The following is a 54,576-nucleotide window of genomic DNA, read 5'->3' as shown; positions in this document are numbered from 1 at the left end:
TCATTTCCATCTCCCGGATCGTTGGGAGACTCGACTTTGCGACGTTCGCGGCCTCTTGGGAATCATCCGAAATGCCGATGTTGCTAATTGCGCGGAGCGTGAACTTGTTCCTTGTTCACTCGAGCGGCGGCGTCGCGCTCAGCACTTCCTCGATGGTCGTGAGTCCCTCGGCCACGCGCAGGGCACCAGCCAGACGCAGCGGCCGCATGCCATCGCTTACCGCCTGGCGCCGGAGCGAAAGCATGTTCGGCTCCTTGGTGATCTCGTTCTTGAAGGCTTCGGTCACGCTCAGGAGTTCGTAGAGCCCCATGCGTCCCATGTAGCCGGTCATCCGGCAGTCCACGCAGCCGACGGGCTTGTAGGCACGCACCGAGCCGCTGATCTGCCATGGCGAAACGAACTCGGCCAGCTTTTCGCGCGTCACCGTCTCGTCGGGCGCCTTGCAATGCTTGCACAACGTGCGCACCAGCCGCTGGGCGAGCACGCCGAGCATCACGGCATTGATCAGATACGAAGGCACTCCCAACTCCATCAGGCGCGTGATGGCGCTCGGCGCATCGTTGGTATGCAGGGTGCTGAAGACCAGATGGCCCGTCAGCGCCGCCTGCACCGCCATCTCGGCCGTCGCGAGGTCGCGGATTTCGCCGACCATGATGATGTCCGGGTCCTGCCGCATCAGCGCGCGCAAACCTTCAGTGAAGCCGAAGTCGAGCTGCGGCTGCACCTGTGTCTGGTTGAAAGACGACTCGATCATTTCGATCGGGTCTTCGATCGTGCTCACGTTGACTTCTTCCGTTGCCACCCGCTTGAGCGTCGAGTAGAGCGTCGTCGTCTTGCCCGAGCCCGTCGGGCCGGTCACAAGGATGATCCCGTGCGGCCGTGTCACGAGATGCTCCCAGCGCCGCGCGTCGTGCTGCGCAAAGCCCAGCGCGTCCAGGTCCTTGACCGCGGTGTCGGGGTCGAAGATGCGCATCACCATCTTTTCGCCGAAGGCAGTCGGCAGCGTCGAAAGGCGCATTTCGACTTCTTCGCCGCGCATGTTGCGGGTCTTGATGCGGCCGTCCAGAGGCCGGCGCTTCTCGACCACGTCCATGCGGCCCAGGAGCTTGATGCGCGACACCATGGCATTCATCACGCCCATGGGCATCTGGTAGGCGGGATGCAGCACGCCGTCGATCCGAAAGCGGATCACCCCCTGCTCGCGCCGGGGCTCCAGATGGATGTCGCTCGCGCGCTGGTCGAAGGCGTACTGCCAGAGCCAATCGACCACCTGCACCACGCTCTGGTCGTTGGCGTCGAGTTGCTTGGTGCTCTTGCCGAGCTCGACCAGTTGCTCGAAGCTCGCGCCGCCCGTGTTGGAGCCCGCCTTCTGCGCCGCCCGAACCGATTTGGCCAGCGCAAAGAACTCCGCCGTATAGCGTTGGATATCGGCCGGATTGGCAACCACTCGCCGCACCGAGCGGCGCGCCTGCCGCTCGACTTCGGCGATCCAGTCCGTGAGAAAGGGCTCCGAGGTGGCCACCACGACTTCGCTCGGCGTGACCTGCACCGGCAGCACCTTGTGCCGCTCCGCATAGGCAGCGCTCATCGTGTCGGCGACCTTGCCCACGTCCACCTTCATCGGATCGATTCGAAGGTACGCGAGCCCGGCGCGGGCAGCGAGCCATTGCGTGAGCATTTCCAGATCGAGCGGCTTGCCGTCGCTCTCGCGCGTCATGGCGACATTCGCGAGCCGCACCAGCGGCGCCTGCCGGCTCTCTGCCTGGGCACATCGGGCGATCGTGCGCTTGGCCTCGGGCGGCGAGATCACTCCATCCTTTGCCAGCCATTCGATGAGGCTACGCAGGTCGAGTGGACCTTCGTGGCGCGAAGGGGCGGATGGACCGGACGGAGCGGCGGGGACAGCACTCATGGATGAATCAGGTTTTCGCTTCGAGCGGTTTGAACACCCGGAGCCACTTCGAGGCAGGCAGGCGCCAGCGAGTCTGGATGCTTTGCGCGCGCTCGGCAAGCGCGGGGCGCTTCGGCCGGGTCGCGGTGCGCTGCGCCAGCACGATGGTGTTGCCCTCGCGCGTCGGCTTGAACGCCCAGACCGCGTCTTGGCCGAACGCCGCCGAAATCTTCTCCAGACTGCCTTCGTAGCTCGAAGAACGGCCGAAGAGATTGACCGTCATGCAGCCGTCCTCGGTGAGCAGCGCGCGGCAGTCGGCGTAGAAGTCCTCGCTGTCAAGCACCGGCGCGGCGGCTTCATGGTCATAGAGATCGACCTGAAGCGCATCGACCGTGCCGAGCCACTTCGCTTCGCGGATTTCGCTCGCGGCATCGGCGATCACGATTTCCAGTTTGCCGTCGTCGGGCGGCAGCTTGAACCAGCCACGGCATGCGGCGACGACCTGCGGATTGAGTTCGATGGCCGTCGTCCGCATGCGCAGCGTCTTGCGGCAGAACTTGGTGAGGCTCGCAGCGCCGAGGCCGAGCTGCATCGCATGCCGCTTTGAGACGCTGGCATCGTCGACGAAGAGCAGCCAAGCCATCATGCGCTGCACGTATTCGAGCTCGATCTCGAAAGGTGCATCGAGCTTCATGGAGCCTTGCACCCACTCAGTGCCCAGATGCAGATAGCGCACGTCTCCCCAATCGGAGAAATTGACCTCGGGGAGAACGATCTTCATGGGATGACCAGATACCTTTCAAACACTTCGCGCCAAGCCTGGACCTTGCGCTCGAAACTCCATGATGCATTGGCCGGGCTCGACGAAGGCAATCGGTAAACGGGCACGCCGAGCGTCCGGGTGTGCCGCGCGTGTCGAAAACTCTCGCCGCCGTTATGGGCGATGGCCGCGAGCTTCGGCAGCCGGAGACTCGCGATGTCGTTGACCACCGCATCGCGGATTGCCGAATCGAGGCTCCCTTGGCGCTGGCAACTGGCGTACACGTCCCACACGCCCAACCCGCGGTCGAGGAGCCATTCGCTACGCTTTTGATAGCTGCCTTCGCCCACTGGCAGCGGGTTTCCGGGCCACAAGGCCTGCAAGATTTTCCAGAAGTGGTTCTGCGGGTGCGCATAATACTGCTGCTGCGCGATCGACCGGGCCCCAGGAAAGCTGCCGAGTATCAACAAGGCGGTGTTGGCGGAAACGATCGGAGCAAGCCCCGTGAGCACGACTTTCGCGTCGCCTGGGTGCGGAGTCGGCTTATCCATAACGATGGCTGGTTTGCAGAAGCACCAGCACCTGTGAGGAAGAAAGCATGAATACGGAAGCGATCTGGATTTTCCTGACGACGCAGGGGGTGGATTTTGGCCTGAAAGTGATCGGCGCCATCGCGGCCTGGATCATCGGACGATGGCTCATCGGGCTTGCGCAGCGGCTGACGGCCAAGGCCCTCGAACGCGGCAGAAAGCTGGATGCGACGCTGAGCCATTACCTCGTCTCGATCCTCGGGGTCTTGCTGACCATCGTGCTGGTCCTCGCGATCCTGGACATGTTCGGGATTCGCACCACGTCATTCGCCGTATTGCTCGCGGGCGCAGGCCTGGCAATTGGCACCGCCTGGGGGGGCCTGCTCACGCATTTCGCGGCAGGCGTCTTCTTGCAGGTGCTAAGGCCCTATGGCGTCGGCGATTTCGTGACCGTGGGCGGAGGCACCACCGGCACCGTGAAGGAGCTCGGCCTGTTCGGCACCACGCTCATCTCGCCCGACAACACCATCATCACCGTCGGCAACAACAAGGTGCTCTCGGAGACGATCCAGAACTTCAGCCAGTTGAAATGGCGCAGGGTCGACACCACGGCCAAGGTTGCCAACGGCGTCGATGTCAATCAGGCCATCGAGTTGCTCAAGACGGCGGTACGCAATATTCCGAATGTGTCGACCGAACAGCCGCCGGACATCGAGATCCTCCAGTTCACGCCTGAAGGGCCGCTGCTTGCCGTGCGGCCCTACACACATACCGATCACTATTGGCAGGTGTACTTCGACACGCACCGGGCCATCGTCCAGACCTTCGGCATGGCGGGCTATCCGACGCCGGAAACGCCGCTCGCGCATCGCAACGTGACGCCGGCGGCAGCGTGAAGAAAAGCCCGCGTGAGCGGGCTTTTCTTCATCATAAAAAAGCGGGGAAGCTCAGGGCTTCTTCTTGGCGGCTTCGTTTTGCTCGGTGCCCGGGATCTTCTCGCCGATCTTGTTCCCGACGTGGCGAGTGCCCGACGCGGCATCGCTGGCGACGTCGCTGACCGCGTCACCGGCCTTCTTGGCGCCCTTCTCGGTCGCGTGCGCAGCCTTCTTGGTCCCGCTCTTCGTGGCATCCCAGGCTTTCTCGGTGCCCTTCTTGGTCGAGTCCCAGGCCTTTTCGGTGTCCTTCTCCAGCTTCTGGGTTTCAGTCTGCGCTACAGCCGACATGCCGACGCAAGCGAAGGCCACAGCCAAAGCGGCAGGCAAGGTACGAACGATGATTTTGCTCATTGGAAAAACTCCTCTGTAAGTTGGAGTGACCGTGGGGCCACTATGACGCAACGATGTCGCGGTGGCAAAGGATGACACCGAATGACATTTGAACCCCGCGGACGGCGCAAGTCGAGCGCTTGGCCTACGCAGGGGGCGGCGTCGCCTCCGACGCCGCCAGCAGCGAAGACAGCCGGGGAAGCGCGGCCATCGCGTTGCGGGTAGTCGCCTCGGCCAGGGTTTCGACAGCGATGCCGCGCAGTTTCGCCACCACGGCAGCAATGCGGGGCAACTCGCCGGGCTCATTTCGCCCTTGCGGCTCGCCTGCGTCCCTCTGGGGCTGCGTGCGGTAGAGCCAGTGGGGTTGAATGTCCGGCGAATCGGTTTCCATCACGATCGCCTCCAGCGGCAGCGTCGTCGCGAGGCGGCGCAGTTGCAGCGCGCGTTCGAAGGTCACGGCGCCGCCGAATCCCAGCTTGAGCCCAAGTTCGATGCAGGCCTGCGCCTGCTGCTCGCTTCCGTTGAAGGCATGCGCGATCCCGTTCCATTTCTGTCCGGGGGCGACCTGCCGAAGGTGCTTGAGCACCTTGTCGACCGATCGGCGCACGTGAATGATCACAGGCAGATCGTGCTTGCGCGCGATTTGCAACTGAGTGTGAAAGAAGCGCGTCTGCTTGTCCTCATCCAAGCCTTCGACGAAGAAGTCGAGGCCGATTTCCCCAACGGCAACCAGCCGGGGATCGTCGCGATGTTGCGCAAGTTCGGCGTCGAGCAGCTGCAGGTGTTCGTCCAAAGCCTCGCCCGTGCACATCGGATGGATGCCAAGCGCATAGGCGTCATGCTGACGATGCGCCAGTTCGCGCACGACCGAGAAATTGAACTGAGCCACCGCAGGGATGACGCAAAGCGCCACGTTCAGGCTCTTCGCGCGCGCCCGGATCTGGGGCATGTCGTTGCCGAATTCGGGCGCGTCCAGATGGCAGTGGGTATCGACAAAGACGACCATCCCGCGATGATGCCCGAACGGATGCATAGCCGCGGAAAGCGTGCTACCGTGCCTCCTCAAGCGTTCTCTTTTGTCGGAGGTGCCCAATGCGCAGGCCAGCTTTCTACAGCCGCTCGCCCCGTGGGCCGCAGGATGCGGCCGCGCCCGGCGCTGCCGACGTTCCCGATGCGACCGACATGCCCGGCGCGTCAGGACGATCTTCCGGCAAGCGTTGGCGGCCCGGACGCCGCAGCCTCTCTGCGCTGCTGCTGGTGCTCTGCGTCGGACTGGGAGCCGGCGGCGCCAGCATGTGGCCGCATCAAGGCACGCGCGTCCTCACGCAAAAAGACATCGACGCGGCAGTGCTGCGCACGCTGCAGACCACCACGCTTCCTTCTCCCGCGGCCAAGGCGGCGGAAATCATCCGCCCGTCCGTCGTGCGCGTGGTGGGCTACGGCACCGAGAAGACCACGCCCGAAGCGAAGACCGAGAAGCGCGGCCGCAACCTCGCCAAGGGCAAACCGCCGGAAGCGCCGCCCGACGAAGGCCCAGGACAACTGGTAGAGCGCGGTGTGGGCACCGGCGTCGTGATCGTGGACAAGGGCATCATCCTGACCAACCTGCACGTGGTGGCGGGGGCTGAATCGATCCACGTCACTTTTGCCGACGGCCTCGAATCGCCCGCTACCGTCACCGGCGTGCAGCCCGAAAACGACCTCGCCGTGCTGCAGGCGCAGAAGCTGCCTGACGACCTCATCCCGGCCACGATGCGCTCGACCGCCGACCTCCAGCCTGGCGATCAAGTTGCCGCCGTGGGCTTTCCGTTCGGTATCGGTCCGTCGGTGTCCGCGGGCGTGGTGTCGGGCTTGAATCGCTCGTTCCGATCGCCGGAGGGCAAGCAGGAACTGGGCAATCTCATCCAGTTTGACGCTGCTGCGAACCCGGGCAATTCAGGCGGACCGCTCGTCAACATGAACGGAGAAGTGCTCGGCATCGTCACCGCCATCCTCAATCCGACTCAGCAGCGCACTTTCATTGGCATCGGTTTCGCGGTGCCGATCGAAAACGCCGCAACCGCGGCCGGCTCGCCGCCTTTCTGACCACCACCTGATTCCGAACACTCGAAGAAAGCACAAGGCATGACCACAGAGACAGAACCGACCTCCGCTGCCACCGCCGAGCTGATGGAGCAGATCCTCTATCAGGTGAAGCGCGTCGTCGTCGGCCAGGACCGATTCCTCGAACGCGTGATGGTCGCGATGCTGGCCGGCGGCCACTTGCTCGTCGAAGGGGTGCCCGGCCTTGCCAAGACGCTCACGGTCCGGACCTTGGCCGACACGGTGCGCGGGCAGTTCAAGCGCATCCAGTTCACACCCGATCTCGTTCCGGCCGACCTCGTGGGTACCCGCATCTACAACCAGAAGACCGGCGACTTCAGCACTTCGCTCGGCCCGGTCTTCGCCAACCTGCTGCTGGCCGACGAAATCAACCGGGCCCCAGCCAAGGTGCAGAGCGCGCTGCTCGAAGTGATGCAGGAGCGCCAGGTGACCATCGCCGGCGAAACGCACAAGGTGCCGCGTCCCTTCCTGGTGATGGCGACGCAGAACCCCATCGAGACCGAAGGCACCTATCCGCTTCCCGAAGCGCAGGTCGACCGTTTCATGATGAAAGTGCTGGTCGACTATCCGACCGATGAAGAAGAGTTCGTGATCGTCGAGCGCGTGATCGGCCCGCTCGTGGAAGCCGCCGCCGTTGCCACCACGGACCAGCTCGCGGCCCTGCAGGCCGAAGCCCGCCGCGTATATGTCGACCCTTCTCTCATTCAGTACGCAGTCAGGCTCGTATCGGCCACGCGCACGCCCGAGAAGCACGGCATGAAGGACATGCGCCGCTTCATTACCTTCGGGGCCAGCCCGCGCGCCAGCATCAACCTGACCGAAGGCGCTCGCGCCCTGGCGCTGTTGCGAGGCAGGAGCTATGCGCTGCCCGAAGACATGACGGCGCTGGTCCCGGACGTGCTCCGCCATCGCGTGACGATGTCCTACGAGGGCTTATCCGAAGGGCTGACCCCGGATGGGCTGATCGACAGGATCATGCGAGCTGTACCTGCACCCGCCAAACCACTCGAACATGAAAAGCTGGTGGCCTAGGCGCGCGAAAGCGGCCAACGACGAGGCGCTCGCGACGGCCGACGCCGTGGCGGGCGGAGTGGAGCGCGCGCTTCGCCGGCTCGAGTGGACGGTCATCCGGCGGCTCGACGGCCTTCTGCAGGGCGACTACCGAACCCTGATGCGTGGCGCAGGCCTGGACTTGGCCGACCTGCGCGAATACCAGCACCACGACGACGTCCGGCACATCGACTGGAACGTGACGGCGCGGCTGCAGACGCCGCACGTGCGCGTTTTCACCGAGGACCGCGAAATGGCGGCGTGGTTCGTACTAGACCTGAGCCGCTCGGTCGATTTCGGCTCCGGCGTCAGGGCCAAGCGCGAGATCTCGGCCGGCTTCGTCGCGGTCATCGCCCGGCTGCTCACACGCCACGGCAATCGCGTCGGCGCGATGGTCTATGGCAACGATGTCGAGGCGGTGATTCCGCCGCGATGCGGACGGCGGCATGTGCTGCATCTGCTGCACGCCATGGAACGACGCTCGGCCAAGATCGCGCCGGACCAGAAAGGCATGACACGCCTCGCCGACTTGCTGAAGTCCGCAGCCATGCTGATGCCGCGTCGATCGACAGTCTTCGTGGTGTCCGACTTCATGAGCGAACCCGGCTGGGAAAAGCCGCTCTCGCACCTGGTCCAGCGCCATGACGTCGTGGCGGTGCGGCTCTTCGATCCGCTCGAACTCGAACTGCCCGACCTCGGCCTGGTGCCCCTGCGCGATGCCGAAACCGGCGAGCAACTCTGGGTCGACACGCACGACGCCGGTTTCCGCAAGCGATTTGCCCGCATCGCCGCGGAGCGCGAAGCCACGTTGCGCGAGGCGTTGGCGAAGATCGGCGTCGACACACTCGAGCTCTCGACCGACGACGATCTGGTGGATGCCATCGTGCGTTTCGCCGACATGCGCAAGCGCCGCGTACGCGCCTCCAACTCCAAGGCGGTGGCAGCATGAATTTCCTGTGGCCTCAATTCCTTTGGCTCCTGCTGGCGCTGCCGCTGCTGGTGTTGCCGTACCTGTGGCTGATCCGGCGCAAGAAGAAGCTGGCGCTGCGCTATGCGAGCCTGTCCATCGTGCGCGAGGCCATGGGTGCGGGGCAGACGATTCGCCGCCACATCCCGCCCTTCCTCTTTCTGCTGGCGCTGGCTGCGATGCTGATTGCCGCTGCGAGGCCGATGGCCGTGGTGGTGCTGCCGTCGAACCAGCAGACCATCATCCTCGCCATGGACGTGTCCGGCAGCATGCGGGCGGCCGATGTTCAGCCCAACCGCCTCGTGGCCGCACAGGAAGCTGCCAAAAGCTTCCTCAAAGAGCTGCCGCGCACCGTGAAGGTCGGTGTCGTCGCCTTTGCCGGCAGCGCCCAGGTCGCGCAGTTGCCCACCACCAATCGCGAGGACCTCGTCACCGCCATCGACTCGTTCCAGTTGCAGCGCGCGACCGCGACGGGCAACGCGATCGTCGTCTCGCTCGCCACGCTGTTCCCTGACGCGGGCATCGACATCTCCGACTTCGGTCCGCAAAGCCGCGAGCGCGGTGTCTCGATCGACCACGCCGGCAAGCCACAGCAGAAAGACTTCACGCCGGTCGCGCCGGGCTCCTACACCTCGGCGGCGATCATCATGCTGACCGACGGCCAGCGCACCACCGGCGTCGACCCGCTCGATGCCGCCAAGGCTGCGGCCGATCGCGGTGTGCGCGTCTACACGGTGGGCATCGGCACGGTCGACGGCGAGACGATCGGCTTCGAAGGCTGGTCGATGCGCGTGCGGCTCGACGAGGAAACGCTCAAGGCGATTGCCAACAAGACCTCGGCGGAGTACTTCTACGCGGGCACGGCGACCGACCTCAAAAAGGTCTACAGCTCGCTGAGTTCGCGTCTCACGGTCGAGAAGAAGGAGACCGAAGTCTCCGCGCTTTTCGCGATGGGCGCCGCCGCCCTGGCGCTGCTTTCGGCGGGACTTTCGCTGCTCTGGTTCAATCGCATCCTCTGACGTTCCTTCGAACGCAAAGGAGTGATTGCGAATGTTTGATCTGAGTGGGAAAGTAGCGCTCGTCACCGGCGGCAACGGCGGCATCGGCCTCGGCATGGCGCAAGGACTGGCCAAAGCCGGCGCTCGAGTGGTGGTCGCGGGGCGCAATGCGCAGAAGTCGGCGGCGGCGCTGGACGCGCTGAAGGCGCTGGGCAGCGACAGCTTCGCACTTGCCGCCGACGTCACGGACGAGGCATCGGTGCAGGCGTTGTTCGATCAGCTCGCGGAGCGCTGCGGCCGGCTCGACATCCTTGTCAACAACGCCGGAACCACCGTGCGCAAGCCCGTGGACCAACTCGCACTGGCCGAGTGGAACCAGGTCATGGACACCAATCTGACGAGCGCCTTTCTCTGCTGCCGCGCCGCGCATCCGCATCTCAAGGCAGCCGGCGGCGGCAAGATCATCAACATCGGATCGATGATGTCGATCTTCGGCGCGCCCTATGCGCCCGCCTATGGCGCCAGCAAGGGCGGAATCGTGCAACTGACGCGCGCCATGGCCGCTTCATGGGCGGCCGACGGCATCCAGGTCAATGCGGTGCTGCCGGGATGGATCCAGACCGAGCTGACCGACGGCGCACGCGCCCAGGTGCCGGGGCTCAATGAACGGGTGATTGCACGCACCGCCGCCGGCCGCTGGGGACAGCCCCGGGACTTGGCCGGGATCGCGGTGTTTCTCGCCAGCGACGCGTCGGATTTCGTGACCGGAACGGCGATTCCGGTCGACGGCGGCTATTCGATCGCGGCCTGAAGGCTCAATCGGCGAGCCGGCCTGCCGTCAGGCGCAGCACGCGGTCGCAGCGCGTTGCCAGGCTCTCGTCGTGCGTGACCATCACGAAAGCGGTGTTGCGCTCGCGCGCAAGGCGCAGCATGAGCGCAAACACCGTGTCGGCCGTCGCACGGTCGAGGTTGCCGGTCGGCTCGTCGGCCAGCACGCAATCGGGTTGCGTCACCAGAGCCCTGGCGATGGCGACGCGCTGGCGTTCGCCGCCCGACAGTTCCGAGGGACGATGCTGGACGCGCTCGCCGAGACCCACGGCGCGCAGCATCGCGACCGCCGCATCGTGCGCTTCTGCCGGCGGCATGCGCCGGATCTTGAGCGGCATCGCCACGTTGTCGAGTGCACTGAACTCCGGCAGCAGATGGTGGAACTGGTAGACGAAGCCCAGATGCCGATTGCGCAGGCGCCCCTGCTCGGCGGCATCGACATGCGCGATGTTTTCACCGTGCAGTTCCACCGTGCCTGAGGTTGGCGCATCGAGCCCGCCCATCAGATGCAGCAACGTGCTCTTGCCCGAGCCCGACGCGCCAACGATCGCCAGCGTCTCGCCCGCATGCACGTCGAGGTCGACGCCGTGCAAAACCGTGAGGTCGATGCGGCCTTCTTGAAAGCGCTTGGTCAGTCCGCGGACTTTGAGGACAACGTTCCCGTTGTTCTTTACCTCACTCATAGCGCAGAGCCTCCGCGGGATTGACGCGGCTCGCGCGCCAGCTTGGATAGAGGGTCGCGACGAAGGCGAGGATGAGCGAGATCACCGTGATCGGCACGATGTCGCCTCGCTGCGGATCGCTCGGCATCTTGCTGATGAGGTAGATGTCCTTGGGCAGGAAGCTCGCGTGGAAGAGCCGCTCCAGCGCCGGGACGATGACGTCGATGTTGTAGGCGATGCCCAGCCCCAGCAGCAAGCCGGCCAGCGTGCCCACGACACCGACCATGGCCCCCTGCACCACGAAGATGCCCATGATGCTGCGCGGACTGGAGCCCAGCGTGCGCAGGATCGCGATGTCCGCGCGCTTGTCGGTGACCGTCATGACGAGCGTGGAGACGAGGTTGAAGGCCGCGACCGCCACGATCAGCGTCAGGATGATGAACATCATGCGTTTCTCGACCTGCACGGCCGCAAACCACGTCTTGTTCGCGCGCGTCCAGTCGCGAATGAGGAATTGCCCCGGCAGCGTGGCGCCGAGTTCGTCGGCCACCTCGCGCGCCTGATGCAGGTCCCTGAGCTTGAGGCGCACCCCGCTCGGCCCTTCCAGGCGGAACACACGGGCGGCGTCTTCCTCGTGGATCATGGCGAGCGACGAGTCATATTCGTAGTGCCCCGAATCGAAGGTGCCGACGACCGTGAACTGCTTGAGCCGCGGTACGACGCCAGCCGGCGTGACCTGGCCGCCGGGTGCGATCAGCGTGACCTGATCGCCTTCGCGCACGAACAGCGATCGCGCGAGTTCGACCCCCAGCACGATGCCGAACTGCCCCGGCACCAGCTTGGACAGCGAACCCTGCTGCATGTCGCTGGAAAGATCAGTCACCTGTGCTTCCAGTTCGGGCTGGATTCCGCGAACCAGGGCGCCCTTCATGTCTTCGCCGCGCGCGATCAGCGCCTGCGCTGATATGAACGGCGCGACGCCGATCACCTGGGGGTTCTTGCGCGCTTCGGCCATGATCGCGTCGATGTCGCCGAGCGCCTGGCCATCGCGCGACAGGATCTCGATGTGGGAGATCACGCCGAGCATCCGGTCGGTCACTTCCTTCTGGAAGCCGTTCATCACGCTCAGCACGATGATCAATGCAGCCACGCCGAGCGCGATGCCGAACATCGATACGCCAGAGATGAAGGAAATGAAGCCGTTGCGCCGCGTCGCCCGGCCTGCGCGCGTGTAGCGCCAGCCGAGTTGCAGTTCGTAGGGGAGTCGCATAGGGCGGTAATTGTGGCATCCCGGACAATAGGCCTATGCCCGTGTCCCCTGTGCCCTCCAGCTCCCGTCATTTGTTGATCCCCTTCGCCGGCAGAGGCTCGCCCGCCTGCCGAGAAGCGCTGACCGGACTTCGGCTGCCAAAGCTCGAAGCCCTCCTCGGCCGGATTTCGCTGATGCATGAGGACATGCAGGACGACAACACCCTTTCGCCGCCGCACGAACGCGCCCTGGCGGATGCCTTGGGCATCGCGGCGCCCGACGGCTGCATTCCGTGGGCGGCCCTCGAAGCGAAGCAATCCGGCCTCGGTCCCACCGACACCGGTGCGAGCTGGGGTCTGGCGACGCTTTGCCACTGGCATGTCGGCATCGACGACGTGGTGCTCGGCGACCCAGCCGCCATTCATATCGACGAATCCGAGTCGGCCGCGTTACTGAAGGCCGCACAGCCCTTCTTCGCGGAAGACGGCATCGCATTGCACGCATCGTCGACGCCGGGCCGCTGGCTCGCTCACGGCAAGGTTTTCGACGGGCTCGCAACGGCATCGATCGATCGTGCGGTCGGCTCGCCGATTTCCGAGTGGTCGCCGCTCACCGATGCCGCGCGGCCGCTCCGCAGGCTCCAGAACGAGATGCAGATGCTGCTCTATACCGAACGCGTGAACGACGACCGTGCTGCGCGCGGTGTCCCGCCGATCAATTCCTTCTGGCTGAGCGGCACGGGCAACTTGCCGGAATCACGGAGCCCGAACGGCCCACCGCCGAAGGTGGACGACTCCTTGCGCACGGCTGCCCTGCGCGACGATGGCGCCGCCTGGGCTTCAGCCTGGCAGGCGCTCGATGCTGGCCCGATGGCCGCACTGCTGGCCGATGCCTCCGGGGGCGCCGATGTCATGCTGACACTGTGCGGCGATCGCGGCGCCCGCTGCTTCGGCGTGCAGCCTCGCGGACTGGTCGGATGGGCCCGCAACCTCTTCAGCAGAGTCAGCACCGGCGACGTGCTCGGAGCGCTATAACCATGAAGATCATCGCCAGGGACATCCCCCCGCGCAGCGCCTGGGCACTCGAACAGGCCGGCGTGCATCCGTTGCTGGCGCGACTCTATGCAGCGCGCGGCGTGCTCGGCAAGGACGAGCTCGACGACGGACTCGCACTGCTGCTGCCGCCGGTCACGTTGCACGGTGCCCGTGAGGCAGCGGTGCTGCTGGCCGATGCCATCCGGGATGACAAGCGGCTTTGCGTGGTCGCCGATTACGACTGCGATGGCGCCACCGCCTGCGCCGTCGCCGTGCGCGGCCTGCGGCTCCTGGGCGCGAAGCACGCCGCTTACCTCGTGCCCGATCGCGTGACCGACGGCTACGGGCTCACGCCGCCCATTGCCGAACGCGTGGCGGACAGCGGCGCGGACTTGCTAATCACAGTCGACAACGGCATCGCAAGCGTCGAAGGGGTGGCCGCCGCCAAGGCGCGCGGACTGGCCGTGCTGGTCACCGATCACCACCTGCCGGGTCCCTCGCTGCCGGACGCCGATGTGCTCGTGAATCCCAACCAGCCGAGCTGCGCATTCGAGAGCAAGAGCATCGCCGGCGTCGGCGTGATGTTCTACGTGCTGCTCGCGTTGCGCTCCGAGTTGCGTGCGCGGGGCGTGTTCGACGTCACGAATCAGCCGAAGCTGGACGCCCTGCTCCCACTGGTCGCGCTGGGCACGGTCGCGGACGTAGTGCGGCTGGACGCTAACAACCGGCGGCTCGTGGCGCAGGGCCTGCGGCGCATCCGGGCGGGCGCGATGCCGGCAGGCGTAGCGGCGCTGTTCAAGGCCGCCGGCCGCAATGCCGCGGCGGCGACGACGTTCGACTTCGGCTTTGCGCTGGGCCCGCGCATCAACGCAGCCGGCCGCCTGGCCGACATGACGCTCGGCATCGAATGCCTGCTGACCGATGATGCCGGGCGCGCGGACCAACTTGCGCGCACCCTCGACGGCATCAATCGCGAACGGCGCGACATCGAAGGCGGCATGCGCGAGAAGGCTCTGGTGTTGGCCGAATCGTTGTTTGCCGACGTGCAGACAGCGCCTGCGGCCATCAGCGTGTTCGGCGCCGACTTCCATGAAGGCGTGGTCGGCATCGTGGCATCGCGCATCAAGGAACGATTCCATCGGCCGACCTTCGTCTTCGCGGCGAGCGGCGCCGACGGCAAGTCGCACGAGCTCAAGGGGTCCGGGCGATCCATCCCCGGCTTCCACCTGCGCGACGCGCTCGATCTTGTCGCCAAGCGGCATCCAGGCGTGCTGCTGCGATTCGGCGGACATGCGATGGCGGCGGGCTGCACGGTCGCGCGCGAGCACTTCGAGGCTTTCGAAAAGGCACTGGCCGAAGTGGCGCAGGAATGGCTCGACGCAGCCACCCTGACGCGCAGACTGGATACCGACGGCCCGCTCGCGCCTGAATATCTCCGCGTCGATCTGGTCGACACGCTGCACCGCGAGGTGTGGGGCCAGGGTTTCGCACCGCCGACCTTCAGCGAAGAGGTCGAGGTGATTTCGCAGCGGCTGGTCGGCGAAAAGCACCTGGCCCTCAAGCTCAAGCACAAGGGCAAGCCGGTCGACGGCATCTGGTTCGGCCATACCGAGCCGCTGCCGGCTCGCGTGGTGATCGCTTACCGGCTGGATGCCGACGAATGGCAGGGCGTGCGGCGGGTCAGGTTCCTGGTTGAAGGCGCTGAAATCTGAGGCGCCTCGGCTTCTCAGGAAGCAGGCGGGCGAATGCGTTCGATGCGGGCTTTCGGGGTCGCGCGCACCAGCTCTTCCTTGGCGGCTTGAGCCTCTGACGTCTCGGCGTTGCGCTGGCGCCTGGACGACGTGTCCACCGCGTCCGGCTCTGCCGGTGCAACGACCACGATCTCGTCCACGCAAATGGGGGGAGCGTCTTCGACCGCGCCGCGCACCGCCTCCATGACATGCGCGGTGCCGTGCGGCGACTGCAGGTCGATGAGGATGCGCCGGGCGCCGAAGCCACGCGCATTGGCGCGCAGAAAGTCCGCAAGGTGCGCCCGAAGCTCGGGCCAACGCAGCTTGTCCCAGATCACCGCCCTGGGCACCGCACTCAGCGGCAGAGGAAAGAAGCTTGCGGCTTCGCCGCGCTGGTTGATCCGGCTGACCAGCTCCTCCACCTGCTCACGCGGCACGCGACGCTTCGTGTAGTGGGGCAAGGGGCCGTATTCGGAGTCCGCGTAGGTGAGTACGTGATAGTCCGAGATCGGTCCTTCGAGCTTGTTCGAGGGGGTCCGCACGATACGCATGGCGAGCCTTTCGCGGGTGGCGTTCGAGAGCGAACCAGTGTGCAAGGAGGGGTCGGTTCGTGGCATGGCGCAGTGGGGCCTCACTCGTGCAAAACGTGAACTACATCACGGTCCGGTGAAGCGGGGATGACATCTGATCCGAGTCTGCATGGCCCTGGGCGCTTGCGCATCCGTCGTATGGATGATGCCCATTGGCGTAGGGCGCGCCTTGCGTGCCTGCCGAGCTCACGCGTTCAAAGTCCCCGGAACTCCTGGTTCACGCCGATCACGTAGCCCCAGACCTTGTTTGTCCCGCTCCGGGAGCCACTCAGATCGACACTGAGCATCGGTGTGACGCTGTATCGCAGTCCGGCCCTCGAGGTCCAGATGTCGAACGCACGAAAGCGCTCGAAGATCAGGCTTGCCTTTCCGTTCAGGGCCCATTCGGCCTGAACGCCGCCGCGGCCGGTGCGCTTGCCGTTCACCGTGTCCCAGTCGGCTCCGAGGTTCGCGTGCAGCGACAGGCTCTCCAGCGCGCGCCAACTCACGGGAAACACAAGTTGGCCGCCCGTGTGCCCACCATGCGTCACGTCATAACTCAGGCCCGCCGATATCGCTGCTTCGAGGGGTACATCGGTCGCGTTGCCGAAGTAGGTCCATTTGAGCTGCGGGCCGACGACGTAGCCGTGCGCATCCAGCGCCGAATAGCGATCGATGTTCAGGCCCAGTTCGACCGGTCCGACGCGGCAGGCGGGGCCGACGTGGTAGTCCGTCGCTTCGGCCGCGCCGAATCGTCCGGCCCATAGCTCGTACTGGCACCGGCCGGGGTCCAGGGTGCCGGCGTCATCGACATCGAAATGGCCGCCGGCGTGCGCTGTCGCAGCAAGCATGAATGCAAGCAAAGGGAGAACGGCCCGAGTCATGGCGGCGCATTCTAGGAGCGCGAGATGCAAGCGCCGTGGCGACCCCGAGAAGCCGTTGTGCCGAATGCTGCTTCAGATCTCGAACTGCGGCTGCAATTCGCGGATGCGCTTCATCGCAACGCCTGCGGCCGCGGTGCGGGTCTCGACGCCCAGCTTGACGTACACGCGTTCGAGGTGCTTCTTGGCGGTCGCCGGACTGCTGCCGAGGATTTCGCCGATGTCCTTGTTGGTCTTGCCCTTGACCACCCAGTACAGCACTTCCGCCTCGCGCGCGGTGAGTTTCAGGCTCAGGCTCATGGCCTCGATCACCGAAGTGTCGGACTCCTCGCGCATGATGATGAGCCAGTCATCGCCGTCATCGTCATGGCCGGTTTGCTGATGCAGCCGCAAGTTGAGCCGCGCGGCGCCCTGTTCGATCGACAGCACCGGCGGTTCGATCTGCCGCTGTGCCGCGTCCGGCAGATGGCGCTGCAGCCATTCGAGGACGACCGGTGGCGTCACGGGCGCGCTGGTGCCGCAATAGCGCAGGAGCAGGTCGCGCGCGAGCGCGGTCTGCCAGATCAGCTTGCCGTCCGGCATGCGCACCGTGAAGCTTGCATAGCCGAAGGCGTCGAGGGCGTTGCGCGCCTGCCCGGCCTGCTGCGCTTCCTGCCGTGCGCGGCGCGCGCCCTGCAGATGCACGTTCATGCGGGCGAGCACTTCCTTGGGCTTGATCGGCTTGGTCACGTAGTCGACGCCGCCCGCCTCCAGCGCAGCGACCAGATGCTCGGTCTCGGTCAATCCCGTCATGAAGACGATCGGAATGTGCGCGGTCGCGGCGTCGGCCTTGAGCCTGCGCGCCACCTCGAAGCCGTCGATGCCCGGCATCATCGCGTCGAGCAGCACGATGTCGGGGCGGGCCTGCGCGGCACGTTGCAGCGCCTGCTCGCCGCTGGTGGCAACGAGCACCGTGTAGCCGGATTCGTCCAGCGCATCGTGCAGCACGGCAAGGTTGTCCGGCACGTCGTCGACGATGAGAACGAGATCGCTGTTGCCGGCGAACTCGCGTGCGGACGTGCTCATGAAGTGCTCCCCGCCGGAAGAGCGCACATCTTGTCGAATTGGAACTGCCGCGCCAGCGCACGTTGCGTGGCGGTCCATGCAGCGCATTCGGGCTGGGCCGCATCGATCTCGTCGAGCTGATTCATGATTCCGCGAAAGTAACCCAGGCTCACGGCTTCTTCGAGCGCGCGCAGCCTGTCTGGGGAAGGCATCGTGCCTGCTGCCACGGCTTGTGCGGACGGCGGTGCCGCGACGGCATCGTCGGTCCAGCGCAGTTCGAGTCGCCGCTCCAGCCAGTCGAGCAGTTCGCTGTGGCGCACCGGCTTGACGAAGAAATCCTCCGGCGTGATGCCGACGTCGTTATCCAGGCGCTTGTCGAAGGCGTTGGCCGAGACGATGGCAACGGCCGCACCCGCAAGCCCCAGCGCACGCGAGCGGCGGATGGTTTCCCATCCATCGATGCCGGGCATGGCAAGGTCCACGAACATCGCGTCCGGGCGCCAGCCGGCCGCGATCAGGTCGAGCGCATCGTGCCCGCTCGCGGCGGTGCGCAGTTCAAAGCCCAGCGGCGCCCACACTTGCACAAGCAACTCGCGGTCGGCTTCCTCGTTGTCGACGAGCATCAACCGGCGTCGCCGGCCCTCGTAGCCACGCCTCGCGCGCGCTGCCGGCACACGGCGCAGGTGCTGCCCGGGGGGCAGAGCATGCACGTGCGGCAGAAAAAGGCGCAGCCGAAACACCGAGCCCACGCCTCGCGTGCTCTGCACCGTCATCTCTCCACCCATCAGGTCGACCAGCATCTTGGCGATCGTCAGGCCAAGACCCGCGCCGGGCGCCGCAGATCCCGCGGTGGTGCCGCGTGCAAACGGTTCGAAGATCCGGCCCAGCTCTTCGGTGGACATGCCCGCGCCTGTGTCTTCGATCTCGATGGCCGCGAACTCGCGTGCGTAGCGAAGCCGAAGCGTGACCTGCCCTGCTGTCGTGAACTTGATCGCATTGCCCAGCAGATTGATGAGGATCTGGCGCACGCGCTTTTCATCCGCGCGCACCAGTTCGGGCAAGGCGCCCGTGGGCTCGAAGCGAAACGCCAGGCCTTTCTCGAGCGCCTGCAGCTCGAACATGTCGGCCAATTCGCTCATCACGTCGGCGAACTGCATCGGCTTGGCATGCAACGTCAGCTTGCCGGCTTCGATGTGGGCAATGTCCAGCGTTCCCTCGATCAGCGACAGCAGATGCTCCCCGCCGCGCTTGATCACCGCCACCGCTTGCCTGCGATGCGGCGGCACCGCGGCGTCCTCCCCCATGAGCTGCGCGTAGCCCAGGATGCTGTTGAGCGGCGTGCGCAGTTCATGGCTGATGGCGCTGATGTAGCGGCTCTTGGCCTGGTTGGCCTGATCGGCAGACTGCTTGGCCGCTTGCAGGGCGCGATCGGTTTCGCGGTGAAGGTCGATCTCACGCACCAGCAGATGCGTCTGGCGGTTCGACTCCTCTTGCGCCACCTTGCGGCTCTGCTGCGCAAGCACGAGCCACCAGGCGACGATGCCTGCGATGAGCATCAGCGCCATGTACGCCTTGAAAAAACCCGAACGCAGCGACGCAAGCTCCAGGTCAAGCATTGCTCCGCTCACGGCACCTTCACTGAGAGCGCGGAGTTCCTGCTGATAGAGCACGCCAAACACCGCCGCGAGCAGAGGCACGACGATCAGCATCAACAGCAGGAAGTGCCCGAGCCCCGTGTCCAGATACGGCCAGACGCGGCGTGGCAGCAGCCATCGCAAGGCGCCCGACCATTGCGCCGAAAGGCTCGCCTGCGGCTTGCACAGGTCACCGCAGCGTGCATCGAGCGTGCAGCACAGGGAGCAAATAGGACCTTGATACGCCGGGCAATGCGCCATGTCCGGGCCTTCGTACTCGCGCTCGCAGATGACGCAGCGCTGCACGGAGAGGCGCCGATAGCTCCCCGCATCGGATTCGACCCGCGCCCATCGCACGACCGAGCGTCGCGCGGCCGGCTCGAACGGCGCTGCGCCGCCTTCGTCGGAAACGCGCGCGATGTAGTACTTGCCGCGCGTGGCCCAGGCGATGAGAGGCGACGTGACAAAAGCCGTGCCGAGCGCAATCAGCGCCGAGAACGCCTGCGCCAGCGGCCCGAACGCGCCCAGATGCGCAGTGATCGACACCACAGAAGCCAGCGCCATCGCGCCCACGCCGACCGGGTTGATATCCCACAGGTGCGCGCGCTTGAATTCGATGCCGGGCGGCGAGAGCCCGAGCGGCTTGTTGATGACCAGGTCGGCCACCACGGCCATCATCCACGCGATGGCGATATTGGCGTAAAGGCCGAGCACGTCGCCCAGCGCCTCGAACACGTTCATCTCCATGAGCATGAAGGCGATGAGCGCGTTGAACACCACCCAGACGACGCGGCCGGGGTGGCTGTGCGTGACGCGCGAGAAGAAGTTGCTCCATGCGAGCGAGCCGGCGTAGGCATTGGTGACGTTGATCTTGAGCTGCGAGATCACCACGAAGATGGCCGTCGCCAACACTGCCCAGCCGTAGTTCGGAAACACGTATTCGTACGCGGCAAGGTACATCTGGTTGGGATCGACGGCTCGCTCGGGCGGCACCATGTGGCTGATGGCGAGATATGCCAACAGCGCACCGCCGAGCATCTTCAGCACCCCGAGCACCACCCAGCCCGGCCCCCCGACCAGGACGCCGGCCCACCAACGCCGCCGGTTCGCCGCCGAGCGCGCCGGCATGAAGCGCAGATAGTCGGCCTGCTCCCCCATCTGCGTGATCAGTGCGATGCCGACAGTCAAGCCGGCACCGAACAGGTGCAAGTCGAAGCCGATCGACGATGACTTGACACCTACATAGTGCGCAATGCCTGAAAACGCACCAGGATTGCGCGCCAGCACATAACCGAACGGCACGACCAGCATCAGCAGCCAGATCGGCTGCGTCCAGACCTGCAAGCGGCTGATGGCGGAGATGCCATGCGTCACGAGCGGGATGACCACCAGCGCGCAAACGAGGTAGCCCCAGACGGGCGGCACGCCGAGCGCCAGTTCGAGCGCATAGGCCATGACCGCCGCTTCGAGCGCGAAGAATATGAAGGTGAACGATGCGTAGATCAGGGACGTGAGCGTCGAGCCGATGTAGCCGAAGCCGGCTCCGCGCGTGAGCAGGTCCATGTCGACGCCGTAGCGCGCCGCGTAGACGCTGATCGGCAGTCCGGCCAGAAAGATGATCAGACCGGTGCACAAGATGGCCCAGAAGGCGTTCACGAAGCCGTACTGCACCAGCAGGGTCGCGCCGACGGCCTCCAGGATCAGGAACGAGGCCGCACCGCCAAAAGCGGTGCTCGCCACGCGCCATTCGGCCATGCGCCGGAAGCGCTGCGGCGTGAAGCGCAGGGCGTAGTCTTCGAGCGTCTCGCTGGCAACCCAGCTGTTGTAGTCGCGCCTGACCTTGACGATGCGCTGCGGCGCTTCGGCGGCCGGAGCGGGGGGAACTGCGGAGGAGTGCACGCGAGGGCGGTGCAGCTTTCATGCCCGGCCGCAGTCGCGCCCATGGGGGCACGAAGGAGGCTCGAGGGAGGCACGACTGTTGCAAAGCATTCTGGATGCCCACAATGATTTGACCTGGCCGCCGAGCCCCGCACCCATGGAACTGACACCGCGCGAAAAAGACAAGCTGCTGATCTTCACCGCTGCGCTGCTGGCCGAACGTCGCCGCGCGCGAGGGCTGAAGCTCAACTACCCTGAAGCCGTCGCGCTGATTTCGGCGGCCGTCATGGAGGGCGCGCGCGATGGCAAGAGCGTGGCGTCGCTCATGAGCGAGGGGCGCTCGGTGCTCACTCGCTCGGATGTGATGGACGGGGTTGCGGAGATGATTCCGGACATTCAGGTGGAAGCCACATTCCCTGACGGCACCAAACTCGTCACGGTGCACCAACCGATCTTATGACTCGCCGATTTCATGTTGCTCGCCCCCAGGCTCGCGTACTTCGTGTCGCTCTCCACCCCCTGCCGGGGGCAACACCGGCGGCCCGGCTGAGCCGGTTCCGCGGTGTTTCTGGAATGAATAACAACTGAGGATTCTTTATGCGTCTTGCTCGTTTTGCACCTGTGCTTGCGTTGTTGACAACCCTGCCCCTCATCGCGCGTGCGCACACCGGCGTGGATGGGGGGCTTCACCATGGGTTGGTTAGCGGGTTTCTTCATCCGTTGACCGGCGCTGATCACTTGGCCGCAATGGTGGCGGTGGGGCTCTGGAGCGCGCTGACCGCGCGCCGTGCCTGGCCTGATCTGCTGTGGGCACCCTTGGGTTTCGCCGTGATGCTGCTGGCCGGCGCGCTGGCTGGTCTCGGCGGTCTGCAGCTGCCGGCGGTCGAGCCGATGATTGCTGCGTCGCTGCTGGTGATCGGCTTGGTGGTCGTCACGCAACAGCGTCTGCCCGCGTTGGCTGCAGCGATGCTCGTCGGGGTGTTCGCCATCTTTCACGGCGTCGCACACGGGCAGGAATTGGCGAGCGAATCCGGTGCCGCGCTGACGCTGGCTGGCATGCTCGCCGCGACCGTGCTGTTGCACATCGCCGGTATCGCCATTGGATGGTCGCTGCGCAACGGCCACCGGTGGCTGCCCCGTCTTGCGGGCGCCGCCGTGGCGGCATTCGGCGTCGCACTACTCGGCGGACTTGCTTGAGGCATTTCGATGATCCCCGGCGAACTCATCACTGACGAGGGCGAGCACGTCCTCAACCCCCGCCGCCGCACGCTGACGGTGGTGGTCCAGAACACGGCGGACCGGCCGATCCAGGTCGGATCGCACTATCACTTTGCTGAAACCAACGGCGCGCTGGGCTTCGACCGCGAAGCGGCACGCGGGATGCGGCTGAACATCGCGTCGGGCACCGCCGTGCGCTTCGAGCCGGGACAGCAACGCACCGTCGAACTGGTCGACTTCTCAGGGGACCGCGTGATATACGGCTTTCGCGGTCTCGTGCAAGGAAAGCTTTAAAAATGGCAACCATCGGGCGCCGCGCCTACGCAGAAATCTTCGGGCCCACGGTGGGCGACCGGATCCGTCTCGCCGACACGGACCTCGTGATCGAAGTCGAAGAGGACTACACGCTGCACGCCGGCGGCTACGGCGAGGAAGTCAAGTTCGGCGGCGGCAAGACCATTCGCGACGGCATGGCGCAAGGGCAGCGCACACGCGCCGAAGGCACCGTCGACACAGTCATGACGAATGCGCTCATCCTCGACCACTGGGGCATCGTCAAGGCAGACATCGGATTGAAGGACGGCCGCATCGTCGCCATCGGCAAGGCGGGCAATCCTGACGTGCAACCGGGCGTGGACATCGTCATCGGCGCGGGCACAGAGGTGATCAGCTGCGAAGGCAACATCGTCACCGCTGGCGGCATCGACAGCCACATCCACTTCATCTGTCCGCAGCAGATCGAGGAAGCGCTGAGCTCGGGCGTGACCACGATGCTCGGCGGCGGCACCGGTCCCGCGACGGGCACCTTCGCGACCACTGCGACGCCGGGTCCATGGCACATCGAGCGCATGCTCCAGGCTGCCGACGCCTTCCCGATGAACCTGGGTTTTCTCGGCAAGGGCAATGCAAGCCTGCCGGCGGCGCTGCACGAGCAGATCGATGCGGGCGTGATCGGGCTCAAGCTGCATGAGGACTGGGGCACGACGCCTGCCGCAATCAGCAACTGCCTTGATGTGGCGGACGCCACGGACACACAGGTCGCGATCCACAGCGACACGCTCAACGAATCGGGCTTTGTCGAAAACACCATCGCGGCGGTGAAGGGCCGCGCGATCTGCGCCTTTCACACCGAAGGCGCGGGCGGCGGCCACGCACCGGACATTCTTCGCGTGGTCGGAGAAGCCAACTTTCTCCCGTCGTCGACCAACCCGACGATGCCCTACACCGTGAACACGCTCGACGAGCACGTCGACATGCTCATGGTGTGCCATCACCTCGACCCCGGCATTGCCGAGGACCTCGCCTTTGCCGAAAGCCGCATCCGCAAGGAAACCATCGCGGCCGAGGACATCCTGCACGACATGGGTGCGATCAGCATGTTCAGCTCCGACAGCCAGGCGATGGGCCGCGTCGGCGAAGTCGTCATTCGCTGCTGGCAGACGGCGCACAAGATGAAGGCCCAACGAGGCAAGCTGCCCGAAGACCCTGCGCGCAGCGACAACTTCCGCGCCAAGCGATACATCGCCAAGTACACGATCAACCCCGCCATCGCGCATGGCATCGCGCATGAAGTCGGCAGCATCGAGATCGGCAAATGGGCCGATCTGGTGGTTTGGAAGCCGGCCTTCTTCGGCGTCAAACCTTTCACGATCCTCAAGGGCGGCACCATTGCCATGGCCGCGATGGGAGACCCGAATGCATCGATCCCCACGCCGCAGCCCGTGCACTATCGGCCGATGTTCGGCGCCTTCGGCGGATCGCTCGCCAAGGGTTCGCTGACCTTCGTCTCGCAAGCGGGACTCGCGGCGGACATCGGACGCCGCTACGGGCTTGCGAAAAACCTGAGCGCAGTGAAGAACATCCGCGGCATGCGCAAGCAGCACATGGTGCACAACGCGTTCACGCCAAAGATGGAGATCGACGCGCAGACCTATGCGGTTCGCGCGGATGGGCAGTTGCTGACTTGCGATCCCGCGGTCTCGCTGCCGATGACGCAGCGGTATTTTCTGTTCTGAATGTCAGGCCAAGCTCGTAAGGAGGCGCTCGCGAACCCATTGTGCAAGCGCCGTTTCATCCACTTGACCGGCAGCAAGGCCAAGCATCACGAGAACACAGTCCTCGTCGGACGCATTCAGTTCGCATCCGTTGAGGTCGAGAAAGAGCTCCAGAGCGATGAACGCCGTGCGTTTGTTGCCGTCGACGAATGGATGATTGCGGGCAATTGCAAACGCGTAGGCGGCTGCGAGCGTTGCGGCGTCGGGCGACTCATACAAAGCTCTGTGCTGAGGACGCCCCATGGCAGATGTGAGGAGCGCTTCATCGCGCAGTCCCCCCGGTCCACCATGTTCGACCAACTGCTCGTCATGCGCTGCAAGGATCATTCGCGTGCTCAGCCACGTCCACTGCTGATTGGCGGCCGTCACTTGGCCAACTCGCGCAGCACGTTGCGTCGCTTCTTCATGATTCGCCGCGCGGCTTCCATTTGGCGCTCGAACTCGTCGTCGTATGGCGAAAGATTGACTCCGCCATTCGTGGCCTGGGTGAGGTAAACCGTATCACCCTTGCCTAGGTTCATTTTTGCGAGAACATCCTTTGGCAGGATCACCCCGACGGAATTTCCGATCTGAGTCAACTTGAGAGCGGACATCGAATGCTCCGTAATTTCAACGTTATAACAAGCGTTATATTATCGCCAGCTCCATACGACCGCAAGCCACAATGCTCACCGCCAACAAACTCATGCCCCAGGGCGGCGGCCTCGCGCCTGTCCTGCTCAAGCGCGCCGCGACCGTCGAACTCGATTGGGACGTCCGCCAGAAAAGCCGCTTCGATACAAGCGATTCGCAAGGTCGGCAGATCGGCGTGTTCCTGCCGCGCGGCACGGCGGTGCGCGGGGGTGACGTTCTGGTTGCGGAAGACGGCTCGCTGATCAAGGTGATCGCCGCGCCGCAGCCGGTGCTGGTCATCACGCATTGCACCGAGCACGGCACGCCTTTCGACTTGCTGCGCGCCGCCTATCACCTCGGTAACCGCCATGTGCCGATCGAACTCAAGCCCGATCACCTGAAGATCGAGCCTGACCATGTGCTCGCCGGCATGCTGCGATCGATGCACTTGATCGTGCGAGAAGCCGAGGAAGCCTTCGAGCCCGAAGGCGGCGCCTATGGTTCGCACGGGCAAGGGCATTCAGGGCATTCGCATGGGCCGGCGCCGGTCGGGCCAGTGCTTCATCCGGCTGCCTACGCAGGTTCTCACGATCACGATCATTCGCATGGCCATTCCCATGACCATTCGCACTGATGGATGACACGCCGGCGGCCCTGCCCGCTGCAAGCCTCCTCCAGCTGATCTGGCTGGCCTCGCCGGCGCTTCCCGTCGGCGGCTTCTCGTATTCCGAGGGGCTCGAAGCAGCCATCGAATGGGCCGGCATCGGCACCGAGCAAGCGGCCGCCGAATGGCTGGCTGACCAGTTGCACCTCAGCCTGGAGCGTGCCGACCTCACCGTGGTCGCCCAGGCGATCGGCGCATGGCGAAGTGGCGACTCTTCGCGCATCCGTTCGCTCAACGATTGGGTCTTTCATACGCGCGAGTCCGCAGAGTTCCTGCTGCAGACCGAGCAGATGGGCCGCTCTTTCGTCGAATGGCTGAAGCTGCATCACGCCGATGCAACTCAAGTCTTCGGCACCTTGCCAGCCAGCTACCCCGTCGCATTCGCCTTTGCGGCAAGTCGCACCCAAGCCTCGGTGCGCGACGCCTGTCTCGCTTTCGCCTTCGGTTGGGCAGAGAACATGGTCGCCGCCGCCGTCAAGGCTGTCCCCCTCGGCCAGAGCGCGGGGCAGCGCATGCTCGCCCGGCTCAGCGGCGAAATGCCCATGGCCGTCGCAAACGCGATGGCGCTGGAAGATGATGACCGGCAGGCTTTTTCGCCCATGCTTGCGGTGCTATCGGCCCGCCACGAAACCCAGTACTCGCGCCTTTTCAGAAGCTGATTCCCCATGTCGTCCGCACTCCATCACATCGCCCATCGCACCAAGAAACTGCCGCCGCTTCGCGTGGGCATCGGCGGCCCCGTCGGCTCCGGCAAGACCACCCTGCTCGAGATGCTCTGCAAGGCAATGCGCGACAAGTACGACCTCATCGCCATCACCAACGACATCTACACCAAGGAAGACCAGCGCCTGCTGACGGTCGCGGGCGCGCTGCCGGCCGAACGCATCATGGGAGTCGAAACGGGCGGCTGCCCACACACCGCGATTCGCGAGGACGCATCGATCAATCTCGAAGCGATCGACCGGATGCTGGACCAGTTTCCGGATGCCGATGTGGTGTTCGTCGAATCCGGCGGAGACAACCTCGCCGCGACTTTCAGCCCCGAACTGTCGGACCTCACGATCTACGTGATCGACGTGGCGGCCGGCGAGAAGATCCCTCGCAAGGGCGGCCCGGGCATCACCAAGAGCGACCTCTTCGTGATCAACAAGACCGACCTGGCGCCCTACGTCGGCGCCGACCTGGGCGTGATGGAAGCGGACACGAGGCGCATGCGCAAGCAGCGGCCCTTCGTGATGACGAACCTCAAGACGCACGCAGGCCTGGCCGAAGTCGTGTCGTTCATCGAGGATCGCGGCATGCTGAAGGACGCCTGATTCAAAGCTCGCTCGCGTCCTTGACCTGGCGGGCCTTGTAGACGAGCCGCACGCTCGCGTGGTGCGAGTCGCTCGTGCGTTGCGCATACACGTCCATGTCGCCTTGCACCCAGGCTGCATATGCGCTGCCCGGATCGTTTGAGCTGAGCTCAGGGCCATAGTTGCTGCGGCCCCAGGCGACGATGTCAGCGAAGGCGGCTGCCCCGAGATCGGGCGATGTGCCAGTGGGCGCCACCCATTCGACTCTGCGCAACTCGCCGCCCGCGAAGAAGAAGACCGGCTCGAAAAGCAAGCCCGCAACCTTTGCCGGCGCGGCATGCCATGTGCCGGCGAGCCCACCCGCTAGACGCTGCGGGCGCTGCACGCGCTCCACGCCGGGCAGCGCCGCCCGAAGCTCCTCTGTCGACATCCCCAACCGAACGCCGGCCGGCAGCGCCTGTGCATGCAATGCGGTCACGGCAGTGAGAAGGCTGAAGGCGAGCAGTGCGCGGATTGGCTTCATCTTGGACGGGTGAGTCTTGTCGGTGGGAGGAGCCGGATTGTCGTCGGCATCGATTTGTCACGCGCGCCGTGAAATGGTCCGCAGATTGCTTGGGGTATACAACTTAGGACCTATATTTTGAGGTCTGCAATCGCAGGATACTGATTGAAACGAATCTGACGTTCGAGAACACCATGGCTTCCGAAGCAATCTTCATCCCAGCGGCTGGCACCGTTCAATTCGCCATCTATCCCGACGGCTACGACGGCGCGCGCATCATTGCGCGCATCGACGAAGAAGCGCTCCACACCCGCTTCCACGCGCCCGAAGGCGAGGATTCGGAACTGGTGCAGGCCTACACGCGAAACGCCGATTCGATCGATGCGCTGGCAACGGCACGCTATCGCGAGGATCCGACGACCGCCATCTGCCTGCACAGCAACGATTTTTGACTGGCGCTGGCCGCATGCCCACGTTCTGCTGGCGGTGTTGACCTTGCAGTGACTCGAGGGTTTCCAATGGCTGGATGGCAAGAACAATCTCGAAAGCGTCTACCGTCGGAGTGCCTCACTCGCACTCGCCCAACTCGCACCGTACCCACGGGGACTGCTGTGCGGCGGAGCATGACGTCCATGCGCCAGCGCCGACAGGGCGCATCGGCGCCAACACGTACCGCATTCCGACGATGGATTGCAGCGCCGAGGAATCGGACATTCGCCGCGTCGTCGAACCGATCGCCGGCATCCGCGGGCTGCATTTCCAACTGAGCCAGCGAACGCTCAGGATCGACGGCGCGCCGGGCGCGATTCCACACGCATTGGCGGCGATCCGCAAGGCGGGCTACTCGCCCGAACTGCTCGCGCCCAAAGCACCATCAGACGCGAACGACCCATCGCAGCACGACCCGCGCCATGGCAGCGGCTACATGCGGTTCGCGGCCGCGCTCGGCCTCGCGCTCGTCGCCGAAGGCGTTTCTTACTTCGCGCCGGACACCGCGGCCTGGAAAGCGGCCGGCATGGTCGTCGCAGCAGTGGCCATCGGGCTGGCCGGCCTCGAAACCTATGCAAAGGGCCTGCAGGCGCTGCGGCACGCGAGGCTCAACATCAACGCGCTCATGTCGGTGGCCGTCACCGGCGCCTTCGTCATTGGTCAATGGCCGGAAGCAGCGATGGTGATGGCGCTCTACGCCATCGCCGAACTGATAGAGGCTCGCGCGGTGGACCGCGCACGAAACGCCATCAAGGGTCTCGTCGACCTTGCGCCGGCCGATGCGGAGGTGCAGCAGGCGGATGGCAGCTGGAAGCGCATGCTCGCCGGCGAGATCGCGCTCGGCGCAGTCGCCAGGGTCAAGCCGGGCGAACGGGTGGCGCTGGACGGCATCGTGACGCGCGGCAGCAGTTCCATCAACCAGGCGCCCGTCACAGGCGAAAGCATTCCGGTCGACAAGGAGCCCGGCGATCCGGTGTTTGCGGGCACCGTCAACCAAAACGGCGAGATCGAATTCCGCGTGACTGCGGCCGCCAACGACACGACGCTGGCCCGCATCATCCACGCCGTCGAGGAAGCGCAGGGCTCGCGCGCGCCGACGCAGCGCTTCGTGGATCGCTTTGCGGCGATCTACACGCCGACGGTGTTCGTCCTTGCGCTGGCAGTCGCGGTGTTGCCGCCGGTCTTTCTGGGTTGGGAATGGCTGGCCGCGCTGTACAAGGCGCTGGTCCTGCTGGTCATCGCGTGCCCGTGCGCTCTGGTGATTTCGACGCCGGTCACGGTCGTGAGCGGCCTTGCCTCCGCAGCACGGCGCGGCATCCTGATCAAAGGCGGCACCTACCTCGAGAACGCACGCCGGCTCAAGGCCGTTGCGCTGGACAAGACCGGCACCATCACCGAAGGCAAGCCGCAGTTGGTCGCCTCCGCGCCATGGGGCAATGCGGACGAAGCCGACGTGTTTCAGCGCGCGAAGAGTCTGGCGGCTCGATCGGACCACCCAGTATCCAGAGCCATCGCTGAGGGGCTGGGGGGCACCATCACGGACGTCGAAGGATTCGGTGCGCTGCTCGGGCGCGGCGTCGAAGGCGTGATCGACGGCGAGCGTCTGGTGCTCGGCAATCACCGGCTGCTGCGCGAACGCGGCCAGACCGATCCGGCACTGGACGAAGCGCTGCTTGCGCACGAAGCCGAAGGACGCACGGTGACGCTTCTTGCCAGCGACCGCGGCGTGCTCGGCCTCTTCGCGGTGGCCGACACGGTGAAGGCGAGTTCCGTGCAAGCCATTGCGCAACTCAAGCGACTCGGCGTGGTGCCGGTGATGCTGACTGGCGACAACGAAGCCACGGCACAGTCGGTCGCGCGCGAAGCAGGCATTGACGATGCGCGCGGCGGGCTGTTGCCGCAAGACAAGCTCGACGCGATCGACGAGATGCGCAAGCGCTACGGATCCACCGCCATGACGGGAGACGGCATCAACGATGCCCCTGCCTTGGCGCGCGCCGACATCGGCTTTGCCATGGGAGCCGCGGGAACGGACACAGCCATGGAGGCGGCCGACGTCGTGATCATGAACGACGACCTCGGGCGTATCGCTGAAACCATTCGGCTGTCGCGCCGCACGCATGCCGTGCTGTGGCAGAACATCGGGTTGGCGCTCTCGATCAAGGCAGTGTTCTTCGCGCTGGCGATATTCGGCAGCGCAACCATGTGGATGGCGGTCTTCGCGGACATGGGCGCGAGCCTGCTGGTGGTCGGCAACGGCTTGCGTTTGCTTCGCAAGGCCGAGGCCTGAGGCGCCTGCGCACCTTCAAAAACAAAAACGGCCTCGAGAGAGGCCGTTTTTTTTTGCGCGAAGAAGAATTACTTCTTGGCGGCCTTCTTTGCAGGCGCTGCCTTCTTCGCAGGAGCAGCCTTCTTCGGAGCGGGCTTTGCAGCGGCCTTCTCGGCCTTGCGCTTGGCGGCCTTGGGATCGATGGCCGCCTTGAAAGCAGCGCCCGGCACGAACTTGGGCACCTTCTGTGCGGCGATCTTGATCTTCGCGCCGGCTTGCGGGTTGAAGCCGGTGCGAGCAGCGCGGGCCACTTGCTTGAAAGTGCCGAAGCCGATGAGTTGAACCGGATCACCCTTCTTCACTGCGGCGACGATGGAACCCGTCACTGTTTCCAGGATGCGGGCGGCTTCGGCCTTGCTGACGACGTGGGTGGAGGCGATCTTTTCGACTAGTTCGATACGGTTCACGAGTAAATTTCCTTAGGATTGATTTCGCCATGTTGCCGATGGCGGCGCAGCGTACATACAAGCTGCAAGCGGCGCGGAGTATAGGGCAGCGCGCCAGGCGCCCGGCCAAACCGGCAGCGGCTACCTCTCGGACGACCTTCTCGCGGAGCGCGAAGCCTGGTCGGCAATGAACGAATATTGCGCAGTCATGTCCCTGCCATGAGCAGTGCGCATTTCACCGGCAGCCACCTTGTCGGCACCCGAGCCGAGGGCGTTCGGGCGAAGCGCATCACCGGCAAACGCGGCACCGCATGGGCGATCGGAAAGCACCGTCTGTCCCCTGTCGTCCTTGCACCGATGGATTTCAGCGGACGCAGAGGCGGCTGCGGCTGCGATTGCAAGAACGACTGCAGCGCGGATGACGTGCGAAACCGAAGGAAGCATAGGTCGCTTTCAATTTGTTACGACGATGCTAACCGCAAGAAGGTACCCGTCCAGCGCTTGATCCAGGCAGGTGAACGAAGCGTGAAAAAAGGCGCACCGCGTCAGCCGCTCGCTGAAGGGAAAACACTTGTGTGACGCGCGCCACAGTGCCTCATATCCTACGTAGAGGGTCACACAGCGAGGGCCACAATATTTTCGTTCGCGAAAAGGGAGGGCTGACATGCCTGCGGTTCGAAAAGTTCGTGGCCTTCGTGGCTTGGGTGGGATGGCGCTTGTCCTCCTGCTGCCCACGTCGTTGCCGTTCAATGCGTTTGCCGCGCTCGGCGGCCCTGCTTCATCGGTGGCAGTCGACCAGACGCGCATGAAGGCCATGCGCCAAGTCAAGGCCGGCACCGCCTTCAGCATCCATGAAATCACCACGGACACCGGAACGGTGGTCCGCGAATACGTTTCTTCCGCCTCGGGACAAGTATTCGCGGTGACTTGGCAGGGTCCGTTCATGCCCGACCTCAAGCAGGTTCTGGGCGATCACTTCGCCACCTTCGTGGAGTCCACCGGGCAAGAACGCATCGGCCGCGGCCACGCGCTGGTGAGCCGACCCGAAGTCGTCATTCATTCGGGCGGCCATATGCGGTCCTTTACAGGAAAGGCCTATCTGCCCGGTCAATTGCCAGAGGGAGTGCGAATTGAAGACATCCGCTAGACAAAGCCTCGGCGTCCTGGTGCGCGCACGCCTCGCCTCCGCGGCCATCTTCTGCGCCCTCGTTGCCGCTGCTTGCGGCGGGGGGGGCGGCGGGGGTGGCGGAGTAGGTGCAGTCGGCAATGGCGTGATCGGATCCCCGAGTCCGCCGAGCGGAGCGGCCGCGAACCCAGGGCCTTCAGATGGCAATGCAAGCGTCTCCGGATCGAACGTGGCGCCGATCATCCTCGATGCGGGGCCTCCCGGCGTGACGGGCATCGTCAACGTGCCCTTCGTCAGCGTCAGAGTGTGCGCCCCGGGCACCTCGTCTTGCCAGACCATCGACCATGTGATCCTGGATACCGGATCGACCGGCCTTCGCCTGATTGCCTCGGCCGTGACCAACCTATCGGCGCTCCAGCAGCAATCCGACAGCTCGAACAATCCGATTGCCGAATGCGCGCAGTTCGTCAGCAGCTATTCGTGGGGCACGGTCAAGCTGGCGGATGTCAGCATCGCAGGCGCTACGGCCGCATCCTTGCCGGTGCAGATCATTGCCGACCCCGATCTCCCTGCTGCGCCTACCTCGTGCTCGAACGCCGGCTCGGCGAACAACACGGTCGCGAGCCTGGGCGGCAACGGCTTGCTCGGCGTGGGTTCGTTCCGGCAGGACTGCGGCGCCGCTTGCGTCAGCAGGGCGGTCTCCGGGACCTACTACGCGTGCCCGGACGGCAATGGGTGCTCGCCCACGTCCGTCCCGCTTGCCAAACAGGTGACCAATCCCGTGGCGCTTTTTCCATCGGACAACAACGGCGTGCTGATCCAGCTTCCGGCGATCGACCCGCGGGGCGGCCAGAACGTGACGGGTTCACTGGTGCTGGGCATCGGCACGCGCAACAACAATGGATTGGGCAGCGCGCAGGCCTATGGCGTCGACAACTCGGGTGACTTCACGACCGTGTTCAACGGGCAGACCTACCCTCACAGCTTCATCGACAGCGGCTCGAATTTTCTTTTCTTCAACACCACTGCGCTGCCGAAATGTCCCAACCTGGGTGAGAGCGCCTTCTACTGCCCTCCCATGGAGCAAACGCTCTCGGCCGTCAACCAGGGGATCAACGGTACGAACGGCACGGTCAGCTTCACGGTCGCGAATGCCCACGCCTTGTTCACGGGCAACATTGGAGCGACGGCGTTCAACAACGTCGCCGGAAGCTTTCCTGGAGACCAGGGCTTCGATTGGGGTCTGCCCTTCTTCTTCGGGCGGAATGTGTTCTCGGCAATCGAGGGCGCACCAACGCCCGCCGGGCCGGGGCCGTACGTCGCTTATTGAGCCGACGCGCGCGCTCCCGGCGCGATCGTCGACGGCGCTGCATTGAGCGTCTCGATGGCAAACCCCGCGGCGGCCTTGTAGCGCGCCATGAAAGCCTCGCGCTCCGCGGCCGGAATCACTTCGTCGATGTCGTCGAAGACGCCGCCGCAGCGATCGTCGACCAGCCCCGTACATCACGTGCGCGGCGTCCCCCATGAGCACCACACGGCCGTCCACCCAGATGGGTACGGGGTCGCGGTCGATCATCGGGTACTCGAAGATTTCGTCGGCGCCGCGCAGCATCGCCGGCACGTCGAGCCAGCCGCAGTTCCAGCCGTCGAAATGATGCGCGAAGTCGTCCAGCGCCACCCGGCGGTTCCAGTCGCCCTGGGTCCATCCGTTGCGTTGACGGTGATCTCGGCGATCCAGTTGATGGTGGCAAGGCCCGTGCGCGGATCGGGCGGCGAGATCGGATAAAGCACTCCCTTCCGCTTCCAGGCGCCGGCCGTCCTGAGTTTCGACGAGCGCGGTCACACCGTGGTCATGGTTGCGATAGCCCGTGATCCGATGGCCGAGCCGCACAGCCTCCGGGCCGAGGCGCTCCAGCACGGCCTTGTACGACAGCATCTGAAGTTGCCCGCGGTGCAGCGAATACTGCGGCCACCGATAGCCGGCAAGCAGGCCGCGCGCTTCGGCGTAGATGTCATTGCCGTTGTCTGTCAACGAGTCAACCCGAAAGAGGGGGACTGGGGCTCCCATGGAACGGATGTTGCAGATGCCGATTGGGAGAACAATGCCTCCTGCCGCGACCGCGGCTTTCAACAACCCAGCAACCTCTGCAAGGAACCAGCATGTCCATGAGCTCCATCACCACCAAGGACGGCGTCGAGATTTTTTACAAGGACTGGGGCCAGGGCCAGCCGATCGTGTTCAGCCATGGATGGCCGCTTTCGTCGGACGACTGGGACGCGCAGATGATGTTCTTCCTGAAGAACGGCTATCGCGTCATCGCCCACGACCGCCGCGGCCACGGCCGCTCCAGCCAGGTCGACGGTGGCCACGACATGGACCACTACGCCGACGACCTCGCGGCCTTGACCACCCATCTCGATCTCAAGAACGCGGTGCATGTCGGCCACTCGACCGGCGGCGGCGAGGTGGTGCACTACCTCGCGCGACATGGCGAGAGTCGCGCTGCGAAGGCCGTGCTCATCAGCGCGGTGCCTCCGTTGATGATGAAGACCGAATCCAATCCGGGCGGGCTCCCCAAGCAGGTCTTCGACGACTTCCAGACACAAACGGCGACCAACCGGGCGCAGTTCTTCCACGACATCGCATCGGGCCCGTTCTATGGCTACAACCGGCCTGGTGCCAAGCCCGCGCCAGGCGTGATCCTCAATTGGTGGCGCCAGGGAATGATGGGCAGCGCCAAGGCGCACCATGACGGCATCGTCGCCTTCTCGCAAACGGACTTCACCGATGACCTGAAGAAGCTCACGCTGCCCGTCCTCGTGATGCACGGCGACGATGACCAGATCGTGCCCTATGAAGATTCGGCGCCGCTGTCGGCAAAGCTGCTGAAGAACGGCACGCTCAAGACATACAAGGGCTTTCCACACGGCATGCCGACCACCAACGCCGATGTGATCAACGCCGACCTGCTCGCCTTCGTGAAGGGCTGACAGCGCTCACCGCGTCCGGCCCGATCACCATACGGCCAATCGCGGGAAAGACCTCGTTGTTGCGACGGCGCAGAACGCGTACTGTCTTGCGCCTTTCATCCATACGAGGGAACTTGTCATGGCACTCCTGCCCGAGACCGGCGTTCGCAACCTCGAAGACCTGGAGCGCGTCGAGGCGGAAATGACACTCGATGCCCGGCTGCCGGAGCGCAGCGTGCTCGATGTCTTCATCGGTACCGCCGCTCGGCAGCCGGATCGCACGGCGCTCACGATGTTGATGACGGGGGCGCCCAACGAGCAGCCCCGCCGTGTCAGCTACGGTGAACTTCTGGGCCTGATCCGGCGGGCCGCCAACCTCTTCGCATTCCTGGCTGGTCCTCGGCCCGGCGTCGCCTACATGTTGCCCAGCCTGGTCGAGACCCACGCCACGCTCTGGGGCGCCGAAAGCGTGGGCTACGCGGTGCCGATCAACTTCCTGCTGCAACCCTCGCACATCGCCGGCTTGCTCAAGGCCTCCGGCGCACGCGTGCTGGTCGCGCTCGGTCCGCATCCGGCGCTGGACATCTGGCAGAAGGCCCTGGCCTTGCGCGACGAAGTGCCGGGACTGACGCTGGTGCGCGTGGCGCCGCCCGGCGTGCCACTCGAAGAAGGCGTGATCGACTTCCATGCGGCGCTGATGGAGCAGCCGGACGATCGACTCGTCTTCGGAGAGCCCGGCCGCGATGGCGATGTGGCGGCGTACTTTCACACGGGCGGGACCACGGGCGCACCCAAGCTGGTCGCACTCACGCACCGGAGCCAGCTGGTCGCGGCCCTGGGCGGCGCCATCCTCGGCGACATGCGACCGAGCGACACGCTCACGGCCACGCTGCCGCTGTTTCATGTCGGGGGCACCATCTTCTGCGGCCTGAGCGCCTTCATGGCGGGCATGGGGCTGCTGGTCATGTCGCCGAGCGGGCTGCGCAACCCGGCGATGGTCGAAGGCTTCTGGCGCCTGGCGAGCCAATACCGCGCCACTTTTGTAGGGGCCGTGCCGACTTCGGTGGGTGCTGTGCTGAACGTGCCGATCGCCGATGCCGACCTGAGCGCCGTACGCGCCGGCTTCTGCGGTGCCGCGTCGCTCCCGCCTGCCGTGGGTGAGCGATTCAGGCAGCTGATCGGCGTCGGGCTGTTCGAGGTCTACGGCATGACGGAGGCGTCGGGCCTGATCGCCATCGACCCCGTCGCCGGCAGCGGCGGCATCGGATCTGTCGGGCTGGCTCTGCCCTATACCCGCGTCGTCGTGCGGCGCCTGGAGGCGGGCGGCTGGCTGGGAGCGCCGTGCGAGACGGGCGAGGTCGGCGTGATCACCGCTTCCGGCGAACATGTGTCGCCGGGCTATCGCGATCCCGGGCACGACGCGGGCGTTTTCGAAGACCGCGCGCTCAACAGCGGCGACCTCGGCTACGCCGACGAGGAAGGCCGGATCCATATCGCGGGCCGCGCGAAAGACCTGATCATCCGAAGCGGCCACAACATCGATCCGCTGATGATCGAAAACGCCATGGCAGCCCACCCGGCGGTGATGTTGGCCGCCGCCGTCGGGATGCCCTGTGCCTACGCCGGCGAGCTGCCGGTCTGCTACGTGATGCTGCGTCCGGGAGCCAGCGTCACGGCGGACGAACTCAGCGAGCACGCCGAGCGCACCATCGGCGAGCGCCCGGCGTGGCCGAAGCAGATCCACGTCGTGGACGCCATCCCCCTGACCACCGTGGGAAAGATCTACAAGCCGCAGTTGCGCTGCGATGCGGCGGCACGTCTGGTGACGGATCTGATGCGGGAGCAGTTCGACCTGACCGGCGCGCAAGTGCGGGCCAGCGAAGGGGGGCGCCACGGCATGACGGTCACAGTCACCCTGCCTGCAGCCGCCGAAGAGTCAGTGCCGCGCGTCGAGCAGGCGCTGGCCGGATATCTGTTCGAGGCGCGCGTCCAGGTCGACTGAGCGCCTCCGGGCGCATTGCCGGTGCGCCACCACGTACGTGTCCATGCGTGGCCGTCAGGATGGCGCACGCCCGGCCAATGGTGAGAATCAACCGCCGGAGTGCAAGGGATCACTGCGCGCGATGCCGCATTCCGTCAACCCAGATCTTCCAGAAGTGAAAGGAAAACGTGAAATGAAAGCGACCCACTGCACACTGCTCGTATTGGCTTCTGCCCTGGCGTTCAGCGCACCCATCTCCGCACAGCAGAACACCCCGTCGGACAAACCCCACGTCCTGGACGTCCGCGACATCATGAAGTCGGTCACGGTGACCGCACAGGTGACCGCCATCGACCAGAAGAACCGCATCGTGACCATCAAGGGACCGGAAGGGAATGAATTTGCGGTCATGGTCGACCCGAGGGTGAGGAACCTGGCGCAGGTCAAGGTCGGCGACACGGTGGACATCACGTACATCCGTTCGGTGGCGCTCGACTTCCAGAAGGGCGACGGTATTCGCATGGCCACGCAGACCGTGGCTGCCGATCGCGCAGCGGTGGGCCAGCTCCCCGGCGCAGCCGCGATGAAGCAGACGACCATGGTCTCGAACATCTGGGCGGTCAATCAGTCCAAGGGCACCGTGATGGTTCGCGGCCCGTTCGGGCACTTCACCGAAGTGACGCTGAAGGATCCCGCCATGCTCGACGGCGTGAAGGTCGGCGACCAGATGAAGATGACCATCACGCAGGCGCTCGCGACCTCGGTAGTCCGGAAGGGCTGACCAGTCTCGAGAAGGAGCGGTGCGCACCGCTCCTTTCGCCGATCACTTCGGGAACATGAACTGCGCTTGAACCCGGATCTGCCAGTTGGCGCCGTTGTCGGGCCTTACCACGTTGTAGTAAGCCGAAAGCTGCGTGTTCACCGGCAGCTTGCCCAGGTGGAATATCTTGCCGATGCCGCCCCCGAGCGGCACCGTCCACCGCTGGCTGCCGGTCGCATTCCAGTCGGCGGTGATGATGGGCGCAGTCGTCAGATAGAGCCCACCCTTGAAGTTGTAGTTGATGAAGGGCTGCAGCAGCAAGTTGTTGTAGGAGCCGCCCTTGCCGCTGCTGCTGACCGACCAGATGTTGTTGAACAGCGCGCCATAGACCCATGGGCTGCCATGGTCGAGATGCAGCACCACGGCCGAAGGCCCGAGCCCCCAGTTGTTGTTGCCCAGCTCCGAATTGCTGTTGGTCGGAATCTGCACCACCGGCCCCGCACCCCAGATCCACTTGCCCGGATTGGCCGGAGAGAGAAACGCAGTCATCACCACATCACCCACGCCATTGAGGCTCGGCGTACCGGGGCCCAGCGATGGCATGGAGATCACCGGCAAGATCGTCCGCGTGATGATGTTCCAGTCCTTGTTGACCGAAATAGGAATGACGGGCTGGATATTGAGGATGTTCTGCGTTCCTTTCTCCGGCCCGAAGTTGAGATTGGTGTTGTTCTGGAACGGCAGGCTGATCAGGTTGCCGACCGGGTTCTGCGCGAGCTTCGCGAGTTCTTCAGCGCTCATTTCCGCGCGCGCCGACTGGCTCGCGAACAGCATCGCGGCCATGCCGGAGATGGCGAGTGCCTTGGCGGGACTGCCGCAGTTGTCACGGGAAATGCGCATGTCGATTCCTCCAGTCATGTTGATCGGTTCACTCTCACTGGCCTTTTCATTTGTCCACGCCTGCATAGTGCGCGGCCAGTGAATTGATTTCCTGGGGCGTAAGGCTGCGGGCGATGCTTCGCATCTGCGCGCTGATGTCGTTGTGCCGCCGTCCGCCCGCAAGTGCTTGCAGTTGAGCTTCGAGATAGGCGCGTTGCTGCCCATGCAGCGGAGGCGCTGCGGTGGTGAACCCCAGCGGGCCATGGCAGGCGGCGCAAGCGACGATGCCGCGCATCGGATCACCGAACTCGATCAGCCGCAGGGTTGCATCGCCGGGGCGTGGCGTATCCGGCGTCCGCGCGACCGCATGCGGCAACGACGCGTAATGCGCCGCGAGATCTCGCATGTCGTCATCGCTCAAGGGAGCGGCATAGGGGCCCATCACTGCTGCCGCCCGCATTCCGCTCTTGAAGTCCTGCAGCTGTTTGTAGATCGATGCGGCGCTCTGCCCCGCCAGGTTGGGAAAGATGGCGTCGTCGCTCACGCCTGCTTGCCCATGGCAGGCATTGCACGATGCGGCCGCCAGCACGGCGCCATGACTTGCATTGCCGCTTGCCAGCAACTGCCGCGTGGCCGCGGTCCATGCAACCTCGGAAGCAGGTTTGCCTGTCACTGCGGCGCCGCTCTGCACGTCGCGCGTCGGCAACCCGACCGCACTGCAGATGGCATCCCACCAACCGGGCGAGTTGCGGCCGGCCTGCACGGTGGGCATCCATACGAAGCCGACCAGTGCCGCCGCAACAAAGAGCGCCGCCGTCGCGCCGATCCACACCGCAAAGCGGTGGTCTCGCGAAGGAGCTGCGCTGCCGGGGTTCATCGGGGTCCGACAGGGTACGGTGCCACGCCGCTGTGCTGCATGAGCAGTGCCTGCGCCAGCGGAAAGCCGTAGTTGGTGATCGTCAACGCCGCCACGAGCAGCATCCAGATGCCGAAGCCGTTCAGGGACGCGGGCAGTCGGCGCGGCGGGTTGAGCGCGAGCGAGAACAGCAGGGGGGTCTGCGCGGCGCTGGCAGGCCTCCTGTGCGATGCCAGGAGCGTAACGATGAGCAGCAGTGTCGAAAACACGAGAACGAAGCCGCCGATGGCCGATATCGCGACCCAGATGGCTTGCGGCGCCAGCGCCGGGTCCGAATAGTCGTAGTAGGACATGCGCCGCGGCTGTCCCATGATGCCGACCACATGCCACGGCAGCGTCACGATCAGCATGCCGGCAAACCAGGTCCACAGTTGCACAAGCATGAGCCTCGTCGGCAAGCTGCGCCCTGTCAGTCGCGGCCAGAGCTCATAGGCAATCGCGAAGTACATGATGACCACGGCTCCGCCGAAGATCAGGTGGAAATGCGCCGTGACGAACTGCGTGTTGTGCACCGTCGCGTTCATCGCATAGCTCATGTTGATGAGCCCGCCCGCGCCGCCCAGCCCCAGCATCAAAAGGGACAGGCCGGATGCCAGCACCAGTGGCCGATCCCACGGCAGTGCCGCCACCCACCCGAACACGCCCCGCCCGCCACGCAGGCGTCCTGCAATCTCCAGCGATGCGCAGATGGTGAAGATCGTGAGCAGCGTCGGCACGGCGACCATGCCGGTGAACACCGCATGCAGGAACTTGAATCCCGCGCCGATCTGCGGATCCACGAAGAGGTGATGCAGCCCGATCGGCATCGAGAAGACAAGCAACTGCAGGAAGGCGATGCGGCCCATCAGGTCGCTGTAGAGCCGCCCGCCCGCCGCCTGCGGCAGCAGGACGTAGAAGGCGATGTATGCGGGCATCAGCCAGAAATAGACGATGGCATGCAGCGTCCATGAAAAGAGAATCCGCGCCAGGCCGGGGTCCATCGACGCTGTCCAGCCGAATGCGTTCGGCAGGATGATGAAGATGATCTCCGAACCCACTCCCAGCGACGTCCATGCCCAGAGCAATGCGGCAGCTGTCGTGGCAAACATTGCCAGCGGAACCGGCAGCCCGGGATGGTCGCGCTTCCAGCGCCTGAAATGCGAAACCATGAGGCCGACCCAGATCCACGAGCCCGCGACCGCCGTCAGTACGCCGAGGTAATACCAGGCGCTTCCGAGCAGCGGCGGATAGAAGGTGTAGAGCACCGTCGCCCTGCCCGCTGCCACCGTGGCAAGCGCAACCACTGCGCCGCCGATCACGAGCCACAGCGATGCCCACGCGAGGCGAATGCCGTGCATCGGACGCCCGAGCGACACCGCGCACACGGCATAGCCGAAGCCCATCGCGATCAGCGTCGGAAAGATGTAGGCCAGCGTGCTGCCGTGTGCAGTGACAGCGGCGTAGTAGCGCTCCGGATCGACCCACCGATGCAGCGGGCTGCGCACCAGCATCTGCCATGCACCGAGCGGAATCGCGAGCCCCAGGGCTGCGAACGCCGCCCAGAGGTGGGCAAGGACGAGCCTGTTGCTACCCTGCACAGGAGGCCCTCCCCTGGCCGCCGTGCAGGCGCTCGAACTCGAGCCTGTCGAGCACCTTCACGCGGGCCCACATGCCTTCGTGTCCCACGCTGCAGTACTCATGGCACGGCATGACGTGCTCGCCGGGCCTGTCGAAACGGGTCCGGACCTCGGCGACATAGCCGGGCACCACCATCGTGTTGACGTTGGTGCCCGCGATCAGGAAGCCGTGCACCACGTCCGGACTGGTCACCCTGAAGGTGACCGGCGTGTCGGTCGGCACCACGATGCAACCCGGCACGAAGGAGTATTGCTGCGCGACGATCCGCACCACGGCCGATCGGTCGGGCCGGATGGCCGTGCCCAGGTTGCCTTCGACGAACTCGCCGGAAAGATGCAGCGTGCCGGGCTCGATCGTCTCCACGTTCGATGGGGCCACGGCGGTCCAGTGCAGGCCGCTGTAGATCATGACGGTCACCACCAGCGCCACGACCACGGCGACTACCTGCGCCCATCTGCGCTCGGACGCATCGGTCACGCCTGCAAGAAGGTTTTCGCCAGGATCAGCCAACGCTGCCTCGCGGCGCAAAGACAAAGAAGAAAAAGGCAAACCACAGCGCGAGCAGGATGAACACCGCCAACCCGGCGACCGCGAACGCACCGCGCGGGCCGGCATCGCCGATCTTGGCGAGCTCGCGCTCGGTGCCGAAGAAGGCGACGTTCTCCCTCAAGGACGAAGCGGAGATGTAATCGCTGCGGTCGATGGGGTCCAAGGGGTCCAGGGGGTGCATGCGGTTGCCTACTTGTTGTCCGCTTGCTTCAAGGCCGCGAGCACCACCGCGGGCCTGAAGGGAACCGACCGCACTCGCGCGCCGGTCGCATCGAAAACGGCATTGGCGATCGCTGACGGGATCACCGAGGTCGTCGGTTCGCCCGCACCCCAGGGAACTTCGGTCGGTCGATCGATCAGCTCGACGAGCACTTCCGGAACATCCGGAAAGGTGAGGATGGGATAGCTCTCCCAGTTCAGGCTGGTGACGGCGCTGCGGCTGAAGGTGAGCTGCTCGACCAGCGTTCGGCTCACCGTCTGCACGACATTGCCTTCAATCTGATTGCGCAAGCCATCGGGGTTGATGACCTGTCCGCAGTCGTGAGCGACGAAGACGCGATTCACCTTGATTGCGCCGGTCTGGCGATGCACCTCCACATCCGCGACCACGCCGACGTAGGTGCGCACGAGTTCGTACTTTGCATATGACACGCCGCGCCCTTGTGCCACATCGCCAGAGTCGCGCGCACGCGATCCGCGAGGCTGCCAGTTCGCGAACTTTCGCAGCCGCTCCATCAGTTCCAGCCCCCTGCTGTCGGTCAGGTGACGCGTGCGAATGTCGAAGGGATCGGCCCCGGCGGCCGCGGCGATCTCGTCAAGAAAGCTTTCGTTGCCGAAGGTGTTCTGCATGCGCCCGGGTGCGCGGATCCATGCTGCGGGAAGTGGCGCATCGACGAGCCAATTCGCTGTGAGCTGGCTGTTCTCGATCGCATAAGGAATGCCCAATCCCGGGTCGTAGATGCCCGAGTCCGGTCCATAGCGCGGCAGACCCGCCAGCACGGCGCCGAGCAAGGTCACGCCCGAGCGCTTCATCGGGCGTTCCGGCAGATAGATGTCTGCCTCCCACGCCGCGATCTTTCCTTGCGCGTCGATGCTTGCCCGGTAGTCCATCAGCGTTGGCGGCCCCTTGGGGTCCCAGCCGTGTTCGTCGTTGCGCATCCACTGCAGCCGCACCGGGCGGCCGATCTCCACGGCAATGATCGCGGCCTCCGATGTGCAGTCGTCCGAGCCATTGCGGCCATAGCAGCCGGCGCCCTCGACATAGATGCAGCGGACCTTCTCCGGCGCGAGCCGCAGCATGGTGGCCAACTGCTTCTGCAACAGGTGACTCGCTTGCGAAGGCGTCCAGACCGTGAGCTGTCCGTCCTTGAATTCGGCGACCGCGCAGGAGGGGCCGATGGAGCCGTGCGTATTGAGCGGGAAGTCATAGGTGGCCTGCAACTGGCGGCCCGCATGGCTCACTCCGCTGGACGCACCGCCGATGTGTTGCAGCACTTCCTTGCGATCGACCTTTGCGCCGCGCTGATACTCGACCAGCCGCGTGTCGTCGGGAAGCCCCGCCCAGGCACTCCAGTGCGCCTGAATGGCGGTCGACGCCCGGATCGCCGCCCATTCGTCGCTCGCCACGACGGCGAGAAGGTTGCCCTTGCGCACCGCCTGCACATAGCCAGGGATGCGCTTGCAAGGCCCATCGTCGAACGACTCCAGCGTGGCGCCCATCGCGGCCGGATGCACCATGCGCGCATGCAGCATGCCCGCCACCTTGACATCGTGTACGAAGCCGAACTGGCCGTAGATCTTGGCAGGAACGTCGAGCCGAGGAACAGTCTTTCCGACGATCGTGTAGTCCTTGGGATCCTTGAGCCGGACCTGCGGGTCGACCTTCATCGAGAGGCTCTGGCCGGTCAACAGTTGCTCGTAGGACAGGCCCGCTCCGCCTGCCAGGGATTCGATCCGGCCGTCTTGCGCTCGCAGCGTCGTCTTTGCGACACCAAGCTTTTGCGCCGCACGATCGATCAATGCCTCGCGCGCCGTCGCTGCCGCACGGCGAATCTGCATGCCGCCTTCCTGCACCGACAGACTTGCATAGGTCGGCCTCTGGTCTGGGGTGAGCAGTGTGTCGCCCTGCACCGTCGTCACACGATCGAACGGCACCGACAGCTCCTCGGCGGCGATCTGCGTCATCGCGGTGAGCACACCCGTGCCCAACTCCACCTTCCCGCTGTAGAGGGTTACGCGTCCTTGCGCATCGATGACGATGAAGCCGTCGACCTCAGTGGGCGACACGGTCCTGCCGGCGGCAGTGGAAGCCGCCTCGCGGTCCTCGTTCGCCGCCTCGGCCGGGCAATGGATCGCAAAGCTGACCGCCAGCGCGCCGCCGGCTTTCAGCATCGCGCGACGGGACAGGTGCATCTGCGCGGAGGAGGTCATTGCGAACTCTTCAGGCCTTCTTGTCCGCCACTCGCATCACGGCACGCAGGATGCGCACGTGGGTGCCGCACTTGCAAAGATTGCCCGCCAGCGCCTGGCGCACCTGTTGCTCGGTCGGATGCGGCGTGTTCGCAAGCAGCCCCGCCGCCTGCATGATCATCCCGTTGATGCAATAGCCGCATTGCGCCGCCTGTTCGTCGACGAAGGCCTGTTGCAGCGGATGCGGCTTCTCCGGTGTGCCGAGCCCCTCCAGCGTCACGATGTGCGCGCCAGCGACGGCCGAGACGGGCATCACGCAACTGCGCAGCGGCTCGCCGTCGTAGTGAACGGTGCAGGCGCCGCACTGCGCCAGTCCGCAGCCGAAGTGCATGCCATGCAAGCCCAGCTGATTGCGCAATGCATACAGCAGGGGCATGGCCGGATCATCCGTCTGCAGAACCTCGGGCTTGCCATTGACCGTCAACGAAATGGAAGTGGTCATGGTTCCGCCCGCTCAGCTGTGCGTTCGGTGCCGAAGAATGCGATTGACCACGCTGCGAAACACCAGATAAGGCAGCACTGCAAGCACCACCGCGACGATCACGGCCTCACCCGGATAGAACCAGCGAACCGAGATGAACTGGTAGATGCCGTCCATGATGATCGCGAAGATGAACACCTTGCCGATGTGCCGCCAGCCCTCGCGCAGCAGGACCTTTCTCTGCGCGCGGTCCTGCACGAGCGCCCACATGTAGAGCGGCAGCCCTTCCCGCGCATCTTTCCTTCCGGCCCTGATGGCAAAGAAGGCGGCAACGGCCGGCTGGAGAATGAACCGGAAGGCGAGCGGTGCATGCCGGCCGCTCGTGATGTCGTCCCAGACACGTGTCCACACATCGAGCATCGCATCCACCATGATGGGTTCCGGCGATAGTCGGGGCCCGGTCAGGGCGCCGGCACGACGCTGTAGTAGACGCCGTTGGCGCCGAACGCCGGCCTGAACCAGGAGTTGCCGATCTGGTAGTAGGTGACGCCGCCGCGGTCCACATAGACAGCGCCCGTCGGCAGTGCCGAGAAGTGCGCACCCAGCGGGTAGGCGGGAATGACGGCGGCATTGGCATTGGCGACCGCGGCCCCCGCAACCGCCCCCACTGCCAGTCCCGCGACCGCGCCCGCGGCGACAGCGCCGCCGCAGCTGTAGTAGCAGCCCGGGTGGTAGTACGGCACACCGACGGGCCGGTAGTAAGGCGCGTAGCCGCCGGCTCCGTAGGCCGGTGGGTGATAGGTCGTGAAGCCGCCGGCCGTGGTGTGTACGGCGCCGTATCCATAGGCTCCGGTGGTCGTTCCGCCGTACCGGTTGGTGTGGCTGGTGCCGCCATACCAGCTGTGCGTGGTGCTGCCGCCGAAAGCGTTGTCGTGCGTGAAGCCGCCGAATCCGCCCGCGCTGCGCCCGCCCCAGGCGTTCGCTCGCGCCCAGGCCGACGCGCTGGTGTGGAACCCGGTGGCCAGGATCGCAGCGGCGAGCAGGGGAAGGAGGGTTTTCATCGTTTTCATTTCGAGAGTCCTTCCATGTGCTTCACGGCGCGTCGCTCGCCTTGCCGCCGCTCCTCGCCTTCCCCTTGGCTTTGGCGTTCGCCGCAGCGGAGACTGGTTGCGGCGTGGCGAACGGGATCTTCCTGGCGTTGGCGGCATTGACCGACGCGAACGCCTCGGCGGCAATCACGGGATCGAGCTTCCAGTTAGACAGATCGACCTGGTGGCGCAGCAGCAGCGGATCGCCCCGGTAGGTGGCCCGCAACCTTCGCGGCAGCTTGTCCTCCGTGCCGATCCATATCTGCATGAACAGTTCGTCGCTGGCCACGGCGATCACGTCGGTCGTCGTGCCGCCGACCGCCGTTGAAGATCCGATGTAGAAGGCCTTGGTCACCCCTTCGGTGATGTTCTTGAAGGGGTCCGCGCCCAGAACATCCGCGAAGGGGAAATAGATGGCGGATTGCTTGAACGCCGCTTCGAGCATGCCGTCGATGGTGGGCGGAGCGTTGGTGACGGCGACCAGGTTTTCGGACGGCGCGAATGCCGTCAAGGTCTTGCCGTCGTAGTAGTACTCGGAAGCCCTGCCGTCGCCCGTCGTGATGACGCGCAGCTTGTTCGGCCGCTGCACCAACACTTCGGAGACCGTGTTGAACGCCAGCGGCGGACCGACCTCCGTGGGGCTTTCATAGGTCGCGACGGCAGTGAAAGCCATCGAAGACGATGCAGTGAGGGCCTTGCTCATCGCCTGCAGCAAGTCCATCACCTGCGGTTCCAGCTCGGCCGCGGGCTTTGCGGCCTTGCCCTTTGGTGCAGAGGTCCTGGCAGGCGTTGCCTGCGCGCTGGCTCCGACGGCGAACGTCAGGCTCACGGCAAGCAACACCGCCTTGGCTAGGATTTGAAATCGCGTTTTCACTGACATCTCCTTCCGGCCGGCCCCGTTGCGCCGCCTGTGCATTGCAGCGGCGGCTTTTGTATAGCTTGGCTCTTACTTGGCGCCCGCCATGTCAGGCGTTCCGCCCTGCGGCGCCTGCTTCCGGTTGGGGTGCTTCTTGTCGCGCGACTGGATCTTTGCCTGGCCGGCGCTGGCGGACTTGCCGGTGCCGATCGCATCGTTTTCGGACGACTTCAATTCGTCGCCGCCCACCTTCTTGACCTTGTCCTGCGGACGCGCGTTGGCTTTGGCCTGTGCCCTCTCCTGGGGTTTGCTGTTGGTGATCTCCTGCTCCTGCGAGGACGCGCCGGCAGGATTCTGAGCATAGGCGCCAGCTGCGAAGAGGCCGGCGATCAAGACTGCGAGTAGTTTGCTCATCATGTTTTCCTTTGGTGAATAGTTGAAGCGTCCCAGAGCCATGAAGAACCTTCACGACTCCGGCCTTGCGATGCGACGTCCACTTCATCCGCCATGGTGTGCGGTGAATTCATTGTGAAAGCGGCTGTTCCGCAAATCCAGCCGGGCCAGCACGTACTTGCACGTACGTGGTTGGCCGCGCCACGGGATCATCAAGGAATTCCCTCTTCATGTCGATCACGCATTCGGCGGGCGTTGTACACGTGCAATTGCCACGTACGTGCCGTTACGTAGCTGCCGGGATAGGCCGCCCAAACCAGCCGTTTCAGAATGCCGCATCAGGCCCGGGCGGAAAGCCCATGCTTATGGTCGTGGTCGTGGTCGGTGGTCATCGTCTGGAGTACCTTCATGCAACGCAGACTCCTGTTTGTTCCTGGATGCACTCTCGTCCTGGGGCTGGCGCTGCAAGGCGCGGCAGCACAGGCCGAGACCGGTTCGCAGGGCCCGGTCATCTTCCTCGACCAAGGTTGGACGCCTGCGGAGCGAGCCTGGTACTACCAGGTGTCGCAAGGCTCGGCGGTGATGTCCTATGACCTTTTCATGAATCTCGAGGTGGCGGGTGCCAAGGATCTCTTCCGCTCGGATGCCAACAGCGACCGGTTCGGCCTGATCACCCAGCCAGCCGACCCGCAGAACAATCCCGATGCGTTGCCGATCGGCTTGAGCAAGACGATCATCAAGAAGGGCAACGGTGTGGAGGACGTGCAGATCGGCCTGAACTGCGCCGCATGCCACAACGCTCAACTGAACTACCAGGGAAAACGCATACGCATCGACGGGGGTGTGGCCAATACCTTCGATATGCTGGGCTACGTGAGCGCCCTTGACGATGCCATGCAGGCCACCCTGGCGGACAAGCAGAAGTTCGACCGGCTGGCGACCAAGCTCGGGGCCATGAGCGCGGAGGCGAAGAGTGAATTGGGCAAGCGCTTCGAGCGCGAAGCCGTTCCGATTCACGACTACCGCACACGCACGCTCGCAACGCCGACTGCCTGGGGACCGTCTCGTATCGACGCGATTTCCGCCATCGTGAATCGCTTGCTGGCGATCGAGCCCAATATCCCGCAGAACTCGTCTACCCCGCTCGCGCCGACCAAGCCTCCGTTCTTGTGGAATGCCCCTCACGGCACCTGGACCCAGTGGCGCGCCTCGCAGCAAGACCCGATCAATCGCAATCTCGTTGAATCAATGGGTGTCTATCTCCCGATGAACCTGCACTCGAAGACGCCACAGGAAGGACTCTTCGATTCGAATGCGCAGCTTCTCAATTTGCAGCAGATCGAGAACCAGTTGACGCGGCTCGCGCCGCCGAAATGGCCCGAGGAGGTTTTCGGGCAGATCGACCGCCAGAAGGCAGCTGCCGGCAAGGAACTGTTCTCCACGCATTGCGCGAGTTGCCACAACGCCTGGCCCTATACGTGGACTGCGCCGAATAAATACGGCAAGCGCTTCCTGGAGGTCGGCGTGGTCCCGCAGAAGTACGTCGGCACCGACCCGGGCCAGTTCGACAACCTGCGCCCCTATGCCATCACCGCCAATCTCGCGCCCTATCTGCCGGGGCCTTTCAAGGACAAGGAGATCATCCCGACGGGCGCTCTCTACCTGATCACCCAGAAGCTCGTGCTGGACAAGGCGTTGTCGCAACTGAAGCTCGACGAACAGCAGACCATCAATCTGCACGGCTATCGCGAACTGCCGCCGCCCCGCCAGATGGAAGAAGCGTACAAGGCGGCGCCGCGCGACGGCGTATGGGCGACCCCACCCTTCATGCACAACGGCTCGGTGCCCAATCTCTATGAAATGCTGGTCCCAGCCAAGGAGCGGACCAAGAAGTTTTACGTGGGCCGCGAGTTCGATCCGGTCAAGGTCGGTCTGGACACCAGCGGCAAGAGCGGCTCCTTTTTGCTCGACACCGAACTGCGGGGCAATTCGAATGCCGGACATTCGTTCGAGAACGGCCCGCTCGGCAACGGCATCATCGGCCCCTTGCTGACAGATTCGCAACGCTGGGAGTTGGTCGAATACCTGAAGTCGATCCCTGAGGAACCGGGCCGCGCGACGCCATTCGGTGGCCCACCTAACGCGGTGACTGGCACCAGCCAGTGGTCACGCAAGTAGCGGGGCGCAACGATGTCCGACCACGTCGACGGCCCACGCCAGATCGGTGATCCCTCGGCAGACCTCACCGATCTTTTTGCCTTCGTCAGCCCGACCGACCCGAACCGCACCGTCCTCGCGGCCAACGTGTTTCCGTCCGCCGGCACCCAGGCGATGTTCTCCAACGCCATCGACCATGCGATCGTCATCCGGCGCCTGACCATTGCCGGTACCGGCGAGTCGACCAAGTTCAGGCCGAGCGATCCGGAGCTTCGCTTCACGTTTCGCTTCGATGTGCTTGAGCATGCACCGGAAGGCAAGCGGCCCGTGCAACGAGGCACCTGCACGCTGCCGGGCGGGCAAACGCTCCGCTTCGTCGTCGATGACGAAAAAGGAGCGACCTCCGCCGACGGCACCTACCGCGTGTTCGCGGGCCTTCGCTCCGATCCGTTCTACCTGGCCTGGATCGTGGCCGAACTCAAGCGCTTCCCCAATCTGCTTCAGCACGACAACGTGCTGAGCTTCCTCATCGAGTTCGACACTCGGCGTGTGCTGGAGCCGGCCAAGGGACCGCTCTTCGGCGTAGTCGCCGAAACCATTCCGATACCCAAGCCGGGCGGCTTCATCGGTCATGAGCCGCCGCGCATCGATTGGGTCGGCCGCCCAGAACAGACCAACATGCGCCTGAACAACAACGGCATGGAAGGCACTGACGATGTGCGTGACTTGTGGAACCAGCAGACTCCCTTCGCGATTTCGGAGGAGTTGATGCCCGTGTTCCGCAAGCGCATGGTCGACAGCCTGAAGAACTGGGACATGCGCGACGGCAAACAAGACTGGACCCCGGCTGCATTGGCAGCCAACGCGAACATGTTCCTCGACGACTTCATGGTGATCGACGTGACGAAGCCTACGACCGATACCAGCCATATGGAAATCGAGAAGAGCACGCTCGCCGGTCGGCCCTATCAGACAGGCGGCGGCCGCACCGTGAACGCCGATGTCATCGACATCCTCCTCACATGGATGGTCAACCACGATCGCGAATTCCTGCAGGGCGGCTCGGCTGGCGCGACAAAACCCGGCACCACAACCTTCCCCTACCTCGCGTCCCCCAACGCGGAACTCCAGAACCTGGCCTTCTCCGTCGACCTTGCCGCGCCGCCTGAGCAAGTCTGGGCACTCATTGGCGGCTTCGGGGGCCAGTGGCATCCGTTGATCGCAAGCATCAAGTTGACAGGCACCGGTGTGGGTCAATTGCGCACGATCGAGACCATCGACGGCAAGCAGATCATCGAAAGGCTTGACGCGATGGACGACGCACAGCGCAACTATCGCTACACGTCCATCGCTGGCATTCCTGCCACCGACTACACCGGCATGCTGGACGTCAAGCCCAAGGGCAGCGGCAGTTCGGTCGAATGGCGCGTGCAATACATGCCGGGCGGACAGCCGGATCTCATCGTCAAGACCATCAGCTCCACGCTGCTGAAGACCGGCCTCGACAGCCTGAAGCCTCGGTTCGGCGCCGCCTCATGATCGCCGAGCCCGATCTCGCGACGAGCCCCGTGCAGGCGACCGATGGCGTGATCGCCGCGATCAACCTGCGCAGCACGCTCGCGCAATCATGGAGCCGCTTCTGGCAAGCGCCGCTGAGGCCGGGCATCGCCGAAGCACTCATCGAGCAAGAGCAACTGAACGCGCAATACCTGGGCGATCTCGATGCCTTCGACCGGCTGGAGCAAATGGCGAGCCACCTGATGCGGGTCGATGAGGGCTCCGCTCGCACGGCACTCATCAACGGACAAGTGGCTGCATCCACGCACCGGTTTTCGGATGCGAGGGGTTTTCTTGCGCGTGCGGGGGAGCGAGGATGTCCGGCGGAGGCCACCGATCGACTCGAAATGAGCATCGACCAGGCATGCGGCGTATCGCTCGAGCCCTTGCTGGAGCGCAGGCTGCGCCTCGCCGCGCACTCAGGCCGCCTTGAAGACTGGGTGCCTCTGGGCTCGCTGCTTGCCGACCTCGGTGAATTCGATGAGGCCGAACGCGCCTACTGCAGGGGCTTGGGCGCCTACAGCGATGTCTCTCCTTTCGCAGTCGCCTGGGTGTGCTTTCAACTCGGCGTGCTGTGGGGCGAACGCGTGCCGCAAGCGCAGACGGAGCGCGCGGCTCGCTGGTATGCCAAGGCGATCGAGTACGTGCCCGGCTACGTCAAGGCGCGCGTACACCTTGCCGAGATTCGTCTGTCCGAGAACTGCGCTCCGCAAGCGCGAGCGTTGCTGGTTCCAGCGCTTCCGAGCGGCGACCCGGAAGTGAGTTGGCGCCTTTCCGATGTGGCGCTCGCGCTGGGCCGATCCGCGGAGGCCGAGACGCAGTCGGAGGCCGCTCGCAGTGGCTTCGAGCGCTTGCTGGCTCGGCACCCCCTCGCCTTTGCGGACCACGCGGCGGAGTTCTACGCCGGCAGCGGCGGCGATTCACGCAGAGCCTTCGAGCTGACCCGCGTCGACCTGGCAAACCGGCAGACCCTGCGCGCGTTCGAGAAGGCGCATGATGCCGCCAGCAATGCTGGAGAGACGCTGGCGGCCCAAGGCATCCTGGCTGCGGCGCGGGTGCAATGGGGATCGACATCGGCCTTCAGGCAATCGCCGCTCGCGGCCATGCCTTAGCGGCTCGCGGACTTCCAAACGGATCAAACGGAGATCGGCCATGCCCATCGATCGCAGGACTTTTGTGCTCGGCAGCGGTGCCGCCGCTGCCGGCGGTGCCTTCGCCTCTTTCAGCGCCTGGGTCGCCGCGACGCCGCTGCAAGCGATGAAAGGACAACCCTCCTTCGATTTCCGGATCGTCGGTTGGGACCGTAGCGAAGACCCGGCAAGCCCGGCGCAGGCGTCGGGCGGCGACTCGATCGGATGGATCGCCATCGACAGGAACTGGCGAGGCGCTTGGCGCTGAGCATCAGCAAGGACCGAGGACCAACGACATGAAGCTTGTTCACCAAACGACTCGGGCAGCGCTCTGGCTGTCCGCGCTCCTGCCTTTCGCGGCAATGGCCCATACCGGCGCCGATGCAGGGCTCCATCACGGCTTTGCTGCCGGGTTCCTGCATCCATTGACCGGCGCCGACCATCTGGCTGCGATGCTGGCCGTCGGGCTCTGGACCGCACTCACAGCGCGCAGTCGGGCTGACCTGTGGGTCGCCCCATCGGCCTTTGCGCTGATGATGCTGCTGGGAGCGCTCCTGGGAATGGCCGGCGTGCAACTGCCGGCTGTCGAATCGTCGATCGCCGTGTCGCTGCTGGTGCTCGGCCTGCTCGTCATGACACAGTACCGGCTGCCCGCGCCCATGGCGGCGATGGTCGTCGGTCTCTTCGCGCTGTTCCACGGCCACGCACACGGCAGCGAACTGGCGGACCAGTCCGACGCGGCATTCGCGCTGGCGGGCATGCTTGCAGCATCTATCCTGCTGCATGTATCCGGTATCGCCCTGGGCGCCGGCTTGCGCCGTGCCCAGCCGTGGTGGCCCAGGCTGGCAGGCCTTTCAGTGGTCCTTCTCGGCGCCGGATTGATCGGCATCCGCTGACGGATGAGGGCATCTACGCGCGAAGCGTCCGGACGCCGGTAAGCTCATTTCTCGCCAACCGGCCGATGATGAGCTCGGCCATGGGGGACGGCGTGCGTCCGCGCAAAGTGACCAGACCCATCTCGGTCGCGACGGCGGGCAGGCCCGTGACTTTCAGCAGGTGAAGTCTGCCGGAGGCGACCTCTCGCGCCACGGAGGCATGCGTCGCAGCCAGTACCGAGTCGCTCTCCAGCGCCACGTCCTTCAACACATCGAAGTCGTCGCATTCCAGGGCCAGCGAGAGCGCCTCAGCCGAGCCAAGGCCAAGAAGGCCGGACAGCACCGCGCGCACTGCCTTGGGAAGCCGGACCGAAAGCACGCCGTGCTCCCAAAGCTGCTCCAGCGGGACGGAGCCGCATTGGGTCAATGGATGTCCGTCGCGCACGAAGAAGCCGCCCGGATCGTTGCGCAATCCCTGAACATGCAGGTTGGGTTCCGACGGCAGGTCCCTGGTCTCGGCAACGAAGAATTCGATGTCTTCCTCGAGCAGGCGCTTCAGCAAGAGCTGCCAGTTGCTGACCTCGACACGCAGGTTGATCGCCGGATATTCCCGCCGCATCGCTGCCAACAGCGGCTTCAGGAAGGTGACCGCGGGAAACGGGCCGATGCCGAATGCCGTGTCGCCCAAGGCACGGCTGCGGTACAGCTCGACGTCGCGCTCCAGGCAGCGGCTGTTGAACACCAGTTGGCGCGCACGTGCGACCACGAACTCACCCGCCGGCGTCGGGACCACCTCCAGCGCGCCGCGATCGAAAAGCTGCAGGCCTAGTTCGGCTTCGGCTGCCTGGATGCTGCGCGTCAGTGCCGGTTGACTCAGATGCACCTGCTCGGCAGCCCGGATGAAGCTTCGCCGGTCGGCGACGGCGACGATGTGTGTCCAGCGCTTGAGATCCATGAACTGCTCCTTCGGTCCGATTGCATCCACTGCATGGATCGTGGACGAACTATGCATTGGACTCAATCGGGGTTCGCCTCAACAATCGCCTCCATCAAGCCCCCAAAGAGCCCGGCGTTCAGTCACAGGACCCCGGCCCGCCGAATCAAAGCCAAGGAGACAACCTGGTGAACCTGATCCAAAACGTCGTGCTCGTCGCGATCATCCTGTTCTTTGCCGTGCTGGAGATCCGCTCCGGCAAGCACGCGCACTTCAATGCAACCAAGGACGACACCAAGCTGGAACTGTTCATGTTCCTTTCGCTGCTGGCGGTGTCCCAGCCCTTCATCTTCGGCGTGACGGGCAAGCTGAGCGAACTGGCCATGCCCGGCCAGCGCGGCGCATGGGCGCACCTGCCGTGGTGGGCCATGGGCGCGATCCTGCTGGTGGCGGACGACATGACGCAGTACTGGTGGCATCGCATCTCGCATTCGCCGCTGCTCTGGCCGCTGCACCGGGCGCACCACACCGCGCACTACATGAGCATCCGCATCACGTACCGCAACAACTTCTTCTACTACCTGATGATGCCCGGCCTGTGGGCTTCCGGCGTGCTGATCTACCTGGGCTTCGGGAACGCCTACCTCGTCTACATCGTGATCAAGCTCGCAGTGATCCTGGGTGCCCATAGTGCCGTGCCATGGGATGCGCCGCTCTATCGCATCAAGTGGCTGAATCCCCTCGCCTGGGTGCTCGAACGCACGATCTCGACACCCGCCACACACTGGGCGCACCACGCGCTCACCAACGACGACGGCGTCGGGCACTACAAGGGCAATTTCGGCAACCTGCTGTTCGTGTGGGACATGCTCTTCGGCACAGCCAAGATCACCCGCCGCTATCCGCCCAAGGTGGGTCTCAACGACGATCTGGTCTTCGGCAAGGAGMGCTGGTTCGTCGAGATGTTCTACCCGCTGATCCACTCGCGGCGCGCTCACTCGGCGCTGGTTCCGGGCGGCAGGGCATACGAAGACCCCCAAGCCCCGCAAGCCACGGACGCCACCGACGCGGTCATGAGCAAGTAATACGCACGCGTCACTCGAAGTTCAGCAGCACTTTCATCGCCTGCGTACGATCGGCCGCCAGCGCAAAGGCGCGGGCCGAATCGCGGTACGACAGGGTTGCCGATATCAGCGGCTTGACGTCGACCAGCCCCTTGTTGAGCAGCTCGACGGCGACCGCGAATTCCTCGTGAAAGCGGAAGGCTCCACGAAGA

At 64.8% G+C, this 54,576-nt stretch carries 59 protein-coding genes and 1 pseudogene (1 of these 60 only partly in view); 29 read left to right on the top strand and 31 right to left on the bottom strand.

The genetic code is table 11. The features are described from left to right. The 4 genes from AC1DSF_RS27005 to AC1DSF_RS26990 form a co-directional block, all read right to left on the bottom strand. Positions 1–4 carry the 5' portion of a hypothetical protein gene (locus tag AC1DSF_RS27005; RefSeq protein ID WP_478128190.1) on the bottom strand. The gene continues 152 nt to the left of window position 1, outside the view, so 4 of the gene's 156 nt are visible here — the first part of the coding sequence; the start codon lies at positions 2–4; its stop codon lies beyond the left edge, outside the window. Between the two features lie 111 nt (positions 5–115). Next, positions 116–1,912: a type IV pilus assembly ATPase TfpB gene (gene tfpB, locus AC1DSF_RS27000; protein ID WP_478128189.1), complete on the bottom strand. Its 1,797-nt coding sequence runs from the start codon at positions 1,910–1,912 to the stop codon at positions 116–118. A 7-nt stretch (positions 1,913–1,919) separates the two neighbouring features. Beyond that, positions 1,920–2,672: a class I SAM-dependent methyltransferase gene (locus AC1DSF_RS26995; RefSeq protein ID WP_478128188.1), complete on the bottom strand. Its 753-nt coding sequence runs from the start codon at positions 2,670–2,672 to the stop codon at positions 1,920–1,922. After that, entirely contained in the window at positions 2,669–3,202 is a 534-nt protein-coding gene (locus AC1DSF_RS26990; RefSeq protein WP_478128187.1) for a DNA-deoxyinosine glycosylase, read from the bottom strand. The genes AC1DSF_RS26995 and AC1DSF_RS26990 overlap by 4 nt, the downstream gene beginning before the upstream one ends. A 47-nt stretch (positions 3,203–3,249) precedes the next feature. Here AC1DSF_RS26990 and AC1DSF_RS26985 point away from each other — a divergent pair, with 47 nt between their 5' ends. After that, positions 3,250–4,077 (top strand): mechanosensitive ion channel family protein, encoded by an 828-nt coding sequence (locus AC1DSF_RS26985; protein WP_478128186.1) that lies wholly within the window; start codon positions 3,250–3,252, stop codon positions 4,075–4,077. A gap of 51 nt (positions 4,078–4,128) precedes the next feature. On the opposite strand, the gene AC1DSF_RS26980 is transcribed toward AC1DSF_RS26985, so the two are convergent. Beyond that, positions 4,129–4,467: a hypothetical protein gene (locus AC1DSF_RS26980; protein WP_478128185.1), complete on the bottom strand. Its 339-nt coding sequence runs from the start codon at positions 4,465–4,467 to the stop codon at positions 4,129–4,131. A 124-nt stretch (positions 4,468–4,591) separates the two neighbouring features. Further along, the gene (locus tag AC1DSF_RS26975; RefSeq protein WP_478128184.1) at positions 4,592–5,452 is read right to left on the bottom strand and encodes a TatD family hydrolase; all 861 of its coding nucleotides are present in this window, start codon (positions 5,450–5,452) and stop codon (positions 4,592–4,594) included. An 86-nt stretch (positions 5,453–5,538) separates the two neighbouring features. Between AC1DSF_RS26975 and AC1DSF_RS26970 the strand changes: the two genes are divergently transcribed. Genes AC1DSF_RS26970 through AC1DSF_RS26950 form a run of 5 tightly spaced genes read left to right on the top strand, consistent with a single transcriptional unit; the run spans position 5,539 to position 10,375 of the window. Further along, positions 5,539–6,531, top strand: coding sequence for a S1C family serine protease (locus AC1DSF_RS26970; RefSeq protein WP_478183758.1), 993 nt, complete (start codon positions 5,539–5,541; stop codon positions 6,529–6,531). A 39-nt stretch (positions 6,532–6,570) separates the two neighbouring features. After that, entirely contained in the window at positions 6,571–7,581 is a 1,011-nt protein-coding gene (locus AC1DSF_RS26965; RefSeq protein WP_478128182.1) for an AAA family ATPase, read from the top strand. Continuing rightward, positions 7,562–8,548: a DUF58 domain-containing protein gene (locus AC1DSF_RS26960; protein WP_478128181.1), complete on the top strand. Its 987-nt coding sequence runs from the start codon at positions 7,562–7,564 to the stop codon at positions 8,546–8,548. The genes AC1DSF_RS26965 and AC1DSF_RS26960 overlap by 20 nt, the downstream gene beginning before the upstream one ends. Continuing rightward, positions 8,545–9,585 carry a VWA domain-containing protein gene (locus AC1DSF_RS26955; RefSeq protein ID WP_478183757.1) on the top strand — a complete coding sequence of 347 codons (1,041 nt, stop codon included), beginning with the start codon at positions 8,545–8,547 and terminating at the stop codon, positions 9,583–9,585. The genes AC1DSF_RS26960 and AC1DSF_RS26955 overlap by 4 nt, the downstream gene beginning before the upstream one ends. A gap of 31 nt (positions 9,586–9,616) precedes the next feature. Next, the gene (locus tag AC1DSF_RS26950; protein WP_478128179.1) at positions 9,617–10,375 is read left to right on the top strand and encodes an SDR family NAD(P)-dependent oxidoreductase; all 759 of its coding nucleotides are present in this window, start codon (positions 9,617–9,619) and stop codon (positions 10,373–10,375) included. Positions 10,376–10,379: 4 nt separating this feature from the next. Here the strand turns inward: AC1DSF_RS26950 and lolD are convergent, their stop codons facing one another. Then, complete coding sequence (gene lolD, locus AC1DSF_RS26945; protein WP_478128178.1) at positions 10,380–11,075, bottom strand: lipoprotein-releasing ABC transporter ATP-binding protein LolD; 696 nt, start codon at positions 11,073–11,075, stop codon at positions 10,380–10,382. Next, positions 11,068–12,324 carry a lipoprotein-releasing ABC transporter permease subunit gene (locus AC1DSF_RS26940; protein ID WP_478128177.1) on the bottom strand — a complete coding sequence of 419 codons (1,257 nt, stop codon included), beginning with the start codon at positions 12,322–12,324 and terminating at the stop codon, positions 11,068–11,070. The genes lolD and AC1DSF_RS26940 overlap by 8 nt, the downstream gene beginning before the upstream one ends. Positions 12,325–12,359: 35 nt before the next feature. Between AC1DSF_RS26940 and AC1DSF_RS26935 the strand changes: the two genes are divergently transcribed. Together AC1DSF_RS26935 and recJ are read left to right on the top strand one after the other, a co-directional pair. Further along, a complete protein-coding gene (locus AC1DSF_RS26935) occupies positions 12,360–13,337 on the top strand; it encodes a hypothetical protein (protein WP_478128176.1) in 978 nt (325 codons plus the stop codon). Positions 13,338–13,339: 2 nt separating this feature from the next. After that, a complete protein-coding gene (gene recJ, locus AC1DSF_RS26930; protein ID WP_478128175.1) occupies positions 13,340–15,049 on the top strand; it encodes a single-stranded-DNA-specific exonuclease RecJ in 1,710 nt (569 codons plus the stop codon). Positions 15,050–15,063: 14 nt separating this feature from the next. Here the strand turns inward: recJ and AC1DSF_RS26925 are convergent, their stop codons facing one another. The 4 genes from AC1DSF_RS26925 to AC1DSF_RS26910 form a co-directional block, all read right to left on the bottom strand. Further along, positions 15,064–15,684, bottom strand: a complete 621-nt coding sequence (locus tag AC1DSF_RS26925; RefSeq protein WP_478183756.1) for a hypothetical protein — start codon at positions 15,682–15,684, stop codon at positions 15,064–15,066. Positions 15,685–15,851: 167 nt separating this feature from the next. Continuing rightward, the gene (locus AC1DSF_RS26920) at positions 15,852–16,520 is read right to left on the bottom strand and encodes a hypothetical protein (protein WP_478146088.1); all 669 of its coding nucleotides are present in this window, start codon (positions 16,518–16,520) and stop codon (positions 15,852–15,854) included. Between the two features lie 72 nt (positions 16,521–16,592). Continuing rightward, positions 16,593–17,582, bottom strand: a complete 990-nt coding sequence (locus AC1DSF_RS26915) for a response regulator (RefSeq protein WP_478146087.1) — start codon at positions 17,580–17,582, stop codon at positions 16,593–16,595. Next, positions 17,579–21,094: a hybrid sensor histidine kinase/response regulator gene (locus AC1DSF_RS26910; protein ID WP_478183755.1), complete on the bottom strand. Its 3,516-nt coding sequence runs from the start codon at positions 21,092–21,094 to the stop codon at positions 17,579–17,581. Before AC1DSF_RS26910 ends, AC1DSF_RS26915 begins: the two co-directional genes overlap by 4 nt. 136 nt (positions 21,095–21,230) lie before the next feature. Here AC1DSF_RS26910 and AC1DSF_RS26905 point away from each other — a divergent pair, with 136 nt between their 5' ends. The 4 genes from AC1DSF_RS26905 to ureC all read left to right on the top strand — a co-directional run bounded on the left by AC1DSF_RS26905 (position 21,231) and on the right by ureC (position 24,306). After that, positions 21,231–21,533 carry an urease subunit gamma gene (locus AC1DSF_RS26905; RefSeq protein WP_478128232.1) on the top strand — a complete coding sequence of 101 codons (303 nt, stop codon included), beginning with the start codon at positions 21,231–21,233 and terminating at the stop codon, positions 21,531–21,533. Positions 21,534–21,670: 137 nt separating this feature from the next. Then, a complete protein-coding gene (locus tag AC1DSF_RS26900; protein WP_478128170.1) occupies positions 21,671–22,270 on the top strand; it encodes a HupE/UreJ family protein in 600 nt (199 codons plus the stop codon). A 9-nt stretch (positions 22,271–22,279) separates the two neighbouring features. Next, a complete protein-coding gene (locus AC1DSF_RS26895) occupies positions 22,280–22,585 on the top strand; it encodes an urease subunit beta (RefSeq protein WP_478146084.1) in 306 nt (101 codons plus the stop codon). Positions 22,586–22,587: 2 nt separating this feature from the next. After that, positions 22,588–24,306, top strand: coding sequence for an urease subunit alpha (gene ureC, locus AC1DSF_RS26890; protein ID WP_478128168.1), 1,719 nt, complete (start codon positions 22,588–22,590; stop codon positions 24,304–24,306). Between the two features lie 3 nt (positions 24,307–24,309). Here ureC and AC1DSF_RS26885 read toward each other — a convergent pair whose 3' ends face one another. Further along, entirely contained in the window at positions 24,310–24,714 is a 405-nt protein-coding gene (locus AC1DSF_RS26885; protein WP_478128167.1) for a type II toxin-antitoxin system death-on-curing family toxin, read from the bottom strand. Then, positions 24,711–24,938 (bottom strand): AbrB/MazE/SpoVT family DNA-binding domain-containing protein, encoded by a 228-nt coding sequence (locus AC1DSF_RS26880; RefSeq protein WP_478128166.1) that lies wholly within the window; start codon positions 24,936–24,938, stop codon positions 24,711–24,713. The genes AC1DSF_RS26885 and AC1DSF_RS26880 overlap by 4 nt, the downstream gene beginning before the upstream one ends. A gap of 71 nt (positions 24,939–25,009) precedes the next feature. On the opposite strand from AC1DSF_RS26880, the gene ureE reads away from it, so the two are divergent. From ureE to ureG, 3 genes are read left to right on the top strand one after another with little or no spacing between them, the layout of a single operon-like run. Continuing rightward, positions 25,010–25,591, top strand: a complete 582-nt coding sequence (gene ureE / locus AC1DSF_RS26875; RefSeq protein WP_478183754.1) for an urease accessory protein UreE — start codon at positions 25,010–25,012, stop codon at positions 25,589–25,591. Further along, on the top strand, positions 25,591–26,280 hold the full coding sequence (locus AC1DSF_RS26870; RefSeq protein WP_478183753.1) for an urease accessory protein UreF: 690 nt from the start codon (positions 25,591–25,593) through the stop codon (positions 26,278–26,280). The genes ureE and AC1DSF_RS26870 overlap by 1 nt, the downstream gene beginning before the upstream one ends. A 6-nt stretch (positions 26,281–26,286) precedes the next feature. Then, positions 26,287–26,937: an urease accessory protein UreG gene (ureG, locus tag AC1DSF_RS26865; protein WP_478128163.1), complete on the top strand. Its 651-nt coding sequence runs from the start codon at positions 26,287–26,289 to the stop codon at positions 26,935–26,937. A gap of 1 nt (position 26,938) precedes the next feature. Here the strand turns inward: ureG and AC1DSF_RS26860 are convergent, their stop codons facing one another. After that, positions 26,939–27,439 (bottom strand): hypothetical protein, encoded by a 501-nt coding sequence (locus AC1DSF_RS26860; protein WP_478146083.1) that lies wholly within the window; start codon positions 27,437–27,439, stop codon positions 26,939–26,941. Between the two features lie 173 nt (positions 27,440–27,612). Between AC1DSF_RS26860 and AC1DSF_RS26855 the strand changes: the two genes are divergently transcribed. Both AC1DSF_RS26855 and AC1DSF_RS26850 read left to right on the top strand, forming a co-directional pair. Continuing rightward, positions 27,613–27,870, top strand: a complete 258-nt coding sequence (locus AC1DSF_RS26855; protein ID WP_478128161.1) for a hypothetical protein — start codon at positions 27,613–27,615, stop codon at positions 27,868–27,870. A 74-nt stretch (positions 27,871–27,944) separates the two neighbouring features. After that, positions 27,945–30,197, top strand: coding sequence for a heavy metal translocating P-type ATPase (locus tag AC1DSF_RS26850; protein ID WP_478146082.1), 2,253 nt, complete (start codon positions 27,945–27,947; stop codon positions 30,195–30,197). Between the two features lie 68 nt (positions 30,198–30,265). Here the strand turns inward: AC1DSF_RS26850 and AC1DSF_RS26845 are convergent, their stop codons facing one another. Then, a complete protein-coding gene (locus tag AC1DSF_RS26845; protein WP_478128159.1) occupies positions 30,266–30,643 on the bottom strand; it encodes an HU family DNA-binding protein in 378 nt (125 codons plus the stop codon). 120 nt (positions 30,644–30,763) lie between these two features. Further along, positions 30,764–31,066: a DUF4124 domain-containing protein gene (locus AC1DSF_RS26840; RefSeq protein ID WP_478128158.1), complete on the bottom strand. Its 303-nt coding sequence runs from the start codon at positions 31,064–31,066 to the stop codon at positions 30,764–30,766. A 265-nt stretch (positions 31,067–31,331) separates the two neighbouring features. On the opposite strand from AC1DSF_RS26840, the gene AC1DSF_RS26835 reads away from it, so the two are divergent. Next, positions 31,332–31,769: a DUF2844 domain-containing protein gene (locus AC1DSF_RS26835; protein WP_478128157.1), complete on the top strand. Its 438-nt coding sequence runs from the start codon at positions 31,332–31,334 to the stop codon at positions 31,767–31,769. After that, positions 31,753–33,078 carry a DUF3443 domain-containing protein gene (locus tag AC1DSF_RS26830; RefSeq protein ID WP_478146081.1) on the top strand — a complete coding sequence of 442 codons (1,326 nt, stop codon included), beginning with the start codon at positions 31,753–31,755 and terminating at the stop codon, positions 33,076–33,078. Before AC1DSF_RS26835 ends, AC1DSF_RS26830 begins: the two co-directional genes overlap by 17 nt. On the opposite strand, the gene AC1DSF_RS26825 is transcribed toward AC1DSF_RS26830, so the two are convergent. After that, the gene (locus tag AC1DSF_RS26825; protein ID WP_478183752.1) at positions 33,072–33,197 is read right to left on the bottom strand and encodes a hypothetical protein; all 126 of its coding nucleotides are present in this window, start codon (positions 33,195–33,197) and stop codon (positions 33,072–33,074) included. The genes AC1DSF_RS26830 and AC1DSF_RS26825 overlap by 7 nt on opposite strands. A 7-nt stretch (positions 33,198–33,204) precedes the next feature. On the opposite strand from AC1DSF_RS26825, the gene AC1DSF_RS26820 reads away from it, so the two are divergent. The 4 genes from AC1DSF_RS26820 to AC1DSF_RS26805 all read left to right on the top strand — a co-directional run bounded on the left by AC1DSF_RS26820 (position 33,205) and on the right by AC1DSF_RS26805 (position 37,480). After that, positions 33,205–33,534, top strand: a complete 330-nt coding sequence (locus tag AC1DSF_RS26820) for a hypothetical protein (RefSeq protein ID WP_478183751.1) — start codon at positions 33,205–33,207, stop codon at positions 33,532–33,534. Between the two features lie 380 nt (positions 33,535–33,914). Continuing rightward, positions 33,915–34,739: an alpha/beta fold hydrolase gene (locus AC1DSF_RS26815; RefSeq protein ID WP_478128231.1), complete on the top strand. Its 825-nt coding sequence runs from the start codon at positions 33,915–33,917 to the stop codon at positions 34,737–34,739. Between the two features lie 118 nt (positions 34,740–34,857). Further along, positions 34,858–36,720: an AMP-binding protein gene (locus tag AC1DSF_RS26810; RefSeq protein ID WP_478128154.1), complete on the top strand. Its 1,863-nt coding sequence runs from the start codon at positions 34,858–34,860 to the stop codon at positions 36,718–36,720. 172 nt (positions 36,721–36,892) lie between these two features. After that, positions 36,893–37,480, top strand: coding sequence for a hypothetical protein (locus tag AC1DSF_RS26805; protein ID WP_478128153.1), 588 nt, complete (start codon positions 36,893–36,895; stop codon positions 37,478–37,480). A 42-nt stretch (positions 37,481–37,522) separates the two neighbouring features. Here the strand turns inward: AC1DSF_RS26805 and AC1DSF_RS26800 are convergent, their stop codons facing one another. The 11 genes from AC1DSF_RS26800 to AC1DSF_RS26750 form a co-directional block, all read right to left on the bottom strand. Continuing rightward, positions 37,523–38,359: a transporter gene (locus AC1DSF_RS26800; protein ID WP_478128152.1), complete on the bottom strand. Its 837-nt coding sequence runs from the start codon at positions 38,357–38,359 to the stop codon at positions 37,523–37,525. 46 nt (positions 38,360–38,405) lie between these two features. Further along, a complete protein-coding gene (locus AC1DSF_RS26795; protein ID WP_478128151.1) occupies positions 38,406–39,215 on the bottom strand; it encodes a c-type cytochrome in 810 nt (269 codons plus the stop codon). Next, positions 39,212–40,831 carry a cbb3-type cytochrome c oxidase subunit I gene (locus AC1DSF_RS26790; protein ID WP_478128150.1) on the bottom strand — a complete coding sequence of 540 codons (1,620 nt, stop codon included), beginning with the start codon at positions 40,829–40,831 and terminating at the stop codon, positions 39,212–39,214. Before AC1DSF_RS26790 ends, AC1DSF_RS26795 begins: the two co-directional genes overlap by 4 nt. Further along, entirely contained in the window at positions 40,821–41,381 is a 561-nt protein-coding gene (locus AC1DSF_RS26785; protein ID WP_478128149.1) for a cupredoxin domain-containing protein, read from the bottom strand. The genes AC1DSF_RS26790 and AC1DSF_RS26785 overlap by 11 nt, the downstream gene beginning before the upstream one ends. Continuing rightward, positions 41,374–41,601 (bottom strand): hypothetical protein, encoded by a 228-nt coding sequence (locus AC1DSF_RS26780; RefSeq protein ID WP_478128148.1) that lies wholly within the window; start codon positions 41,599–41,601, stop codon positions 41,374–41,376. Before AC1DSF_RS26780 ends, AC1DSF_RS26785 begins: the two co-directional genes overlap by 8 nt. Positions 41,602–41,609: 8 nt before the next feature. After that, entirely contained in the window at positions 41,610–43,850 is a 2,241-nt protein-coding gene (locus AC1DSF_RS26775) for a xanthine dehydrogenase family protein molybdopterin-binding subunit (protein WP_478128147.1), read from the bottom strand. A 10-nt stretch (positions 43,851–43,860) separates the two neighbouring features. Beyond that, positions 43,861–44,331: a (2Fe-2S)-binding protein gene (locus AC1DSF_RS26770; RefSeq protein ID WP_478128146.1), complete on the bottom strand. Its 471-nt coding sequence runs from the start codon at positions 44,329–44,331 to the stop codon at positions 43,861–43,863. A 12-nt stretch (positions 44,332–44,343) separates the two neighbouring features. Continuing rightward, positions 44,344–44,742: a hypothetical protein gene (locus AC1DSF_RS26765; RefSeq protein ID WP_478128145.1), complete on the bottom strand. Its 399-nt coding sequence runs from the start codon at positions 44,740–44,742 to the stop codon at positions 44,344–44,346. Between the two features lie 29 nt (positions 44,743–44,771). After that, the gene (locus AC1DSF_RS26760) at positions 44,772–45,380 is read right to left on the bottom strand and encodes a hypothetical protein (protein WP_478128144.1); all 609 of its coding nucleotides are present in this window, start codon (positions 45,378–45,380) and stop codon (positions 44,772–44,774) included. Positions 45,381–45,402: 22 nt separating this feature from the next. Beyond that, a complete protein-coding gene (locus AC1DSF_RS26755; RefSeq protein ID WP_478128143.1) occupies positions 45,403–46,272 on the bottom strand; it encodes a DUF2092 domain-containing protein in 870 nt (289 codons plus the stop codon). A gap of 72 nt (positions 46,273–46,344) precedes the next feature. Next, entirely contained in the window at positions 46,345–46,668 is a 324-nt protein-coding gene (locus AC1DSF_RS26750) for a cell envelope biogenesis protein TolA (protein WP_478128142.1), read from the bottom strand. Between the two features lie 387 nt (positions 46,669–47,055). Between AC1DSF_RS26750 and AC1DSF_RS26745 the strand changes: the two genes are divergently transcribed. Genes AC1DSF_RS26745 through AC1DSF_RS26725 form a run of 5 tightly spaced genes read left to right on the top strand, consistent with a single transcriptional unit; the run spans position 47,056 to position 52,387 of the window. Beyond that, complete coding sequence (locus AC1DSF_RS26745; RefSeq protein WP_478128141.1) at positions 47,056–48,825, top strand: di-heme-cytochrome C peroxidase; 1,770 nt, start codon at positions 47,056–47,058, stop codon at positions 48,823–48,825. Positions 48,826–48,837: 12 nt separating this feature from the next. Next, positions 48,838–50,343, top strand: coding sequence for a DUF4331 family protein (locus AC1DSF_RS26740; RefSeq protein ID WP_478128140.1), 1,506 nt, complete (start codon positions 48,838–48,840; stop codon positions 50,341–50,343). Then, positions 50,340–51,473 carry a hypothetical protein gene (locus AC1DSF_RS26735; RefSeq protein ID WP_478128139.1) on the top strand — a complete coding sequence of 378 codons (1,134 nt, stop codon included), beginning with the start codon at positions 50,340–50,342 and terminating at the stop codon, positions 51,471–51,473. Before AC1DSF_RS26740 ends, AC1DSF_RS26735 begins: the two co-directional genes overlap by 4 nt. 40 nt (positions 51,474–51,513) lie before the next feature. Then, positions 51,514–51,759 carry a hypothetical protein gene (locus AC1DSF_RS26730; RefSeq protein WP_478128138.1) on the top strand — a complete coding sequence of 82 codons (246 nt, stop codon included), beginning with the start codon at positions 51,514–51,516 and terminating at the stop codon, positions 51,757–51,759. Between the two features lie 28 nt (positions 51,760–51,787). After that, positions 51,788–52,387, top strand: coding sequence for a HupE/UreJ family protein (locus tag AC1DSF_RS26725; protein ID WP_478128137.1), 600 nt, complete (start codon positions 51,788–51,790; stop codon positions 52,385–52,387). Between the two features lie 13 nt (positions 52,388–52,400). Here AC1DSF_RS26725 and AC1DSF_RS26720 read toward each other — a convergent pair whose 3' ends face one another. Further along, positions 52,401–53,378, bottom strand: a complete 978-nt coding sequence (locus AC1DSF_RS26720) for a LysR family transcriptional regulator (protein WP_478128136.1) — start codon at positions 53,376–53,378, stop codon at positions 52,401–52,403. A gap of 107 nt (positions 53,379–53,485) precedes the next feature. On the opposite strand from AC1DSF_RS26720, the gene AC1DSF_RS26715 reads away from it, so the two are divergent. Next, the gene (locus AC1DSF_RS26715) at positions 53,486–54,385 is read left to right on the top strand and encodes a sterol desaturase family protein (protein ID WP_478183765.1); all 900 of its coding nucleotides are present in this window, start codon (positions 53,486–53,488) and stop codon (positions 54,383–54,385) included. Positions 54,386–54,395: 10 nt separating this feature from the next. Here AC1DSF_RS26715 and AC1DSF_RS26710 read toward each other — a convergent pair. After that, positions 54,396–54,576, bottom strand: a pseudogene (locus tag AC1DSF_RS26710) (L-idonate 5-dehydrogenase); the annotation flags it as partial.

This window comes from Variovorax sp. 01N429, assembly GCF_056399425.1.
Note: the sequence above shows the minus strand (reverse complement) of the source record. Positions and strands in the feature narration are given on the sequence as shown.

What these genes read in the sequence shown, in the direction of transcription:
- AC1DSF_RS26960 (WP_478128181.1), top strand. Translation starts at nt 7,562, where the DNA reads ATGAAAAGCTGGTGGCCTAGGCGCGCGAAAGCGGCCAACGACGAGGCG.
- AC1DSF_RS26795 (WP_478128151.1), bottom strand. Translation starts at nt 39,215, where the DNA reads ATGAACCCCGGCAGCGCAGCTCCTTCGCGAGACCACCGCTTTGCGGTG.
- AC1DSF_RS26990 (WP_478128187.1), bottom strand. Translation starts at nt 3,202, where the DNA reads ATGGATAAGCCGACTCCGCACCCAGGCGACGCGAAAGTCGTGCTCACG.
- AC1DSF_RS26920 (WP_478146088.1), bottom strand. Translation starts at nt 16,520, where the DNA reads ATGACTCGGGCCGTTCTCCCTTTGCTTGCATTCATGCTTGCTGCGACA.
- AC1DSF_RS26805 (WP_478128153.1), top strand. Translation starts at nt 36,893, where the DNA reads ATGAAAGCGACCCACTGCACACTGCTCGTATTGGCTTCTGCCCTGGCG.
- AC1DSF_RS26985 (WP_478128186.1), top strand. Translation starts at nt 3,250, where the DNA reads ATGAATACGGAAGCGATCTGGATTTTCCTGACGACGCAGGGGGTGGAT.
- AC1DSF_RS26770 (WP_478128146.1), bottom strand. Translation starts at nt 44,331, where the DNA reads ATGACCACTTCCATTTCGTTGACGGTCAATGGCAAGCCCGAGGTTCTG.
- AC1DSF_RS26915 (WP_478146087.1), bottom strand. Translation starts at nt 17,582, where the DNA reads ATGAGCACGTCCGCACGCGAGTTCGCCGGCAACAGCGATCTCGTTCTC.
- AC1DSF_RS26740 (WP_478128140.1), top strand. Translation starts at nt 48,838, where the DNA reads ATGTCCGACCACGTCGACGGCCCACGCCAGATCGGTGATCCCTCGGCA.
- AC1DSF_RS26750 (WP_478128142.1), bottom strand. Translation starts at nt 46,668, where the DNA reads ATGAGCAAACTACTCGCAGTCTTGATCGCCGGCCTCTTCGCAGCTGGC.
- AC1DSF_RS26720 (WP_478128136.1), bottom strand. Translation starts at nt 53,378, where the DNA reads ATGCATAGTTCGTCCACGATCCATGCAGTGGATGCAATCGGACCGAAG.
- AC1DSF_RS26815 (WP_478128231.1), top strand. Translation starts at nt 33,915, where the DNA reads ATGAGCTCCATCACCACCAAGGACGGCGTCGAGATTTTTTACAAGGAC.
- AC1DSF_RS26995 (WP_478128188.1), bottom strand. Translation starts at nt 2,672, where the DNA reads ATGAAGATCGTTCTCCCCGAGGTCAATTTCTCCGATTGGGGAGACGTG.
- ureE (WP_478183754.1), top strand. Translation starts at nt 25,010, where the DNA reads ATGCTCACCGCCAACAAACTCATGCCCCAGGGCGGCGGCCTCGCGCCT.
- AC1DSF_RS26970 (WP_478183758.1), top strand. Translation starts at nt 5,539, where the DNA reads ATGCGCAGGCCAGCTTTCTACAGCCGCTCGCCCCGTGGGCCGCAGGAT.
- AC1DSF_RS26965 (WP_478128182.1), top strand. Translation starts at nt 6,571, where the DNA reads ATGACCACAGAGACAGAACCGACCTCCGCTGCCACCGCCGAGCTGATG.
- AC1DSF_RS26745 (WP_478128141.1), top strand. Translation starts at nt 47,056, where the DNA reads ATGCAACGCAGACTCCTGTTTGTTCCTGGATGCACTCTCGTCCTGGGG.
- AC1DSF_RS26980 (WP_478128185.1), bottom strand. Translation starts at nt 4,467, where the DNA reads ATGAGCAAAATCATCGTTCGTACCTTGCCTGCCGCTTTGGCTGTGGCC.
- AC1DSF_RS26810 (WP_478128154.1), top strand. Translation starts at nt 34,858, where the DNA reads ATGGCACTCCTGCCCGAGACCGGCGTTCGCAACCTCGAAGACCTGGAG.
- AC1DSF_RS26935 (WP_478128176.1), top strand. Translation starts at nt 12,360, where the DNA reads ATGCCCGTGTCCCCTGTGCCCTCCAGCTCCCGTCATTTGTTGATCCCC.
- AC1DSF_RS26900 (WP_478128170.1), top strand. Translation starts at nt 21,671, where the DNA reads ATGCGTCTTGCTCGTTTTGCACCTGTGCTTGCGTTGTTGACAACCCTG.
- AC1DSF_RS26725 (WP_478128137.1), top strand. Translation starts at nt 51,788, where the DNA reads ATGAAGCTTGTTCACCAAACGACTCGGGCAGCGCTCTGGCTGTCCGCG.
- AC1DSF_RS26855 (WP_478128161.1), top strand. Translation starts at nt 27,613, where the DNA reads ATGGCTTCCGAAGCAATCTTCATCCCAGCGGCTGGCACCGTTCAATTC.
- AC1DSF_RS26780 (WP_478128148.1), bottom strand. Translation starts at nt 41,601, where the DNA reads ATGCACCCCCTGGACCCCTTGGACCCCATCGACCGCAGCGATTACATC.
- AC1DSF_RS26905 (WP_478128232.1), top strand. Translation starts at nt 21,231, where the DNA reads ATGGAACTGACACCGCGCGAAAAAGACAAGCTGCTGATCTTCACCGCT.
- AC1DSF_RS26835 (WP_478128157.1), top strand. Translation starts at nt 31,332, where the DNA reads ATGGCGCTTGTCCTCCTGCTGCCCACGTCGTTGCCGTTCAATGCGTTT.
- lolD (WP_478128178.1), bottom strand. Translation starts at nt 11,075, where the DNA reads ATGAGTGAGGTAAAGAACAACGGGAACGTTGTCCTCAAAGTCCGCGGA.
- AC1DSF_RS26820 (WP_478183751.1), top strand. Translation starts at nt 33,205, where the DNA reads ATGTCGTCGAAGACGCCGCCGCAGCGATCGTCGACCAGCCCCGTACAT.
- AC1DSF_RS26735 (WP_478128139.1), top strand. Translation starts at nt 50,340, where the DNA reads ATGATCGCCGAGCCCGATCTCGCGACGAGCCCCGTGCAGGCGACCGAT.
- AC1DSF_RS26840 (WP_478128158.1), bottom strand. Translation starts at nt 31,066, where the DNA reads ATGCTTCCTTCGGTTTCGCACGTCATCCGCGCTGCAGTCGTTCTTGCA.
- AC1DSF_RS26775 (WP_478128147.1), bottom strand. Translation starts at nt 43,850, where the DNA reads ATGACCTCCTCCGCGCAGATGCACCTGTCCCGTCGCGCGATGCTGAAA.
- recJ (WP_478128175.1), top strand. Translation starts at nt 13,340, where the DNA reads ATGAAGATCATCGCCAGGGACATCCCCCCGCGCAGCGCCTGGGCACTC.
- AC1DSF_RS26870 (WP_478183753.1), top strand. Translation starts at nt 25,591, where the DNA reads ATGGATGACACGCCGGCGGCCCTGCCCGCTGCAAGCCTCCTCCAGCTG.
- AC1DSF_RS26955 (WP_478183757.1), top strand. Translation starts at nt 8,545, where the DNA reads ATGAATTTCCTGTGGCCTCAATTCCTTTGGCTCCTGCTGGCGCTGCCG.
- AC1DSF_RS26950 (WP_478128179.1), top strand. Translation starts at nt 9,617, where the DNA reads ATGTTTGATCTGAGTGGGAAAGTAGCGCTCGTCACCGGCGGCAACGGC.
- ureC (WP_478128168.1), top strand. Translation starts at nt 22,588, where the DNA reads ATGGCAACCATCGGGCGCCGCGCCTACGCAGAAATCTTCGGGCCCACG.
- AC1DSF_RS26975 (WP_478128184.1), bottom strand. Translation starts at nt 5,452, where the DNA reads ATGGTCGTCTTTGTCGATACCCACTGCCATCTGGACGCGCCCGAATTC.
- AC1DSF_RS26760 (WP_478128144.1), bottom strand. Translation starts at nt 45,380, where the DNA reads ATGAAAACGATGAAAACCCTCCTTCCCCTGCTCGCCGCTGCGATCCTG.
- AC1DSF_RS26860 (WP_478146083.1), bottom strand. Translation starts at nt 27,439, where the DNA reads ATGAAGCCAATCCGCGCACTGCTCGCCTTCAGCCTTCTCACTGCCGTG.
- AC1DSF_RS26940 (WP_478128177.1), bottom strand. Translation starts at nt 12,324, where the DNA reads ATGCGACTCCCCTACGAACTGCAACTCGGCTGGCGCTACACGCGCGCA.
- AC1DSF_RS26895 (WP_478146084.1), top strand. Translation starts at nt 22,280, where the DNA reads ATGATCCCCGGCGAACTCATCACTGACGAGGGCGAGCACGTCCTCAAC.
- AC1DSF_RS26730 (WP_478128138.1), top strand. Translation starts at nt 51,514, where the DNA reads ATGCCCATCGATCGCAGGACTTTTGTGCTCGGCAGCGGTGCCGCCGCT.
- AC1DSF_RS26765 (WP_478128145.1), bottom strand. Translation starts at nt 44,742, where the DNA reads ATGGTGGATGCGATGCTCGATGTGTGGACACGTGTCTGGGACGACATC.
- AC1DSF_RS26850 (WP_478146082.1), top strand. Translation starts at nt 27,945, where the DNA reads ATGGCAAGAACAATCTCGAAAGCGTCTACCGTCGGAGTGCCTCACTCG.
- AC1DSF_RS26880 (WP_478128166.1), bottom strand. Translation starts at nt 24,938, where the DNA reads ATGTCCGCTCTCAAGTTGACTCAGATCGGAAATTCCGTCGGGGTGATC.
- tfpB (WP_478128189.1), bottom strand. Translation starts at nt 1,912, where the DNA reads ATGAGTGCTGTCCCCGCCGCTCCGTCCGGTCCATCCGCCCCTTCGCGC.
- AC1DSF_RS26925 (WP_478183756.1), bottom strand. Translation starts at nt 15,684, where the DNA reads ATGCCACGAACCGACCCCTCCTTGCACACTGGTTCGCTCTCGAACGCC.
- ureG (WP_478128163.1), top strand. Translation starts at nt 26,287, where the DNA reads ATGTCGTCCGCACTCCATCACATCGCCCATCGCACCAAGAAACTGCCG.
- AC1DSF_RS26800 (WP_478128152.1), bottom strand. Translation starts at nt 38,359, where the DNA reads ATGCGCATTTCCCGTGACAACTGCGGCAGTCCCGCCAAGGCACTCGCC.